Annotated in this window: 52 protein-coding genes (1 of these 52 running past the window's edge); 30 read left to right on the top strand and 22 right to left on the bottom strand. The window is 72.1% G+C overall.

Translation table 11 applies throughout. The features are described from left to right. A protein-coding gene (locus tag ASH01_RS10800) for a response regulator (protein ID WP_056777566.1) crosses the window boundary here: on the bottom strand, positions 1–539 show its 5' portion. 175 nt of this gene lie to the left of the window's left edge; the window shows 539 of its 714 coding nt (coding positions 1–539); the start codon lies at positions 537–539; the stop codon falls past the left edge of the window. Then, entirely contained in the window at positions 502–2163 is a 1662-nt protein-coding gene (locus ASH01_RS10795; RefSeq protein WP_235509595.1) for a sensor histidine kinase, read from the bottom strand. Before ASH01_RS10795 ends, ASH01_RS10800 begins: the two co-directional genes overlap by 38 nt. An 87-nt stretch (positions 2164–2250) precedes the next feature. On the opposite strand from ASH01_RS10795, the gene ASH01_RS10790 reads away from it, so the two are divergent. Beyond that, positions 2251–3651, top strand: coding sequence for a cation:dicarboxylate symporter family transporter (locus tag ASH01_RS10790; protein ID WP_056775542.1), 1401 nt, complete (start codon positions 2251–2253; stop codon positions 3649–3651). Between the two features lie 266 nt (positions 3652–3917). Continuing rightward, positions 3918–5738: a BCCT family transporter gene (locus ASH01_RS10785; protein WP_056775540.1), complete on the top strand. Its 1821-nt coding sequence runs from the start codon at positions 3918–3920 to the stop codon at positions 5736–5738. 45 nt (positions 5739–5783) lie between these two features. On the opposite strand, the gene ASH01_RS10780 is transcribed toward ASH01_RS10785, so the two are convergent. Further along, positions 5784–6431, bottom strand: coding sequence for a response regulator (locus ASH01_RS10780; RefSeq protein WP_056775538.1), 648 nt, complete (start codon positions 6429–6431; stop codon positions 5784–5786). After that, positions 6424–7620 (bottom strand): sensor histidine kinase, encoded by a 1197-nt coding sequence (locus tag ASH01_RS10775; protein ID WP_056775534.1) that lies wholly within the window; start codon positions 7618–7620, stop codon positions 6424–6426. Before ASH01_RS10775 ends, ASH01_RS10780 begins: the two co-directional genes overlap by 8 nt. 163 nt (positions 7621–7783) lie before the next feature. Here ASH01_RS10775 and ASH01_RS10770 point away from each other — a divergent pair, with 163 nt between their 5' ends. Beyond that, a complete protein-coding gene (locus ASH01_RS10770) occupies positions 7784–8743 on the top strand; it encodes an SMP-30/gluconolactonase/LRE family protein (RefSeq protein ID WP_056775532.1) in 960 nt (319 codons plus the stop codon). Between the two features lie 194 nt (positions 8744–8937). Then, a complete protein-coding gene (locus ASH01_RS23405; protein WP_056775526.1) occupies positions 8938–10059 on the top strand; it encodes an ankyrin repeat domain-containing protein in 1122 nt (373 codons plus the stop codon). On the opposite strand, the gene ASH01_RS10760 is transcribed toward ASH01_RS23405, so the two are convergent. Then, positions 10056–10523: a MarR family winged helix-turn-helix transcriptional regulator gene (locus ASH01_RS10760; protein ID WP_056775521.1), complete on the bottom strand. Its 468-nt coding sequence runs from the start codon at positions 10521–10523 to the stop codon at positions 10056–10058. The genes ASH01_RS23405 and ASH01_RS10760 overlap by 4 nt on opposite strands. 62 nt (positions 10524–10585) lie before the next feature. Here ASH01_RS10760 and ASH01_RS10755 point away from each other — a divergent pair, with 62 nt between their 5' ends. Together ASH01_RS10755 and ASH01_RS10750 are read left to right on the top strand one after the other, a co-directional pair. Further along, entirely contained in the window at positions 10586–10954 is a 369-nt protein-coding gene (locus tag ASH01_RS10755; protein WP_056775518.1) for a VOC family protein, read from the top strand. 50 nt (positions 10955–11004) lie between these two features. Further along, on the top strand, positions 11005–11415 hold the full coding sequence (locus tag ASH01_RS10750; RefSeq protein ID WP_056775514.1) for a VOC family protein: 411 nt from the start codon (positions 11005–11007) through the stop codon (positions 11413–11415). A gap of 46 nt (positions 11416–11461) precedes the next feature. Here ASH01_RS10750 and ASH01_RS10745 read toward each other — a convergent pair whose 3' ends face one another. From ASH01_RS10745 to ASH01_RS10730, 4 genes are all read right to left on the bottom strand, one after another. Continuing rightward, positions 11462–12289: a hypothetical protein gene (locus tag ASH01_RS10745; RefSeq protein ID WP_056775511.1), complete on the bottom strand. Its 828-nt coding sequence runs from the start codon at positions 12287–12289 to the stop codon at positions 11462–11464. Between the two features lie 224 nt (positions 12290–12513). Continuing rightward, entirely contained in the window at positions 12514–14004 is a 1491-nt protein-coding gene (locus ASH01_RS10740) for a PH domain-containing protein (protein ID WP_056775508.1), read from the bottom strand. After that, positions 14001–14519 carry a PH domain-containing protein gene (locus ASH01_RS10735; protein WP_056775503.1) on the bottom strand — a complete coding sequence of 173 codons (519 nt, stop codon included), beginning with the start codon at positions 14517–14519 and terminating at the stop codon, positions 14001–14003. Before ASH01_RS10735 ends, ASH01_RS10740 begins: the two co-directional genes overlap by 4 nt. Positions 14520–14613: 94 nt before the next feature. Then, entirely contained in the window at positions 14614–16482 is a 1869-nt protein-coding gene (locus ASH01_RS10730; RefSeq protein WP_056775500.1) for an ABC transporter ATP-binding protein, read from the bottom strand. 90 nt (positions 16483–16572) lie between these two features. Between ASH01_RS10730 and ASH01_RS10725 the strand changes: the two genes are divergently transcribed. From ASH01_RS10725 to ASH01_RS10705, 5 genes are all read left to right on the top strand, one after another. Then, positions 16573–16995, top strand: coding sequence for a MarR family winged helix-turn-helix transcriptional regulator (locus ASH01_RS10725; RefSeq protein WP_235509594.1), 423 nt, complete (start codon positions 16573–16575; stop codon positions 16993–16995). Positions 16996–17080: 85 nt separating this feature from the next. After that, complete coding sequence (locus ASH01_RS10720) at positions 17081–17791, top strand: hypothetical protein (RefSeq protein WP_056775494.1); 711 nt, start codon at positions 17081–17083, stop codon at positions 17789–17791. Positions 17792–17793: 2 nt separating this feature from the next. After that, the gene (locus ASH01_RS10715) at positions 17794–18336 is read left to right on the top strand and encodes a 2'-5' RNA ligase family protein (RefSeq protein ID WP_056775489.1); all 543 of its coding nucleotides are present in this window, start codon (positions 17794–17796) and stop codon (positions 18334–18336) included. Next, a complete protein-coding gene (locus tag ASH01_RS10710) occupies positions 18333–19367 on the top strand; it encodes an LLM class flavin-dependent oxidoreductase (protein WP_056775487.1) in 1035 nt (344 codons plus the stop codon). The genes ASH01_RS10715 and ASH01_RS10710 overlap by 4 nt, the downstream gene beginning before the upstream one ends. 26 nt (positions 19368–19393) lie before the next feature. Next, complete coding sequence (locus ASH01_RS10705) at positions 19394–20662, top strand: glycosyltransferase (RefSeq protein WP_056775485.1); 1269 nt, start codon at positions 19394–19396, stop codon at positions 20660–20662. Between the two features lie 66 nt (positions 20663–20728). On the opposite strand, the gene ASH01_RS10700 is transcribed toward ASH01_RS10705, so the two are convergent. Both ASH01_RS10700 and ASH01_RS10695 read right to left on the bottom strand, forming a co-directional pair. Beyond that, positions 20729–22018 carry an adenylate cyclase gene (locus ASH01_RS10700; RefSeq protein WP_082619688.1) on the bottom strand — a complete coding sequence of 430 codons (1290 nt, stop codon included), beginning with the start codon at positions 22016–22018 and terminating at the stop codon, positions 20729–20731. A 37-nt stretch (positions 22019–22055) separates the two neighbouring features. Next, on the bottom strand, positions 22056–24077 hold the full coding sequence (locus ASH01_RS10695; RefSeq protein WP_056775482.1) for an NADPH-dependent 2,4-dienoyl-CoA reductase: 2022 nt from the start codon (positions 24075–24077) through the stop codon (positions 22056–22058). 76 nt (positions 24078–24153) lie between these two features. Between ASH01_RS10695 and ASH01_RS10690 the strand changes: the two genes are divergently transcribed. Together ASH01_RS10690 and ASH01_RS10685 are read left to right on the top strand one after the other, a co-directional pair. Continuing rightward, complete coding sequence (locus ASH01_RS10690; RefSeq protein ID WP_056775479.1) at positions 24154–25602, top strand: flavin-containing monooxygenase; 1449 nt, start codon at positions 24154–24156, stop codon at positions 25600–25602. Positions 25603–25653: 51 nt separating this feature from the next. Continuing rightward, positions 25654–25947, top strand: a complete 294-nt coding sequence (locus tag ASH01_RS10685; protein WP_056775477.1) for a DUF3072 domain-containing protein — start codon at positions 25654–25656, stop codon at positions 25945–25947. 15 nt (positions 25948–25962) lie between these two features. Here ASH01_RS10685 and ASH01_RS10680 read toward each other — a convergent pair whose 3' ends face one another. Further along, positions 25963–27228, bottom strand: coding sequence for a DUF4921 family protein (locus ASH01_RS10680; RefSeq protein ID WP_056775474.1), 1266 nt, complete (start codon positions 27226–27228; stop codon positions 25963–25965). A gap of 39 nt (positions 27229–27267) precedes the next feature. Between ASH01_RS10680 and ASH01_RS10675 the strand changes: the two genes are divergently transcribed. Next, positions 27268–29595: a glycoside hydrolase family 3 N-terminal domain-containing protein gene (locus ASH01_RS10675; RefSeq protein WP_056775471.1), complete on the top strand. Its 2328-nt coding sequence runs from the start codon at positions 27268–27270 to the stop codon at positions 29593–29595. Here ASH01_RS10675 and ASH01_RS10670 read toward each other — a convergent pair. After that, positions 29543–29992: a nitroreductase/quinone reductase family protein gene (locus tag ASH01_RS10670; protein WP_056775469.1), complete on the bottom strand. Its 450-nt coding sequence runs from the start codon at positions 29990–29992 to the stop codon at positions 29543–29545. The two genes, ASH01_RS10675 and ASH01_RS10670, sit on opposite strands and share 53 nt — an antisense overlap. Before the next feature lie 96 nt (positions 29993–30088). On the opposite strand from ASH01_RS10670, the gene ASH01_RS10665 reads away from it, so the two are divergent. From ASH01_RS10665 to ASH01_RS10645, 5 genes are all read left to right on the top strand, one after another. Continuing rightward, positions 30089–31060, top strand: a complete 972-nt coding sequence (locus ASH01_RS10665) for an NADPH:quinone oxidoreductase family protein (RefSeq protein ID WP_056775466.1) — start codon at positions 30089–30091, stop codon at positions 31058–31060. A 10-nt stretch (positions 31061–31070) separates the two neighbouring features. Continuing rightward, the gene (locus ASH01_RS10660) at positions 31071–31889 is read left to right on the top strand and encodes an SDR family NAD(P)-dependent oxidoreductase (RefSeq protein ID WP_056775464.1); all 819 of its coding nucleotides are present in this window, start codon (positions 31071–31073) and stop codon (positions 31887–31889) included. Between the two features lie 67 nt (positions 31890–31956). Further along, a complete protein-coding gene (locus ASH01_RS10655) occupies positions 31957–33045 on the top strand; it encodes a sensor histidine kinase (RefSeq protein ID WP_056775462.1) in 1089 nt (362 codons plus the stop codon). After that, positions 33042–33707, top strand: coding sequence for a response regulator (locus ASH01_RS10650; protein WP_056775459.1), 666 nt, complete (start codon positions 33042–33044; stop codon positions 33705–33707). Before ASH01_RS10655 ends, ASH01_RS10650 begins: the two co-directional genes overlap by 4 nt. Before the next feature lie 79 nt (positions 33708–33786). Then, positions 33787–34971 (top strand): hypothetical protein, encoded by a 1185-nt coding sequence (locus tag ASH01_RS10645; RefSeq protein ID WP_156415543.1) that lies wholly within the window; start codon positions 33787–33789, stop codon positions 34969–34971. A 66-nt stretch (positions 34972–35037) separates the two neighbouring features. On the opposite strand, the gene ASH01_RS10640 is transcribed toward ASH01_RS10645, so the two are convergent. Further along, on the bottom strand, positions 35038–35508 hold the full coding sequence (locus ASH01_RS10640; protein ID WP_056775454.1) for a TY-Chap domain-containing protein: 471 nt from the start codon (positions 35506–35508) through the stop codon (positions 35038–35040). Continuing rightward, positions 35505–35987: an acyl-CoA thioesterase gene (locus ASH01_RS10635; RefSeq protein ID WP_056775452.1), complete on the bottom strand. Its 483-nt coding sequence runs from the start codon at positions 35985–35987 to the stop codon at positions 35505–35507. Before ASH01_RS10635 ends, ASH01_RS10640 begins: the two co-directional genes overlap by 4 nt. A gap of 67 nt (positions 35988–36054) precedes the next feature. Between ASH01_RS10635 and ASH01_RS10630 the strand changes: the two genes are divergently transcribed. The 4 genes from ASH01_RS10630 (at position 36055) to ASH01_RS10615 (ending at position 41274) form a co-directional block, all read left to right on the top strand. Continuing rightward, positions 36055–39468 (top strand): DEAD/DEAH box helicase, encoded by a 3414-nt coding sequence (locus tag ASH01_RS10630; RefSeq protein ID WP_056775448.1) that lies wholly within the window; start codon positions 36055–36057, stop codon positions 39466–39468. 118 nt (positions 39469–39586) lie between these two features. Then, on the top strand, positions 39587–40033 hold the full coding sequence (locus tag ASH01_RS10625) for a hypothetical protein (protein ID WP_056775446.1): 447 nt from the start codon (positions 39587–39589) through the stop codon (positions 40031–40033). Continuing rightward, positions 40030–40500 (top strand): heme-degrading domain-containing protein, encoded by a 471-nt coding sequence (locus ASH01_RS10620; protein ID WP_056775444.1) that lies wholly within the window; start codon positions 40030–40032, stop codon positions 40498–40500. The genes ASH01_RS10625 and ASH01_RS10620 overlap by 4 nt, the downstream gene beginning before the upstream one ends. Before the next feature lie 153 nt (positions 40501–40653). Beyond that, positions 40654–41274 carry a superoxide dismutase gene (locus ASH01_RS10615; protein ID WP_235508525.1) on the top strand — a complete coding sequence of 207 codons (621 nt, stop codon included), beginning with the start codon at positions 40654–40656 and terminating at the stop codon, positions 41272–41274. A gap of 71 nt (positions 41275–41345) precedes the next feature. On the opposite strand, the gene ASH01_RS10610 is transcribed toward ASH01_RS10615, so the two are convergent. The 6 genes from ASH01_RS10610 to ASH01_RS10585 are packed head-to-tail and all read right to left on the bottom strand — an operon-like array spanning position 41346 to position 49224. Continuing rightward, entirely contained in the window at positions 41346–42785 is a 1440-nt protein-coding gene (locus ASH01_RS10610) for a pyridoxal phosphate-dependent decarboxylase family protein (protein ID WP_056775437.1), read from the bottom strand. Continuing rightward, positions 42782–44110: an MFS transporter gene (locus ASH01_RS10605; protein WP_056775434.1), complete on the bottom strand. Its 1329-nt coding sequence runs from the start codon at positions 44108–44110 to the stop codon at positions 42782–42784. Before ASH01_RS10605 ends, ASH01_RS10610 begins: the two co-directional genes overlap by 4 nt. Positions 44111–44136: 26 nt before the next feature. Beyond that, entirely contained in the window at positions 44137–45321 is a 1185-nt protein-coding gene (gene galK, locus ASH01_RS10600; protein WP_056775429.1) for a galactokinase, read from the bottom strand. Continuing rightward, positions 45318–46445: a galactose-1-phosphate uridylyltransferase gene (galT, locus tag ASH01_RS10595; protein ID WP_056775426.1), complete on the bottom strand. Its 1128-nt coding sequence runs from the start codon at positions 46443–46445 to the stop codon at positions 45318–45320. Before galT ends, galK begins: the two co-directional genes overlap by 4 nt. Continuing rightward, on the bottom strand, positions 46445–47221 hold the full coding sequence (locus ASH01_RS10590) for a DeoR/GlpR family DNA-binding transcription regulator (protein WP_082619668.1): 777 nt from the start codon (positions 47219–47221) through the stop codon (positions 46445–46447). Before ASH01_RS10590 ends, galT begins: the two co-directional genes overlap by 1 nt. 2 nt (positions 47222–47223) lie before the next feature. Beyond that, on the bottom strand, positions 47224–49224 hold the full coding sequence (locus tag ASH01_RS10585; RefSeq protein WP_056775424.1) for a beta-galactosidase: 2001 nt from the start codon (positions 49222–49224) through the stop codon (positions 47224–47226). A gap of 361 nt (positions 49225–49585) precedes the next feature. On the opposite strand from ASH01_RS10585, the gene ASH01_RS10580 reads away from it, so the two are divergent. From ASH01_RS10580 to ASH01_RS10565, 4 genes are read left to right on the top strand one after another with little or no spacing between them, the layout of a single operon-like run. Beyond that, the gene (locus tag ASH01_RS10580; protein ID WP_056775421.1) at positions 49586–50938 is read left to right on the top strand and encodes an ABC transporter substrate-binding protein; all 1353 of its coding nucleotides are present in this window, start codon (positions 49586–49588) and stop codon (positions 50936–50938) included. Between the two features lie 16 nt (positions 50939–50954). Further along, entirely contained in the window at positions 50955–51848 is an 894-nt protein-coding gene (locus ASH01_RS10575; protein WP_056775419.1) for a carbohydrate ABC transporter permease, read from the top strand. Position 51849: 1 nt separating this feature from the next. Continuing rightward, complete coding sequence (locus ASH01_RS10570) at positions 51850–52767, top strand: carbohydrate ABC transporter permease (protein ID WP_200958958.1); 918 nt, start codon at positions 51850–51852, stop codon at positions 52765–52767. Position 52768: 1 nt separating this feature from the next. Next, positions 52769–54970: an alpha-galactosidase gene (locus ASH01_RS10565; protein ID WP_056775418.1), complete on the top strand. Its 2202-nt coding sequence runs from the start codon at positions 52769–52771 to the stop codon at positions 54968–54970. Between the two features lie 7 nt (positions 54971–54977). Here the strand turns inward: ASH01_RS10565 and ASH01_RS10560 are convergent, their stop codons facing one another. Beyond that, positions 54978–55478, bottom strand: a complete 501-nt coding sequence (locus tag ASH01_RS10560) for a Fur family transcriptional regulator (RefSeq protein ID WP_235508524.1) — start codon at positions 55476–55478, stop codon at positions 54978–54980. 32 nt (positions 55479–55510) lie between these two features. Between ASH01_RS10560 and tdh the strand changes: the two genes are divergently transcribed. From tdh to ASH01_RS10545, 3 genes are read left to right on the top strand one after another with little or no spacing between them, the layout of a single operon-like run. Continuing rightward, positions 55511–56548: an L-threonine 3-dehydrogenase gene (gene tdh / locus ASH01_RS10555; protein WP_020142104.1), complete on the top strand. Its 1038-nt coding sequence runs from the start codon at positions 55511–55513 to the stop codon at positions 56546–56548. Position 56549: 1 nt separating this feature from the next. Beyond that, entirely contained in the window at positions 56550–57197 is a 648-nt protein-coding gene (locus ASH01_RS10550) for an alpha/beta fold hydrolase (RefSeq protein WP_056775409.1), read from the top strand. Then, a complete protein-coding gene (locus tag ASH01_RS10545) occupies positions 57194–57571 on the top strand; it encodes a DUF2568 domain-containing protein (RefSeq protein WP_056775407.1) in 378 nt (125 codons plus the stop codon). Before ASH01_RS10550 ends, ASH01_RS10545 begins: the two co-directional genes overlap by 4 nt. Positions 57572–57671 lie beyond the last annotated feature (100 nt).

Raw genomic sequence — 57671 nt, 5'->3', positions numbered from 1 at the left:
AGCCGTGAGACGCGGGCCAGCAGCTCCTCACCCATCCCCTTCGGGAGCCGTGCCTCGGCCGCGACACGGGCGCCGGCGAAGACCTCGTCGACCTCGGCCTGGGTGCCGACCTCGGCGCCGCTCGTCACCTGGTCGCGGTAGGCGCGGTAGGCGAGCAGCCGCTCCCGCAGGGTCGCGAAGACGAAGGGCTTGAGGACGTACTGCACGATCCCGAGCGACACCGCGGCACGGACGACGTCGAGGTCGCGCGCGGACGTGACGGCGATGACGTCGGCGCGGTGGCCGGCGGCACGCATGGCGCGCACGACGTCGAGCCCGTGCCGGTCGGGCAGGTTCATGTCGAGCAGGACCACGTCGATCTCCCTGTCCTGCAACGTCTTCAGCGCGGCCTGCGACGTGCCCACCGTCGCCACCACCTCGAACCCGTGGACCCGGCCGACGTAGGCCGTGTGGGCCTCCGCCGCGATCGGCTCGTCCTCGACGACGAGGACGCGCAGGACCTCAGGCATCGTCGCTCCCGCCGCCGTCGACCCCTTCATCGGCGGGCCCTTCACCGGCGGGCAGCCGCACGGTGAAGGTCGCACCCGGCGGCCCTGACACCGCGAGCGTCCCGCCGAGCCGGTCGACCGTCTGGCCCACGAGCGCCAGCCCGATGCCGCGGCGACCCGCGCTGCCCTGCTCCTTCGTCGACCACCCACGCCGGAAGGCGTCCTCGACCGCACCCGGCGGCAGACCCGGCCCGTCGTCGGCGACCTCGAGGACGGCATACGCCTCCTCGACCCTCGAGTCGAAGCGCACGTGCCGCTCGGGGCGCGGCGTGCCGGGCTCGTCGGCCACGGCATCGAGGGCGTTGTCGATGAGGTTGCCGACGATCGTCACGACGTCACGGGTGGGTGCGACGTCGCGCGGCCAGTGCGCGCCCGGCTCGATCTCGAAGGCGATGCCGCGCTCGTGCGCCTCGGCCGCCTTGCCGAGCAGCAGCGCCGTCAGGGCCGGCTCGTCGACCGAGCCGACGACGCGGTCGGTGAGCAGCTGCGAGACCTGCAGCTCGTCGGTGGCGAAGTCCAGCGCCCGGTCGCTGTGCCCGAGCTCGATGAGGCTGACGATCGTGTGGAGCCGGTTCGCCGACTCGTGGGCCTGCGAGCGGAGCGCCTCGGTCAGGCCTCGGGCCGAGTCGAGCTCTCCCGTCAGGGCTTCGAGGTCGGTGCGGTCGCGCACCGTCGCGACGTGGCCGAGCAGCCGTCCCTGCCAGCGGGCCGGTCCGCGGTTGAGCACGAGCACCCGCGCCGACGTCACGTGCAGCTCGTCCTCGTGCGCGGCGTCGTCGGTGAGCGCGGCCGTCAGGGCCGGCGTCAGCCCGAGCTCGGCGACCGGGCGTCCGACGGCGTCGGCGGGCAGGGCGAGCAGCCGGGTGGCCTCGTCGTTCGCCAGCCGGAGGTGACCGTCGAGGTCGGTGATGACGAGGCCCTCGGTGACGGCGTGCAGGACGGCGTCGTAGTACTCGTACATCTCGCGCAGCTGCTGCTCGCCGAGGCCATGGGTCTGGCGCCTGATCCGGCGCGACACGAGGCCGGTCCCGAGGCCCGACAGCAGGGCGGCCACGAGACCCGCGAGAAGCAGTCCCGGCAGCTGGGCGCGCACCCGCTCGCCGACGGCCGACTTGCGGATGCCGACCGAGACGAGGGCGACGACCTTCCCCTGGTCGGTGACGGGCACGACGACGCGCGACGACGGCCCGAGCGTGCCCGTGTAGTCCTCCTCGACGACACCACCCGCGAGCGCCTCCTCCGTGTGTCCGAGGAACTTCTTCCCGATCTGCGTCGGGTCGGGGTGGGTGTAGCGGATCCCCTCGCGGCTCATGACGACGACGAAGTCGGTGCCCGACTCGACCCGCACGCGCTCGGCGTAGGGCTGGAGCACCGCCGACGGGTCGGGACCCTGGACGCCGGCGATGACGTCGGGCGTCGCCGCCATCGTCTCGGCGACCGCGAGGGCCCGGGCGATGGCCTCCTGGTCCCCTGCGCGCTGGGCCTGGCCGTACGCCCCGGCGAGCCCGGCGACGACGACGAGCACCGCGATGAGCACCTGGAGCGCGAAGGTCTGCCCCGCGACGCTCCATCGCCCCGGGGCCGTCAGCACCCGTCGCGAGAACTCAATGAACACAACCGTGACCCTAGTCACTGGCCGCGGGAGCCTCGTCACATTCACCGGTCCCACGCCCAGCGTGGGACCCAGCCAACGGAGGTCACCGTGAGTTCCACCGCCGACAGCGCCGTCGACGCCCAGCCGGGCTCGGCCCCCAAGCGCGACCGCACCCATTTCCTCTACATCGCCGTCATCGTCGCCATGGTGGCGGGCATCCTCGTGGGGTGGGCCTTCCCCGAGGTGGGCAAGAACCTCAAGCCGCTCGGCACCGGCTTCGTCAACCTCATCAAGATGATGATCACGCCGATCATCTTCTGCACGATCGTGCTCGGCATCGGCTCGGTCCGGAAGGCCGCCCAGGTCGGCAAGGTCGGTGGCCTCGCCCTCGGCTACTTCATCACGATGTCGACGGTCGCCCTCGCGATCGGTCTCGTCGTCGGCAACATCATCAAGCCCGGTGACAGCCTCAACCTCACGGCCGCGATCGCCGAGTCCGGCCAGTCGCAGATCGCCGCCGAGTCGGAGGGCACGGTCGACTTCGTCCTCGGGCTCATCCCCGACACGCTCGTCTCCGCGCTGACGTCGGGCTCGGTGCTCCAGGCCCTGCTCATCGCGCTCCTCGTCGGCTTCGCGCTCCAGCAGATGGGCAAGACCGGCGAGCCGATCCTCCACGCCATCAAGTACCTCGAGCGCCTCGTCTTCCGCCTCATGGCGATGATCATGTGGGCTGCCCCGATCGGCGCGTTCGGCGCCATGGCCGCCCTCGTCGGCGCCACCGGCATCGGCTCGCTCAAGAGCCTCGGCCTGCTCATGCTCGCCTTCTACGCGACGTGCGCGATCTTCGTCTTCGCCTTCCTCGGCAGCATCCTCAAGGTCGTCACGGGGATGAACGTCTTCTCGCTCTTCCGCTACCTCGGCCGCGAGTTCCTCCTCATCCTGTCGACGTCGTCGTCGGAGTCGGCCCTGCCGCGCCTCATCGCCAAGATGGAGCACCTCGGCGTCTCCCGCCCGGTCGTCGGCATCACCGTGCCGACCGGCTACTCCTTCAACCTCGACGGCACCGCGATCTACCTGACGATGGCGAGCCTCTTCATCGCCGAGGCGATGGACAAGCCGTTCAGCATCGGCGAGCAGATCAGCCTCCTCGTCTTCATGATCATCGCGAGCAAGGGCGCGGCGGGCGTCAGCGGTGCGGGCCTCGCGACCCTCGCCGGTGGCCTCCAGTCGCACCGCCCCGACCTCGTGCCGGGCGTCGGCTTCATCGTGGGCATCGACCGCCTCATGAGCGAGGCCCGCGCGCTGACGAACTTCGCCGGCAACGCCATCGCGACCGTCCTCATCGGCACGTGGGTCGGCGAGATCGACCGCGACAAGGCGTCGCGCGTCCTCTCCGGCCAGGACCGCTTCGACGAGTCGAGCATGCTCGACCACGACGACGAGGTCCAGGACGACCTGGTCCCGGACGCCCGCGGTCACGAGCCGGAGCTCGTCGGCTCCAGCCGCTGACCCGTCCCTTCGAGGGGCCGTGAACCACCCGGTTCGCGGCCCCTCGTCGGCGTCGTGTCCCATCTCACGCCGCGCGTCGGAACTTACGGGAACCATTGGCATGCAAGAGGATTCATGCTCGCGTATGCCGCCCTACGCCTCCCGGCGGGAGGCTCGTTTTGCGCTCGTCCCCCCATCTTCGAGAGGGTGGTCGCTTCATCGAGACATCTGTGACACGTAACTGTGAGGAGACAGACGGCACCTCGTCGGGGTGCCGTCCATGACGTATGAGTGAACTGACCAAGAGTCCCGACGACGCGCTGCACCCGGCGCTCGAGCCACCACCGGTGAACCACGAGGAGGCCGCGCCCTCCCGGGTCGACAAGGTCGTCTTCGGCGTCGCCGCCGCCGTGGCGATCGCCTTCGTCCTCTGGGGCGCGCTCAGCACCGAGAGCCTCAGCACGAGCGCCTCCGCCGGCCTCGACTTCGTCGTGCACAACACCGGCTGGCTCTTCTCGCTCGTCGCCTCCGGCTTCGTCGTCTTCGTCATCTGGCTGGCGGCGAGCAAGTACGGCAACATCCCGCTCGGCGGTGACGGCGAGGCTCCCGAGTTCCGCACGTCGTCGTGGGTGGCGATGATGTTCTCCGCGGGCATGGGCATCGGCCTGATGTTCTACGGCGTGACCGAGCCGCTGACCCACCTCGTGAAGCCGCCGCCCGGCACCGGCGCAGCAGGCAACCCCGAGGCCGTGCAGACCGCGATGGCCACGACGATGTTCCACTGGTCGCTGCACCCCTGGGCCATCTACGCGGTCGTCGGCCTGGCCGTCGCGTACGGCGTCTTCCGCAAGGGCCGCTCGCTGCTCATCAGCTCGGCCTTCGCCCCGCTCTTCGGCGAGAAGCGCGCCAACGGGCCGGCCGGCAAGGTCATCGACATCTTCGCGATCTTCGCGACGCTCTTCGGCTCCGCCACCTCGCTCGGCCTCGGCGCCCTGCAGATCGGCTCCGGCCTCGAGATCGTCGGCGGCATCGGCAAGGTCGGCAACGGCGTGCTCATCGGCATCATCGCCGTGCTGACCGTCTGCTTCATCCTCTCGGCCGTCTCCGGCATCGAGAAGGGCATCCAGTGGCTGTCGAACATCAACATGGTGCTCGCGCTCGCCCTGGCGTTCTTCGTCTTCGTCGTCGGCCCGACGGTCTTCATCCTCAACCTCGTCCCGACGACCATCGGGTCCTACTTCAAGGACCTCGCGATGATGTCGGCCCGCACCGACGCCGCGGGCGGCGACGGCATGAAGGACTGGCTCGCCGGCTGGACGATCTTCTACTGGGCCTGGTGGGTCAGCTGGACCCCCTTCGTCGGCATGTTCATCGCTCGCATCTCGCGTGGCCGTACGATCCGCCAGTTCGTCTCTGGCGTGCTGCTCGTGCCGTCCGTCGTCTCGCTCATCTGGTTCGCCATCTTCGGTGGCGCCGGCATCAACCAGCAGCAGAACGGCCAGGACATCGCCGGCCAGTCGACCCCCGAGGGCTCGCTCTTCGCGATGCTCGGCAACCTGCCGTGGCCGACGGTGACCGCGATCGTCGTCATGCTCCTCGTCGCGATCTTCTTCGTCTCGGGCGCCGACGCCGCGTCGATCGTCATGGGCACGCTCTCCGAGAAGGGCACGCTCGAGCCGTCGAAGAAGACCGTGATCTTCTGGGGCGCCGCCACCGGCGCCGTGGCCGCGATCATGCTGCTCATCGGTGGTGAGGACGCCTTGTCGGGCCTCCAGAACGTCACGATCGTCGCGGCCCTGCCCTTCCTCGTCATCATGATCGGGCTGGCGGTCGCGCTCGTGAAGGACCTGTCGCGTGACCCGCAGGTCGTCCGTCGGCAGTATGCCGTCGCGGCCGTCGAGCACGCCGTCGTCGCGGGCGTCAGCGAGCACGGTGACGACTTCTCACTCACGGTCCAGGAGACCGCGCCCGGCGAGGGTGTCGGCGAGATGGTCCAGACCGACCCCGTCGCGGAGCCGGTCGAGGCGAAGGACGTCGAGGTCGAGGACGGTCTCGGCGGCCACGTCGACGAGCAGACCGACAAGGTCGGCGCCTCGATGCGCCTCTGACCGAGGTCACGTCACACCGTCACCGCAGTCACCTCGAGCGCCGCGTCATCCGCCTGGTCGGATGATGCGGCGCTCGATCGCTGCCGCGACCGCCCCAGCGCGGGTGTCGACGCCGAGCTTGGTGTAGACGTGGCTGAGGTGGGACTTCACGGTCGCCTCGGAGACGAGCAGCTCGCGCGCCATCTCGCGGTTGCCGAGCCCGCGCGAGAGCAGCTCGAGCACCTCCACCTCGCGCTCGGTGACGACCGGCCCGGGTGAGGCCGCGCGCCGCACGAGCCGCGCCGCGACCGACGGGGCGAGCACCGTCTCGCCGCGGGCCGTGGCCCGGATGCCGGCGAAGAGCTGGTCGGCCGGGGCATCCTTGAGCAGGTAGCCGAGCGCGCCCGCGTCGAGGGCCCGCAGGATGTCGGCCTCCGTGTCGTAGGTCGTGAGGACGAGGACGTGCGGCGGCTCCGGCAGGGCGCGCAGCCGCGCCGTGACCTCGGCCCCTCCCGGCCCGTCCCCGAGGTTGAGGTCCATGAGGACGACGTCCGGCCGTTCCGTTGCGACGACGCGCTCGGCTCCCGCGAGGTCGCTCGCCTCACCGACGACCTCGATGCCGTCCTGGCCGTCGACGAGGGCGCGCAGTCCCGCGCGGACGACCGGGTGGTCGTCGACGAGGACGACCCGGACGGCGCCGGTGCCGTCAGCCACGGGAAACCCCCGCGGTGATCGGGAAGCGGACCGACACGGTCGTGCCCTCGCCGGGCGCGCTCTCGACGTCGGCGCTGCCCCCGAGGTCACCGGCCCGATGGCGTATGCCGTCCAGCCCGCGCCCGCGGTCCCCGCGCGCGTCCGGTCGGCCGGGTCGCGTCGGGTCGAAGCCGCGACCGTCGTCCCGGACGTCGAGCAGCACCTCGTCGGAGAGGTAGGTCAGGCTGATGTCGGCGCGGGTGGCGTGGGCGTGCTCGACGACGTTGGACAGGGCTCCTCGGGTGGACCGGACGAGAGCGCTGGCGACGTCGGCCGGCACGGCGACGGGGTCGCCGTGGACGCGGACCCTGACGTCGAGGCCGTGGGAGGCAGCCGTGGCGCCCGCGCGTTCGAGCGCGGCCGGGAGGGCGTCACCTGTCGTGTCGTCCTCGAGGTCCGCCGGGGCGAGGTCGCGCACGACGCGGCGCACCTCGTCGAGTCCCTCGCGGGCTGCCGTCCCTGCAGCCACGACGTGCTGGCGGGCGACGAGCGGCCGTCGGTCCCAGTCCTGCTCGGCCGCGGCGAGGAGCAGGGTGATGCTGGAGAGCCCCTGACCGACGGAGTCGTGGATCTCGCGCGACAGGCGGGTCCGCTCGGCGAGGGCACCGGAGCGGTGCTGGGCGGCAGCGAGATCGGCCTGCGCGTCGGTCAGCTCGTCGATGAGCGCCTGCCGGGTGCGGGCCTCACGCTCGAGGGCTCGGTAGGACAGCACGGTGACGAGCGCGATGCCGACCGGCCCGATCAGCACCGTCGGGTCGAGGTCGTCGGTGATGCGGCTCCACGCCACGCTGACGACGGCGGTCATGACGACGACGACCGTGACGGCATACGCGAAGGGGAGCACCTGGAGCACGGCGAAGGCCACGGGCACGGCGGTCCACGCGAACGAGGGGGCGGCAAGCGTCAGCGCCACCCAGAGCACGACGACGACCGCGATCCACACGTAGGGCCACGCGGCACGGTCGGCGACGAGCCGACGCGTGAGGTAGGCGGCCCCGAGGAGGGTGGCACCCGCGAGGACGAGGAGCGCGGTGCCGTCGAGGTCGTGGCGCAGCAGGTAGCGCGCCGAGCACGTCACGAGGAGCAGGACGAGGACGGCGTCGAGCCATCGGTCGAGTCGCGCCACCGGCGCGAGGATGCCCTCTTCCATGACCGGCAGCCTAGGGACGGGGCGGGCCGTCGGCATCATCCGATCGGCTAGTCCGGTGTGGCCGGTTGCCCGACGCGGTGGGTGGGCTGGATCGGCGACGGTGGTGGTGGGGACCGCACGACCACCCTCGTCCTCACGATCACCTCACACCGGGAGACCCACCATGAAGCGCAGCCTCGCCGTCGTCCTCGTCCTCGCCGCCGCACCCCTGCTGGTGGGGGCGCCCGCACAGGCCGACCCGCCCGGCCACGGTCGGCCGGGCACCTATCGGCTGACCGGCGACGTCGGCGGCTCGAAGTTCGAGGGCATCGGTGCCGACGAGCGGCGCGGCGTCTTCTACGTCAGCGAGGTGACGGGCGGTGAGATCCACCGTGGCTCGGCCGGCACGGCCCAGACCGAGCAGTGGCTGGGCGGCGACGGCACCGACGGTCGGTTCACGGCCCGCGGGATCACGACCGACGCGGCCGGTCGGGTCTACGTGGCCGGCGGCCCGAACGGCATCGGCACCGGTCGGCCCGACCTCTGGGTGTACGCGCCGGACGGCCGCCTGCTGGCCGCGCTGCGTGCTCCGGGGGAGAACGTGTTCCTCAACGACGTCGCGATCGGTCCCGACGGGGCGGCCTACTTCACGAACTCCAACGCGCCGCAGGTCTTCCGGGTGGCGGTCGACGAGAGGGCCTGGGGAGTGACCCGCTGGGCCGACGCGACCGGCACCGTCGTGCAGCGAGCCGGCTTCAACCTCGGAGGCATCGTCGTCAGTGCCGACCGCTCCGCCCTCGTCGTCGCCCAGGGCAATGCCGGTCTGCTCTGGCGCTTCGACCTGCGCACGGCCGCGGGGTCGCCCGTCGCGACCGGCGGGGCATCGCTCACCGACGCCGACGGCCTCGTACGGCAGGGGTCGCGGCTCACCGTGGTGCGCAACTTCGCACGGCTGCTCGCCACGCTCGAGCTGCGGGCAGACGGCCGGGCCGCCCGGCTCGTGTCCCAGGTCGCCACCGACCCCGAGCGGGTGCTGACGACGGCCAAGGAGCTCCGGGGCCGGACGCTCTTCGTCGACAGCAAGTTCGACGAGCCGGTCGCGTCCGGGCCGTACGAGGTCGTCACCGATCCGCTGGCACGATGAGGAGCATGCGACGGGGCACCAGGGCGAGCGCCGCGGTCGCGGCGGCCGCCGGTCTGGCCGCGGCGACCGCCCTCGCCGCCTGCACCTCGAGTGGCCCCGCAACCACACCAGCCACTCCAGCCACCTCCGTCACGACGACGGGTGTGACGACGGGGCCACTCGACGGGGGAGAGGCCAGCACGGGAGGAGCCAGGATGGCGACGCCGTCGGCGGCCGAGCAGGCACGGCTCGACGCTGCGCTGCGGGATGCGGTGTGGAAGGACGACCTGCCGCGAGCGAGAGCTCTCGTCGGCCGGGGCGCGGACGTCAACGCCAAGGACGAGACCCAGCAGTCGGCATACCTCGTCGCGACGAGCGAGGGCCACCTCGGGCTGCTGCGCCTCGCACTCGCCCACGGTGCCGGCGTCGACGACAAGGACAGCTGGAACGGCACCGGCCTCATCCGGGCGGCCGAGCGCGGGCACGCGCTCGTCGTCGGCGAGCTGCTCCGCGCCGGGATCGACCGCGACCACGTCAACCGGATCGGCTACCAGGCGATCCACGAGGCCGTGTGGCTCGGACGTGACACGACCTCCTACGTCGACACCGTGCGCGTGCTCGTCGCCGGCGGTGTCCAGCTGACCCGACCCTCGCGCGACGAGGGGCTCACCCCGCTCCGGATGGCCCGTGAGCGCGGATTCGACCGACTGACAGGAGTTCTCGTGACTGCAACCACGGCCGACCGTGTGGACGACCCTGATGCGGCACTGCTCTCGGCCGCTCAGCGCGGCGACGCAGACGCCGTGTCGCTGGCCCTGCGCGCCGGAGCCGACATCGAGGCCCGCGACGCGAAGCGGCGGACTCCGTTGCTCCTCGCCGTCACCGGCGACCATGTCGACGCCGCAAGGGTGCTCGTCGCGATGGGTGCAGACCCCGACGCGCTCGACGATCGCCACGACACCCCGTGGCTCGTCACCGGGGTGACCGGCAGCGTCGCGATGCTCGAGACGCTGCTGCCCGCCGGTCCCGACCTCACGGTCCGCAACCGCTTCGGCGGGGTCTCGGTCATCCCGGCGAGCGAGCGCGGGCACGTCGACTACGTGCGTCGCGTCGTGCAGACCGGCATCGACGTGAACCACGTCAACGACCTCGGCTGGACGGCCCTGCTCGAGGCCGTGATCCTCGGCGACGGCGGCGAGCGACACCAGCAGATCGTGCGCCTCCTCCTCGATGCCGGCGCCGACCGGTCGATCGCCGACAAGGACGGCGTCACCGCGCTCGAGCACGCCCGCGAGAAGGGGTATGCCGCCATCGCCCGGATCCTGGAGCAGTTCTAGCTGCGGTCGGTGCGGCCGGGGCTGTCGCGCAGCGAGAGGACCAGGCCGCGCAGGATGCGGAAGGCGTCCCTCTGCTCGGCCTCGGTCAGGCCGGCCAGCATCCTGACCTCGACGGACCGGACCGCCGCGCTCGCCGTCTCCAGGCTCCGTCGGCCGCGGGGTGTCAGCCGGGTCGGAAGGGCCTTCCCGACCGGCGCCTCTGCGGGGCGCGTCACGAAGCCGTCTCGTTCGAGGGCCTGGAGCAGCACGTTCATCGACTGCCGGGTCACGAAGGCCCCACGCGCCAGCTCGGAGTTCGACAGGCCCGGTCGCTGTGCCAGCAGCTCGAGGCACGAGTAGTGGGTCACCGTCATCCCGAGCGGCCGCAGCACGTCCTCCATGGCGGCGCGCAGAGCACTCGACGCCTCCTTCAGCAGGTAGCCCAGGGACGTCTCGAGGTCGACGCCGGCATCGTCTTGACTCATGTCAGTATTCTGACATACGGTCGTTCGTGTCAGATAACTGACACGAACTCAAGGAGGCCATCGTGCCCGTCACCGGTCCCGACTTCATCTCGCTCCAGGCAGCCGACCTCGACGCCTCCCGGGCGTTCTACGAGCAGTACCTCGGTCTCGTGCGGTCCCAGGCCGGGCCTCCGCACGCCGTCGTCTTCGAGACGACGCCGATCGCCTTCGCGCTGCGCGACGTGGTGACCGGCACCGATCTCGCATCAGCCGCCCAGCCGGGCATCGGTGCCGCGATCTGGCTCCACGCCACGGACGTCCAGGCCATCCACGACGCCCTGGCCGCAGACGGTCACACCATCGTCTCCGCGCCGATCGACGGTCCGTTCGGTCGGACCTTCACCTTCGCGGACCCCGACGGCTACCACGTCACCCTCCACGACCGCGCCTGATGCCGGCCGGCCCGGACTCCGGTCGATCGGCCGTGTGACACGATCTCCGGGTGCTACGACTGACCGATGTCATCATCGACTGCCCGGACGCGATGATGCTGGCGGCCTTCTATTCGGAGGTGACGGGTCTCCCCGTCAAGGCGGGCAGCCACGACAGCTGGGCCGGCATCCAGCTCGGTGAGATCGAGCTGGCCTTCACGCCGGTCGAGGACTACCGCGCCCCACAGTGGCCGGACGGTGACCACCCCAAGCAGTTCCATCTCGACTTCGAGGTCGATGACATCGAGGCCGAGCACCGCCGTGTCGTGGCCCTGGGCGCGACCCTGCACCAGGACTCCGTCGGCCGCGACGGCTTCGGCTGGCGCGTCTACACCGACCCCGTCGGTCACCCGTTCTGCCTCTGCCGCAACAAGGGCGTCACGTGGACCGACGAGGGCCCCGTCTGGCAGACGGGCGACTAGCGCGAGCCGGACCTGCTCCCGAACCGCGGCGCGTTGCCGCTGGCCGTCAGTGGGCGGTGGTGGGCTCGACTCGATCCCTGGAGTCCACGCCGGCGCCGAGGTAGGTGAGGGCGACGGTGGCTGCCACCCACGCGGCGGCAGCCCAGACCCAGACACCGTGTACGGCCCACACGCACAGTGCGAGAGCCACGATCTGAACGGCCGTGAAGACATATCGGAAGTCGCGGTACCTACGGTGCAGACCGACGGCCACACCGAAGAACAGGGCCGCGACCGTGACGCCGAATCCGGCGACCAGCAGGGCCAGGGCCGTCCCGAGCCCGGCGAAGCCGCTCGTGCCGCCGGTGTCCGCGTTCGGGCCGAGCAGGACGGCGGCGATGACAGCTCCCGCCAGGAGTGCGGCAGCCCCTTGGAGCGCGGCGACCACGACGACCGCTCGCCCAGCGGCGAGGTTGCCACCGACCGTGCCAGGTCCCGAGGCCGTGGGTCCTGTGGGTCGGTGGAGCTGGAAGAGTGCGCGGACCAGCGCGACGAGAGCGAAGCCGAAGGGCAGCGCGAACAGCGACATCGGGCCAGCGAACCGTGACGGTGCCGCGAGTACGGCGCAGGCGACGAGAACGGTCGCCGGGACCGCCCACCTGGCCCACGGCCTGGACCACGGCAGGACCGACGGCACGAGCAGGTACCCGAACGGGACGACCACGACGCCCAGCAGGCCGAGGCCACCCCAGGCAGGTCCGACCAGGGCGGCGACGCTTGCGACGGGGCCCGTGAGCAGCAGCGCAGCCTGCCCCGTGGTCGGGCGCCACACCGCGGCGGTCATGACGAGCGCGAGCGCGCACGTGGCCGCGACGAAGGGCCAGGCGTAGGTCATTTCGCGGATCCCCCCTGAGTTCAGGTCGTTGCGCTGCGTCCGTCGTGTCGGTCGCGGCCGTGTGGGTCGTGGGCGTCCGGCAGGGCCCGCCGGGATGCCCAGTGTCCAGCTGCCGACGCGCATCGGGATGAGTGTGCGAACCCACCTGACCCGAGCGGCCACCACGGTGGCCCGGAGCCATGACCATGAGTCCATCCGAGGGGCCACCTGACGGCCCTTCGGTGTCAGGCGAACTCGGCGACCAGGTCGGGGCTGACCTGGGCCAGGACGGCATACGCCATCTCGACGGGGAGGTCGACGACGTCGTAGTGCTGGGCTCCGGCAGCAGTGGTGGCGACGAGCGTCGCGACGCCGACGCGTCGCTGGAAGAAGGACTGCTCGACCTTCCAGCCGATGATGCCGTCGCGGTCGAGCACGACGCGCTGCCGGTCGAGCGAGCCGTGTCGCGTCACGAGGTGGTCGGGGGTCACGGCGTGCCCCAGCGCGCGGTAACGGTCGCGACCCAGGGCGACGGCACCGACGAGCAGGAGTGGCACGAGGACGAGCAGTGAGCCGTGCCAGTCCCACAGCAGCCGTGCCACGACGAGGAGCGCGGCGACGAGGAGCGCCGGCACGACGGCGCGCGTCAGGCGACGGCGCCGGGCGGCGGGGCCGTGTGGCGTGAGCGGCCCTGAGACCGCGGCCTCGTCGGGGCGGATGCGCAGCGCGAGGGGCGTCACGACGCCGGCCGGCGCGGGCGGGCACAGCCAGTCGGAGCCGCCCTGCTCGCGGAGCAGGCCCGACGTGACCACCTTGAGCCGGCTGGCCCCGGCCAGACGGAGCCCGAGCGGCTCGTCGAGCCGGACGCCGCGGACCCGGGCGGCGTCGATGCTCGTCTCCCGGTTCGTCAGCAGGCCGCGGCGCGTGTGCAGGGTGCCGAGCCGGTTGCGGGTCAGCCGGAAGCCCCAGAAGGTCAGGACGTAGGCGCCGACCGCGAGGAGCGACACGACACCGAGCAGGAGCAGCACGTCGACCCACCAGGCCAGACGCGACACGAAGGACGCGCCGTCCCGGAAGACCGACCGCTCCTGCGAGAAGCGCGAGAAGCCCTGCGACGCGAAGCCGACGATCGCCGCGGCGCTCGCGAGCCCCGTCACGGTGAGCGGCGCATAGCGGATCCATGACGGGTCGAGGCGCACGAGCACCTCGTCGTCGATGGGCGGTGGTGCGTCGTCGGGCACGTCGTCGACGGCCACCGGCGCGCCGGTCGGCGCGGGCAGACCGGTCACGGCGGGGTCGACGCGGTGCAGCAGCTCGGCCCGCAGGCGACGACCCGCGTCGACGCCCAGCGAGTCGAGGACGAGCCGGTCGTGCTGGCCGCCGGCGGTCGAGATCTCGACCTTGGCCAAGCCGAGGACGCGGTGGTAGACCCGCGCCGTCAGGTCGATGGTGCGCACCTTGTCGAGGCGCGCCGTCGTCGTCTGCTTCGTGAAGAGGCCGCGCCGCAGCTCGATCTGGCCGTCGGCGATGCGGTAGCGGGTCGTGACCCACCGCAGCACGCCGAACGCGACGATGAGCGGAACGGCATACAGCTCCCACCGGTCGTTGTCCTCGGAGCCGGCTCGGAAGACGACGAGCGCGAGCAGTGCGGGCAGGAAACGGATCAGCGTCTCGAGGGGGTGGACGAGGAGCATCCGGGCGTCGAGCCGGCGCCAGCCCTCCGCGTCCTCGGTCACGTCGCGTCGCCCGTCTCGGCCACGGCCGCAGCCGTCAGCGCGTCGACGAGCTCGTGGGCGACGGGCAGGTCGAGACCGTGGATGGTGACGGGCCCCGCGGCGGACGCCGTCGTGATCGTGACGGCGGCCAGGCCGAGCAGCTGGGCGACGGGACCGCGTTCGAGGTCGACGGTCTGCACGCGGCCGAGCGGCGCGATGCGACGCTCCTGCCACAGCCAGCCGCTCTGCGTGTAGATCGCGCGGGGGGTCGCCTCCCACCGGTGCACGCGGTAGCGCCACTGCGGCATCGCGACGGCGTACGCGGCGCCGGCGACGAGCCACACGGCTCCGACGACCCAGTGCGGAGTGCGCGACGGGGCGTCGTCGACGAGCCACCAGACGACCTGCCCCGCGAGCAGGAGGGCGAGGACGACGAGGGCCTGCAGCGTCCACATGAGGACGGCCCGGCGCGAGACCCGGTGGGCGGGTTCGCGGAGCACGGCACCGGGGGCGACCGGCACGTCGAGGGGTTCCACGGCCCCCACGGTGCCACACCGGTGCCGGGGGGCGGCATCCGACCGAGGTATGCCGCCCTGCCGACCTTCGTCGGGTCGTGCCCTCCGCTCGGGGTCAGGCCGCGACCGCCTCACGGGCCGAGCCCTCGCGGGCCTGCACGAGCCGCGCGTAGCGGCCACCGCGGGCCATCAGGTCGTCGTGGTCGCCGAGCTCGGCGACCCGACCGTGGTCGAGCACGGCGATCTGCTCGGCGTCGCGGATCGTCGACAGGCGGTGTGCGATGGTCAAGGTCGTGCGGCCGGCCATGAGCCGGTCGATCGCGGCCTGCAGCTCGCGCTCGGTCTCGTTGTCCAGGGCGCTCGTCGCCTCGTCGAGCACGAGGACGCGCGGGTTGCGCAGGAGCGTGCGGGCGATCGCGAGGCGCTGCTTCTCCCCTCCGGAGAAGCGGTGGCCGCGGGCCCCGACGACGGTGTCGAGGCCGTCGGGAAGGCTCGCGACGAGGGGTGCCACCTGGGCCGCGGCGAGGGCCTGCCACAGCGCGTCGTCGGTGGCGCCGGGGGCGGCGAGCAGGAGGTTGTCGCGGATCGAGGCGTGCACGAGGTACGTGTCCTGCGAGACGACGCCCACGATCCGGGCGAGGTCTGCAGGGTCGAGGTCGCGCAGGTCGACGCCGTCGATCGTCACGCGCCCGGACTGCGGGTCGTGCAGCCGCGCGAGGAGACCGGCGAGGCTCGACTTGCCCGAGCCGGTCTCGCCGACGAGGGCCAGCGTCGTGCCTGCGGGCACGTGCAGCGTGACGTCGGAGACGGCATACGCCCTCTCGGTGGGGGAGGCGGTGGCGTCGTGGCTGAAGGTGACGCCCTCGAAGCGCACCTCGCCGCGCAGCCGGTCGTGCTGCACCGCAACGGGATCGGCGGGAGGCGCGACCTCGACGGGCAGGTCGAGGTAGCCGAAGATGCGGCTGAAGAGCGCCATCGAGGTGACCCACTGGGCTCCGACGTCGAGCAGTCCCATGAGCGGTCGGAAGATGCCGGCCTGCAGGGTCGTGAAGGCGATGAGCGTGCCGATGGTCATGCCGCCCGAGGTCGCGGGCAGTCCGGCGGCGAGGTAGATCAGCGCGGGGATCGCGGCGAAGATGATCTGCATCGTCGCCATCCGCCAGCGGCCGGCGAGCTGCGAGCGCAGCTCGAGGTCGATGAGGTCGGTGGACGTCTCGGCGAAGCGGTCGGCCGTGGCCTCCCCGGCGCCGAGCGTCTTGACGAGGGTGGCGCCGCTGACGGTGAGGCCCTCCTCGACCTGGCTGTGCAGGTCGGCGAGTCGACGCTGGCGCTGGGCGGTGATGTCGCGGCGCAGCAGGGCGACCTTGCGGGTCATGAGGACGGCCGGCGGGATGACGAGCAGGGAGAGCAGCGAGAGGCGCGGGCTCAGGGCCACCATGGCGATGGCCGTCGCGACGGCGGTCGTGAGGTTGCTCGCGATCGACGTCGCCGTCGACGTGATGACCGACTGCATGCCACTGATGTCGTGGGTGAGGCGCGACTGCACCTCACCGCTGCGGGTGCGGGTGAAGAAGGCGACGGACTGGCGCTGCAGGTGGCGGAAGACGTCGGTGCGCAGCCCGTGCATGACGCGCTGGCCCACGGAGGTGGTGAGCCACGTCTGGACGACGCCGAGCAGCTGGCTCACGACGGTGACGGCGAGCATGCCGCCGACGGCCCAGAGCAGGAGGCGGACGTCCTGGTGGGGGAGGGCGTCGTCGATGACGGCGCGCAGCAGGAAGGGCTGGGCCATCGAGACGACCGAGATCGCCACGATGATCGCGGTGACGACGGCGACGGTGCGGGTGTGGGGGCGGAAGAGACCCGCGACCCGTCGCAGGGAGACGGGGGACTCGGCGAGCTGGGCGCGGTCCTGCGGGTCGATCTTCTCGGGCTGGCGGCCGCCGCGGTGGGTCGGCCTGAGGGTGGTCGTGGTGTCGGTCATGCGGTCACTCCATCTGTGGACTCCGGTTCATGATGCTGAGGTTACCTCACTATGAGGTCAGTCTACAAATCAGGCCGTATGCTGCTCCCCATGCGTGACGCCGACGAGCCCTCCCTCGACGAGCTGCTCATGGGCGCGGCGCGGGCGCTGCGGCGGCGCTGGGCCACTGGGCTCGGGTCCGACCTGTCGCCCCACGACGCGCGCGCGCTGCGCGTCATCGGGCACCACGGGCCCACGCGTCTCGGCGTCGTCGCCGACCACCTGCGCATCGCGCCGCGCTCGGCCACCGACGTCGTCGACCGGCTCGAGTCGCGGGGCCTCGTCCACCGCAGCCCCGACCCCGACGACCGCCGCGCCATGACCGTGGCCCTCACCGCGGTGGGGGAGTCGGTCCTCGCCGAGGTCGACGAGGCACGGCGCGAGGGTGCGGCCGACTTCTTCGGGTCGCTGAGCGACCGCGAACGCACGTCGCTCGCGGCCCTCCTCGCGCGGCTCGACCCTCGAGAGCCGTGAGGTCGAAATGTCCGCTGACATACACTTCCCTGCCGGCAACCGACGGCACGTGAGGCCGGGGCGAGCGCCGGCGAGGAGCTGCTGGGTGGCTGACGTGAACGGGCTCGTCATGGTCGAGGGGCGCCCGGGGTCGGGCCGCACCTCGACCGCCGAGGACATCGTCGAATGGCTGGCCGGCGAGCACGTCGCCGTCGAGCACCGGGCCGAGGGGCAGGCCGACCACCCCGTCGACGTCGACCACGTCGTCGTGCTCGACACCGCGCAGCTCCTCGCACTCGCGGCCGAGTCGACCGAGACGTCCCGGGCCCTGCTCGGCGCCGCCGAGCAGCACGGGGACGCCTGGGTCGTGCGACCCGCGTCGCAGGCGGCCCTGCCCGAGCCGCTGCGTCAGCGGGTCCGCGAGGTCGCGAGCCGGGCGCGAGTCCCCGCCGAGCTCACCGCCTCCCTCGTCGCCGATGCGTGGGCCCGCTTCGGAGCGAACAGGCCCGGTGGCGTCCACGTCTGGGAGTCCGCCCTGCTGCGGTCGCCCGACGTCGCCCTCGTGCGCCGTCTCGTCGATGCCGTGCGCGCGCACCGACCGGTCGTCGTCTACCTCGACGACGACCGCGAGATCGGGTCGAGCCGGCAGGGCCAGCGGCGCGAGCTCGACCTCCTCGTCGTCGCCGGCCTCGACGTCCCGACGCTCGTGGTGCCGGTCGGTGACGGTCGCCGGGACGATCACTCGGCGGCCGTGCGCGACTTCGTCGCCGACCACCTCGGCCTCACCGGCCGGCGTGACTCGCAGCAGGTCGCCTGACCATGCCCCTGCACGCGGTCGAAGGCCTGCTCGACGCCACCTCCGACACGGAGGTCCGGCGTGAGTGGGCGGCCCTGGCCGCGGCGGGACTGCCGAGCCAGTCGCAGCACCAGGGTGCGACGAACGCGCCGCACATCACCCTGGCACTCGCCGGGGTCGTCCCCGACTACGTCGAGGCCCGGATCGCCCACGTCCTCGAGACGATGCGGCCCGTGCCGATCCGCCTCGGGTCACTCCTCGTCATGGGCTCGCGCCGCTACGTCCTCGCCCGGCTCGTCGTGCCCACGCCCGAGCTGCTCGACCTCCAGCGGTCGCTGGCCGCCGCGACGGTCGGAGCGCCCGACGTCCCCGACCAGGTGCGTCCGGGCCGCTGGACCCCGCACGTCACCATCGCCCGCGGGCTCGGCTCGCGCCAGGTCGGGGAGGCGCTCGCCGTCCTCGGCCGCGCCCGCCCCCTCGACGGCACGATCGAGTCGGTCCGACGCTGGGACCCCGACGCCGGGCGCACGTGGCAGGTGGGCGGCATACCTACGATGGGCGCATGAGCCTCGAACTCGGCCTCGACACGTTCGGCGACATCGCCAACGGCCCCGACGGTGCCCCGCTCCACCCCGCCACGGTGATCCGGGAGGTCCTGGCCGAGGGTGAGCTCGCCGACCGGCTCGGCCTCGACTTCTTCGGCGTCGGCGAGCACCACCGCGACGACTACGCCGTGAGCGCCCCCGACGTGCTGCTCGCCGGCCTCGCGGGGCGCACCGAGCACATCCGGCTCGGCACGTCGGTGACGGTCCTCTCCAGCGACGACCCGATCCGGGTCTTCCAGCGCTTCTCCACCGTCGACGCGATCAGCCGCGGCCGTGCCGAGATCACCGTCGGCAGAGGCTCGTTCATCGAGTCGTTCCCGCTCTTCGGTCTCGACCTCGGCGACTACGAGACGCTCTTCGAGGAGAAGCTCGACCTGCTCGCGGCCGTCGTGGCCGAGCGGCCGATCCGCTGGGAGGGTTCGATCCGCCCGCCCGTCCAGGTCGAGAAGGTCATGCCCGCGACGGAGTCCGGCCACCTGCCCGTGTGGGTCGGCGTCGGCGGCACCCCGCAGTCGGTCGTCCGCGCCGCGCACTACGGCTTCCCCGTCGTCATCGCCATCATCGGCGGCTCCGCGCGCCAGTTCGCACCGCTCGCCGACCTCTACCGGCGCGCGCTGTCCGAGATGGGCAGGCCCGAGCTGCCGATCGGGGTGCACTCGCCCGGCTACGTGGCCGCCACGGACGAGCAGGCGCGTGAGGACTTCATGCCGCACTTCCTGCCCTACATGAACAAGCTCGGCCGCGAGCGTCGCTGGGCGCCCATGGGCAAGGACCAGGCGCTCCAGCAGCTCGGCCCCGAGGGAGCCGTCTACTGCGGGTCGCCCGACACCGTGGCCGCCAAGATCGTCGACACCGTCCGCGTGCTCGGCCTCTCCCGCTTCCAGCTGAAGTACTCGTTCGGCACGCTCCCGCACGACCAGCGGATGGAGTGCATCCGCCTCTACGCCGAGGAGGTCGTGCCGCGCGTGCGCGCGCAGCTCGACGAGGACTGACGGGGGCTGACGTGCGGATCCTCTTGATGGGCATGGGATCCCGTGGTGACGTCCAGCCGCTCGTCGCGCTCGGGCAGCGTCTCCGGCGGACGGGGTATGCCGTGTCGCTCGCTGCGCCGGCCGACCTCGGTCACGTCGTGGCGGGCAGCGGCGTCGACTTCGAGCCGTTGTCGTTCGACCTCGAGGGGCCGCTGCGCGAGGGGCTCGGGCGTGACGCACTGCGCGGGTCGGCGCGGACGCAGGTGCGTGAGGCCCGGCTCATGCGGCAGGTCATGGCCGACACCGCCTCGGCGCTGGCCGCGGACGTCGCGCGGCTCGTCGACGGTGCTGACGGCGTGCTGTCGGGGGCGCTGACCTTCGACCTCGTCGACGCGCTGCTGACTCCTGACGGCCGAGGTGGCCGTCCGACCAAGCCGCACCTCTACGCCGTCTTCGCGCCGGTCTGGCCGAGCGCGCGCGGTGACTCGGTCGCTCTGGCCCTGCGCCCGCGCGCGACGTCGTGGGTCAACGACGCATGGAGCACCCTCGCGGGCCGGGTCGCGCTCGACCTCTTCCGCCCTGCCGGTGACCTCGTCCGCGCGCGACGAGGCCTGCCACGACAGCGGTTCCGCCACTACACGGCCGCTGCGGAGCGCACGCCGACGCTGCTCGCCGCGAGCCCGCACGTCGTCCCGCCGGCCGCGGACTGGCCCCCGGCGCTGCGGCAGACCGGCTACTGGGTGCGCGACGACGTCGGCGGTGGCTCGCTGGACCCGGCTCTGGCGGCGTTCCTCGACGACGGGCCCGGCCCGGTCTTCGTCGGCTTCGGCTCGATGCCGACGCCCGACCCGGAGGGTGTCGTGCGTGATGCGGGCCGGGTGCTCGGCCGTCTCGGGCTGCGTGGTGTCGTCAGCGAGGGTCTGGCCGGTCTGTCGGTCGGCACGACCGCAACGACGATCGGGATCGGCGCTGCACCGCACGACCTGCTCTTTCCACGGTGCGCCGTCGTCGTCCACCACGGCGGAGCGGGCACGACCGCCGCTGCGGTCCGGGCCGGGGTGCCGCAGGTCGTGGTGCCGCACGCCGCCGACCAGCCCTACTGGGGCCGCCGGATGGCCGACCTGGGGGTCGCCGCACCGCCGATCGCCCGCAAGGACCTGACGGCGGCTCGGCTCGAGCGGGCGCTCGAGGTCGCTCTGTCCCCGGGAGCCCGCGCGGCGGCATACGCCCTCGGTGAGCGCGTCCGCGCAGAGGACGGCGCCGGCGACGCCGCGCGACTCGTCGACACCTACCTCAAGGGTGCCGGGCCGTCCTGACACACCGAGGTCGGCTGAGGCCGACCGCCCACGCTCCGGAGCCCACGGGATGGAGGACTTCGTGGGTCACGCGGTCACGCCTCCCGCGGCGTCGAGCAGGTAGGTGCTCATCGGGCCCTTGCTCTTGACGAGGATCGTCCCGCGAGGGCGGAGCGTGAACTCGGGCCCGAGTGCAGCGGCGACGCGGTCGGTCACGTGGATCTGCCCCGGCAGCCCGTGGGACTCCATCCGGCTCGCCGTGTTGACGGTGTCGCCCCAGAGGTCGTAGATGAACTTCCGCCGCCCGATGACCCCTGCGACGGCGGGTCCCGTGTCGACGCCGATGCGCACGGCGAGCCACTCACACCCCGGTTCACGCGCGATCGACGCCATTTCCTCGCGCATCGCGATCGCCACCCGGGCCACCGCCTGCACGTGGTCGGGCCGCCGCTCCGGCAGACCGCCCGCGACCATGTAGGCGTCGCCGATGGTCTTGATCTTCTCGACCTGCTGCGCGTCGGCCTCGCGGTCGAAGGCCGAGAAGATGCGGTCGAGGAGCGCGACGAGCTCGTCGGCGGGCATGACCTGGGTCCGCTCGGTGAAGCCGACGAGGTCGGCGAAGAGCACGGTGACGGCCTCGTAGTGCTCCGCGATCGTGCCGGGGCCGCGTTTGAGACGTTCGGCGATGGGGGCCGGCAACACGTTGAGCAGCAGTCGCTCCGACCTCGCCTGCTCGGCCTCGAGGGCGATGCGGGCCCGCTCGCGCTGCTCGACGAAGTAGCCGAGCATCGCGTAGGCGCTGACGGTCACCCCCATGACGTTGAGCACGAAGAACGTGACGACGAAACCGGTCGGCAGGGCCGCCGGCTGCGCCGATAGCCGGGGGTCGAGCAGGGCCAGCGTCACGAGCGCGACGAAGAAGGCCAGGAGCCAGCCGACCGAGCGCCGCACCCCGAGCAGCGCCAGCGCGGCGAGCGGCACGAAGATCGCCCACAGGACCATCCCGCTCGAGGCGATGAAGCCGCCGAGCGACGCCTGGAGCAGGCACGGGAGGACGAGGAAGGCCACGAGCTGCGTCGTGCGGAACACGGCGAACCTGCCGGTGCGCGAGAGGACGAGCAGCCCAACCACGGTGATCACCTGGTAGGCAGCCGGGATCGCGGCCGACAGCGGGTGGCCGTACGCGAGGTAGGTGCCGACCCAGATGAAGGAGATGAGGGCGATGAGCACCGACGCGAAGATCAGCATGCCCTGGCGCAGACGCTCGTCCTGGGACCGGTCGGGCCGGGCGCCGATCTCGGCGAGGCGCTCGACGATGCGGACGACGGCCCCGCTGAGGCCGGTCCGGGGAAGGGTGAGCACGTCGGATGCGCCCATGCCGCGATGGTACGGCCGAGGACACGCCTCCCGCGGCCTAGATCGTCGCTGCGAGCTCGGTGCCCTGGCGGATGGCGCGCTTGGCGTCGAGCTCTGCCGCGACGTCGGCGCCGCCGATGACGTGCACCTTCACCCCGGCGGTGGCGAGCGCGGGACCGAGCGTGTTCACGGACTCCTGGCCGGTGCAGAGCACGATCGTGTCGACGGCGAGGACCTGCGGGTCGGAGTGGTCCTCGCCGTGGGTGATGTGGAGCCCCTCGTCGTCGATGCGCTCGTAGTTGACACCGACGTGGTGGTGGACTCCCTTGGCCTTCAAGGCCGCCCGGTGCACCCAACCGGTCGTCTTGCCGAGGCCCCTCCCGATGGAGGTGGCCTTGCGCTGGAGCAGGTGCACCTCCCGCGGCGAGGGTGACGGGTGCGCCTCGACGAGGCCGCCACGGGAGGCGTCGGGCTCGCCGACGCCCCACTCGGCCATCCACTGCTCGATCGTCATCGGCGACTCGACGTGGGTGAGGAACTCGCTGACGTCGACGCCGATGCCGCCCGCGCCCATGACGGCCACGCGCTGACCCAGCGGTGCCTCGCCGCGGACGGCGGCGGCATACGTCACGACCGTCGGGTGGTCGACGCCCGGGACGTCGGGCACGCGGGGCTCCACCCCGGTGGCGACGACGACCTCGTCGAAGTCGGTGAGGTCCTCGACGTCGGCGCGGCGACCGAGGTGGACCTTGACGCCGCCGAGCTCGAGTCGCCTCCGGTAGTAGCGGATCGTCTCGGCGAACTCCTCCTTGCCGGGGATCCGCATGGCGATGGCGAACTGGCCGCCGAGGTCGTCGGCCGCCTCGAAGAGCTCGACCCGGTGGCCGCGCTCGGTCAGCGCGACCGCGGTCGCGAGCCCGGCAGGACCTGCGCCGACGACGGCGACGTGCTTGCTGCGGCGGCTCGGGGCGAGCACGAGGGTCGTCTCACGGACGGCGCGCGGGTTGACGAGGCACGTCGCCGTCTTCTTGGCGAAGGTGTGGTCGAGGCAGGCCTGGTTGCAGGCGATGCAGGTGTTGATCTCGTCGGCCCGGTCGCCCGCCGCCTTGGCCACCCAGTCGGGGTCGGCGAGGAACGGGCGCGCCATCGAGACGAGGTCGGCGCTGCCGTCGGCGATGACCCGCTCGGCGAGGTCGGGCATCGAGATGCGGTTGGACGTGACGACGGGAACGGTGACCTCGGGGCGCAGCTTCGCGGTGACGCGGGTGAAGGCGCCGCGCGGCACCGACGTGACGATCGTGGGGACGCGGGCCTCGTGCCAGCCGATGCCGGTGTTGATGATCGTCGCGCCGGCCGCCTCGACCTCGTGGGCCAGTGCGACCACCTCGTCCCACGACTGCCCGTCGGGCACGAGGTCGAGCATCGAGAGGCGGTAGACGATGACGAAGTCGGCCCCGGCTGCCTCGCGGACGGCGCGGACGACCTCGACGGGCAGACGGCGCCGGTTCTCCGGGGAGCCGCCCCACGCGTCGGTGCGCTGGTTGGTGCGCGGCGCGAGGAACTGGTTGAGCAGGTAGCCCTCCGAGCCCATGATCTCGACGCCGTCGTAGCCGGCCTCGCGGGCCAGGCGGGCGCAGCGGGCGTACGCGTCGACGGTGCGGCGGATGCCGCGCGGGGTCAGCGCGCGGGGCGAGAAGGGGGAGATCGGCGACTTGAGCGCCGACGCCGACACGGCGAGCGGGTGGTAGGCGTAGCGGCCGGCGTGCAGGATCTGGAGGGCGATCGTGCCGCCCTCGCGGTGCACGGCGTTCGTGATGACCCGGTGGCGCCGGGCCTGCCGGCTCGTGACGAGGACGGAGCCACCCGGGTAGAGGGCGCCGGCGAGGTTGGGCGCGAAGCCGCCCGTGACGATGAGGCCGACGCCGCCGCGGGCGCGCTCGGCGTAGTAGGCCGCGAGGCGGTCGAAGTCCTTGGCGCGGTCCTCGAGGCCGGTGTGCATCGAACCCATGACCACGCGGTTGCGCAGCGTGGTGAAGCCGAGGTCGAGGGGTTCGAGCAGGTGGGGGTATGCCGTCGTCACCCGCCCGAGGGTAGCCGCTGGTTACCGTCCGGTAGCCGATCGCGCGGCCTGCGTCACAGTGGGTGAGAATGGCCAGGTGAGCGATCTCGAGCACCTGGACGTCCTCGTCGTCGGAGCCGGCCTGTCCGGCATCGGCGCCGGCTACCGCCTGTCGACGATGAGCCCGACGCGCTCGTGGGCGATCCTCGAGGCCCGGGACTCGCTCGGTGGCACGTGGGACCTCTTCCGCTACCCGGGCGTCCGGTCCGACTCGGACATGATGACGCTCGGCTTCCCGTTCGAGCCGTGGACCGACCCCGACGCCATCGCCGACGGGCCGAAGATCCTCGACTACCTGCGCCGGACGGCGGAGAAGCACGGGATCGCGGAGCGGATCCGTCTGGGCCACAGGGTCGTCGCGGCCGACTGGTCGAGCGAGGACGCGCGCTGGACGGTCACGGTCGAGCGCAGGGGCGGCGAGCGCGAGCAGCTGACCTGCGGATTCCTCTACCTCTGCAGCGGCTACTACGACTACGACCGGCCCCACGACCCGCAGCTGCCCGGCCTCGCCTCGTTCGAGGGCGACGTCGTGCACCCGCAGTTCTGGCCGGACGACCTCGACGTCTCCGGGCGCACGGTCGTCGTCATCGGGTCAGGCGCCACGGCGGTGACGCTCGTGCCCTCGCTCGCCGAGGCCGGTGCCGACGTGACGATGCTCCAACGGACGCCGACGTGGATCGCGTCCCTGCCCCGCCGCGACCGGTCCCGCGACGTGCTCCAGCGGGTGCTCCCGACGAAGGCCGCGGGGACGGCTGCTCGCTACAAGAACGTCCTCGGGACCATGGGCGTCTACGAGCTGAGCCGTCGGCGCCCTGCCGTGATGAGGTCGTTGCTGTCCAAGGGTGCGGCCAAGTCGCTCGGCTCGACCGACCTCGTCAGCGACCACTTCACGCCGACCTACGACCCGTGGGACCAGCGCCTCTGCGTCGTCCCGGACGGTGACCTCTTCGAGGCCGTCCGCAGTGGACGCGCCCACGTCGTCACCGACACGATCGAGACCTTCGTGCCACACGGCATACGGCTGCACTCGGGACGCGAGCTCGACGCCGACGTCGTCGTGACGGCGACGGGGCTGCGGATCAAGATCGCCGGCGGCATCGCGATCACCGTCGACGGGCAGGCCCGCCCCACAGGGGATCTCACGGTGTATCGCGGCCTGATGTTCGCCGACGTGCCCAACCTCGCCGTCTGCGTCGGGTACGTCAATGCGTCGTGGACGCTGCGGGCCGACCTCGCGAGCCGTTACGTGTGCCGGCTGCTCAACCACATGGAGCACCACGCCTGGCGGAGCGCGACGCCGCGGGCACCCGAGGGGATGGACGGACAGCCGCTGCTGCCGCTCGCGTCGGGCTACGTGCAGCGGGCGGCCGACGACCTGCCCCAGCAGGGCGACGGCGCGCCGTGGCTGATGCGCCAGAACTACCTGCTCGACCGACGCGACATGCTGGGCAGCGACGTCACCGAGGCGATGTCCTTCGCCCGCTGAGCGCGTGTCGAGGGTTGTGTCTGGCAGCGGCCGACCGGGTACGGACTCCCCATGAGCGAATCGAACACATCTTCGACCGACGACGTCATCGGCGCCACCACCCCCACGACTGCCGGAACCCCCGGCGACTCGACGGTCAAGGACCCCGAGGACTGGGTCACGGGCGACGAGGCCATGACCGGCGCCCAGCGCAGCTACCTCGAGACCCTGGCCCGTGAGGCCGGCGAGACGTTGCCCGGCGACCTCACCAAGGCCCAGGCGTCCGAGCACATCGACCGTCTCCAGTCCGTGACGGGCCGCGGAGTCACCGACGGGCGCACCGAGGGCCACGGCAGCGAGGTCTGACCCGAGCGGGCCGCCTCAGGGGATGTCGAGGCGGTCCGAGACGAGACCGTCCGCGGCGAGCAGCCGCAGCCGCGTGACGGTGCGCTCCCGCACTGCCCACGGGTCGATGGTGTTGACGTAGATCTTCGTGCCGCCCTCGAAGCCGGCCAGCGTCGACACCCGCCACTTGAGCACCACCCGGAGCGGCACGGGCAGGTCGAGCGACGGGGGGCCGTGGTGCCATTCCTCGTTGGTCGGCACGTCGGCGCCCGTCGCGGCATGGCACGCGTGCACGAGGTCGGAGAAGTCGCGCACCTCGTCGTCCGAGAGCTCCCACGGCCGGCACGCCGTGTTCGACGTGTAGACGACGAGCGACGGGTACTGGTGGCCGATCCCGGCGAAGGCCATGGCCGTGGGGGTGCGCGCCACGACGAGACCCTGCGTCTCGGCGTACTGCGGCCCCCAGCGCGCGAACAGGTCCGGCTCGGCCCGCACCCGCTCGGTCTCCCGCTCGAGGTCCACGCCCGGCTCGTCGATGGCGACGAGCTGCTTGTGCAGGTGGTCGAACGACGCGCCGGCCGGTCGCAGCCAGTTCTGGAACGCCGAGACGTAGCGGGCGTGCGGGTTGCTCCGGTAGAGGTCGCGGACCCCAGCGATCGTGAATCGCGTGTACTGCCAGTGCTCCTCGGGTGTGAGTGTGCCGGCGCCGGCATTCTGGGTGTCGTCCGTCGCGCCGTCGACGAAGTGCCGACGCGAGACGACGACCTGGTGGTTGCCGGCGAAGAGGCCGACGGCCTCGCGCTCGAGGTCGTCCTCGTCGAGCGGCTCGACCTCGGCACCAGCCGCACCGCGCGAGCGCATCCGGATGCGCGCCAGCGCGGTCACGTGTGCACGCCCTGCGGGCGTCGAGAGGTATGCCGCCCGGTGCGCGAGCGACTCGGGCGTCGGCTCGTAGCCGTGGGCGAGGTGCCAGTAGTCGTAGCTGAGGATCTCGAAGAGGTTCGGGAAGAGCCGCAGCTCCGGCACCGTGTCGTGGAGCTGCTCGGCGACGAGCCCGCGCACCTCGCGCCACGACGACCCGTCCCGGACGACCCGGGCGATCTCGGGAGTCGTCTCGATCATCCGGCCCCAGCAGAAGGCGCAGTGGCGCTCGTGCTCGGCCGGGTCGAGGGGCTTCGGGTCGGGCCGAGCGATGCCGAGAGGCCGGGCCGCGCGCCCCGGCAACGTCCACACCTTCGTGCCGGTGAAGGGGTTGACCTGCTTGATGGTCCCGTCGGGCAGTCGCGTCAGGGGCTCGATCACCCTGCCAGCCTAGGTCTGCCGGTCGGCTAGCGTCGGGACGTGCCCGACGATGCTGCCGCCGCTGCCCCCACCGACGCTCCCTACCGCGATCCGTCGCTCTCCGTGGAGGAGCGCCTCGACGACCTCATCGGTCGGATGACGCTGCCCGAGAAGGTCGGCCAGATGCTCCAGCTCGACGCGCGCGGTGACCTGACCGAGATCGTCCACACGAAGCTGGCCGGCTCGATCCTGCACACCTCCCCGGACGACCTGCCGCGCGCCATCGAGCTCGCGGCCCGGACGCGTCTGGGCATCCCGCTCCTCACCGCCGACGACTGCATCCACGGCCACTCCTTCTGGCCGGGTGCGACGATCTTCCCGACCCAGCTCGGGATGGCCTGCTCGTGGGACCCCGACCTCGTCGAGCAGGCGGCACGCGTCACGGCCGTCGAGGTGTCGGCGACCGGCATCCACTGGACCTTCTCGCCCGTCCTCTGCATCACCCGCGACCTGCGCTGGGGCCGGGTCGGCGAGACCTTCGGCGAGGACCCGCACCTCATCGGTGAGCTCGGCGCGGCCATGATCCGGGGCTACCAGGGCGACGGCCTCACCGACCCGACGGCCGTCCTCGCGTGCGCCAAGCACTTCGCCGGCTACTCCGAGACCCAGGGCGGCCGCGACGCGAGCGAGGCCGACCTCAGCCGTCGCAAGCTGACGTCGTGGTTCCTGCCGCCCTTCGAGCGAGCCGTGCAGGAGGGCTGCCGCACCTTCATGCTCGGCTACCAGGCGATCGACGGCGTCCCCGTGACGGCGAACGGCTGGCTCCTCGACGAGGTGCTCAAGGGGGAGTGGGGCTTCACCGGCACCCTCGTCACCGACTGGGACAACGTCGGTCGGATGGTCTGGGAGCAGAAGGTCTGCGCCGACGACGTCGAGGCCGCGACGGTCGCGGTCCGCGCCGGCAACGACCTCGTCATGACGACCCCGGCCTTCTTCGAGGCCGCCCAGGAGGCCGTCGCGCGCGGCCTGCTCGACGAGCGCGCCATCGACGAGGCCGCCCTCCGGGTGCTGCGCGTCAAGCTCGAGCTCGGACTCTTCGAGAACCCGCGGCCGCCGGACGCCGAGCGCCAGCGCGTCGTCATCGGCTCCGCCGAGCACGCCGCCCTCAACCTCGACGTCGCCCGCCGCTCGCTCGTGCTCCTCACCAACGACGGCACGCTCCCGTATGCCGTCACGGACGTCCCGCGCACCGTGGCCGTCCTCGGGCCGAACGCCGACGACCCGCAGGCCAATCTCGGCGACTGGGCCGGCGCCTCCGGCCAGGTCGACTGGATGCGCGACGGTCACCCGCGCGAGACGGTCGAGACCGTCCTCGACGGCTTCCGCGCCGTCGTCCCGTCGACCTGGGCCGTCACCCGTGCTCGGGGCGCCGAGATCGAGACCCTCGTGCCCGACCCCGAGGGGCCGCTCTTCCCCGACGGCCAGCCCCGTCCGCCGGTCTCAGCACCCGCGCCCGTCGACCCGGCCCAGCTCGCCGAGGCGGTGGCTGCAGCACGCGCCGCCGACCTCGCCGTCGTCGTCCTGGGTGACACGATCGCCCTGACGGGAGAAGGCTGCTCGACGGCGACGCTCGACCTGCAGGGCGGTCAGGTCGCCCTGCTCGACGCCCTCGTCGACCAGCTCGACGGCACCGGCGTCCCCGTCGTCGTCGTGCTGCTCCACTCCAAGCCCAACGTCCTGCCGCCCAGCGCGCTCCGGGCGGCCGCGGTCATCGAGGCCTTCAGCCCCGGCATGCGCGGCGGCCGTGCCGTAGCGGAGCTCGTCCTGGGCCACATCGAGCCCGCCGGGCGCCTGCCCGTCTCGATCCCGCGGCACGTCGGGCAGCAGCCGACCTACTACAACCAGGTGCGCGGGCAGCACGGCCACCGCTACGCCGACCTCACCCAGGAGCCGCAGTTCGTCTTCGGGGAGGGCCTGACGTACACGACCGTCGAGTGGTCCGACCTGACCCTCGACGCCACCGACCTCTCGCCCGACGACGTCGTGGCCGCGGAGGTCACGCTCACCAACACGGGCGAGCGGACGGCCTACGAGGTCGTGCAGGCCTACGTCACCGACGTCGTCACGAGCGTCACGTGGGCAGCCAAGGAGCTCAAGGCGTTCCGCCGCGTCACCGTCCCGCCGGGTGAGTCGGTGACCACCCGCATCGAGGTCCCGGCCACAGCCTGCTCCATCGTCGACGCGGCCGGTCGACGCGTCGTCGAGCCGGGCGAGTTCGAGCTGCGCGTGGGACCGAGCTCGCGCGACACCGACCTGCTCAAGGCATCCTTCACGATCAGGGCGCCGCGGACGTCGGCGCTCGCGGGGTCAGCGCAGCCAACGGGATGACGCGCCCGGCGGCCTTGGCCTCGTAGCCGCCGAAGAACGGCGCGACCTCGAGCAGGCGACCCCACAAACGGTCGCGCTCCGCGCCGCGAGCGACCTCGACGTCCACCTCGATCCGCTCGTCGCCGACCTCGATGACGGCCGTGTCGGCGTGGCGGAGGTTGCGGAACCACTGCGGCTCCGCCGCCGCGCCGCCGGCGCTCCCGCAGACGACGTAGGCGCCGTCGTCGCGGAAGTAGCCGACCGGGCTGGTCCGCAGCGTGCCGGACGACCGACCGGCCACGGTGAGCAGGAGGACCGGCATCCCCCGGATGGAGCGGAGGAAGCCGACGTCGAAGCGACGGTAGAGCGCCACGTGCGCCGCGTTGGCCGCACGCATCATCCGGTTGGCCACGCCCATGGCCGCCTCCTGGGTCCCGCGGCACGCATCGGCCGACCCGTCCAGTGTGGCCCTGCGGGCGGCTAGGGTCGAGATCCCCCGACGATGAGGAGCAGCATGCGCGCGGCACGAGTCACGAGCCTCGACGGGCCGTCGTCCGTCACGGTCGGCGAGGTCGACGAGCCTGCCCTGACCGCCGGCCACGTCCTCGTCGACGTCCACGAGGCGGGGGTCAGCTTCCCCGACGTCCTCATGAGCCGCGGGCTCTACCAGATGCGCCCGGACCTGCCCTTCGTCCCCGGCGCCGAGTGTGCGGGCGTCGTGCGCGAGGTCGGCGAGGGCAGCGCCTTCCGCGTCGGCGACCGCGTCGCGGCCTTCCCGGTGCTCGGCGGCTTCGCCGAGACGGTCGCCGTGCCCGAGGCGATGGTCTTCCCGCTGCCCGATACCGTCTCGTTCGAGACCGGCGCCGCGCTGCCGATGAACTACCTCACCGTCCACTTCGCCCTGACCCGTCGCGGCCAGCTCGAGCGCGGCGAGACCGTGCTCGTCCACGGCGCCGCAGGCGGCATCGGCACCGCCGCCATCCAGCTGGCGCGCGCCATGGACGCCCGCGTCATCGCCGTCGTGTCGTCCGACGACAAGATCGGGACCGCCCGCTCGGCCGGCGCGCACCACGTCGTCCTCGCCGACGGCTTCCTCGCGGCCGCGAAGGAGCTCACCGACGGACGCGGCGTCGACGTCGTCGTCGACCCGGTGGGCGGCGACCGCTTCACCGACAGCCTCCGCAGCCTCGCGCCCGAGGGCCGCCTGCTCGTCATCGGCTTCACCGCCGGCCAGATCCCCGAGGTCAAGGTCAACCGGCTGCTCCTGAACAACATCAGCGTCGTCGGCGTCGGCTGGGGTGCCTTCTGGATGCCCGACCCGACCTACCTGCGCACCCAGTGGGACGCGATCCTCCCGCTCCTCGAGAGCGGCGCGCTCGCTCCGCCCATCGGCACGCGCCACCGGCTCGACGACGTCGCGGCGGCGCTCACGGAGATCGACGAGCGCCGCGCCCACGGCAAGGTGACCCTCACCGTCCGCCAGTAGGTTGGGGCGTATGCCGTCCCGCTCGCTCCGTGCCTCCGCTCCCACGTCCCCCCGCCGCGTCCTCGTCACCGGTGGTGCCTCAGGTCTCGGCCTCGCACTCGTCCGCGCCCTCGTCGCCCGCGGCGACCACGTGCTCGCGACCGACGTGCAGACCGACCGGCCCGATGCGCTCCCGGACGCGGCGGCATACCTCCCGCTCGACGTGCGCAGCGACGAGGCGTGGGCCGCGGCGCTCGCCCACGTGCGCGGGACGTGGGGCGGGCTCGACCTGCTCGTCAACAACGCCGGCGTCGCCGCGGGTGGCCGCATCGACGTCGCGACGATGGACGAGTGGCGCTGGATCGTCGACATCAACCTGCTCGGCGTCGTCCGCGGCTGCCGCACGTTCACCCCGCTCCTCAAGGAGCAGGGCAGCGGCCACATCGTCAACACCGCCTCGCTCGCCGGACTCGTCCACGCACCCGGCATGTCGGCGTACAACACCGTCAAGGCCGGCGTCGTCGCCCTGAGCGAGACGCTCTCGCACGAGCTCGCGCCGCACGGCGTCGACGTGTCGGTCGTGTGCCCGTCGTTCTTCCGGACGAACCTCGGCTCGTCGTTCCAGGGTGCCGACACCGAGATGGAGGAGGCCGGCAAGAAGATGGTCAGCGGCTCGAAGCGCACCGCCGACGAGATCGCCTCCATCGTCGTGCGCGGCATCGACGCCCACCGCGACGTCATCCTCACCGACCGTGACGGGCACGTCGCCTGGCGCGCCAAGCGCTTCGCCCGACCGGCCTACACCGCGGTCATGAAGCGCGCGGCGAAGCGGGTCGCCGCCGGCCGCTGAGCGGAAACGGCGGAGCCGGGGCCGGGCCGCGATTGACTCGCTCGGGGCCGGGCGCGACATTGGGACGGTGAACCGGGCCCTGTCGGCGCTGGCCGTAGCAGCGTTGCTGGTGATGCTGCTCGAGGCCGCTCCCAGCGGCTCGGTCATGCCGGCCGGTGCCCTCGGAGTGGTGTTCGTCGCCTGGTCGGTGGTCGGCTACCGCTGGGCGCTCAGTCGGGGGCGCGCGGCCGCAGTCGCCTACCTGACGGTCGCCCTGGCGCTCGGGTTCGTCGTCTTCAACGTGGCCGGCGCAGGGGTCGGCAGCACCTTGCTCCTGGTCGTGGTGGTCGTCCAGGCCGTCATGCTGCTATCGCTCGGATGGGCGGTCGTCGTCGCGGTGCTCGTCCCGTTCGTCCACGTGGGGATGCCCATGCCCGACGCGGTGCGCCAGGTGGTCAGCACCGGACTCGCGTGTGCCTTCGCCTTCGTCCTCGCAGCGCTGCACCTGCGTGAGCAACAGGCACGGTCGGAGCTCGCCGACGCCAACCGTCGGCTGCGTGAGCTCGGCGAACAGGCCGAGGAGCTGGCCACCATGCGTGAACGCACGCGCGTCGCGCGCGACATCCATGACGGGCTGGGGCACCATCTCACGGTGGTCGGCATGCAGGTGCAGGCCGCAAGGGCGGTGCTGAGCAGCGACCCGGCGAGGGCCGACGGGCTGCTCAGCCAGGCGGAGGACCAGGCGCGCCGCGCGTTGGTGTCGGTCCGCGAGTCGGTGGCCGCCCTGCGGGAGGCGAGGCCCGAGCAGTGGCTCTCCGCGCAGCTGGAGACCCTGGCTGCCGAGGGTGTGTCGTCCGGTCCGTCCACCTCCGTCGAGGTCCGAGGGCGCGAGCGCCGGCTCGACGACGAGGTCCAGGTGGCGCTCTTCCGCGCCGCTCAGGAGGGCCTCACCAACATCCGCAAGCACGCGAATGCCCACGCCGCCGTCATCCGGCTGACCTACCGCCCAGACGTGGTGAGCCTGGAGGTCCGCGACGACGGGCGTGGCCTCGACGGCACCGCCGGCGGGTTCGGCCTCGTCGGCATCCGTGAGCGCGTCGAGGATCTCGGCGGCTCCCTCAGTGTCGAGTCGGCACCGGGCAGCGGTGTGGCCGTCCGGGTCGAGATGCCGGGATGAGCCTCGATCGCCCGGTGCGGGTGCTTGTCGTCGATGACCAGACCTTGTTTCGTGAGGCCCTGACGACGCTCCTGGAGATGCGCGCAGAGGTCGAGGTCGTGGGCGCCGCGGAGGACGGGGTCGAGGCGCTGGAGCTCGTCGAGAGGCTCCGACCCGACGTCGTGCTCATGGACCTGCGGATGCCCGTGCTCGATGGCGTGGACACGACCCGGCGGCTGCGTGTCGAGCATCCCGAGGTTCGCGTGCTCGTGCTCACCACCTTCGACGGCGACGACGAGGTCTTTCCCGCCCTGCGTGCGGGTGCCGTCGGATACCTGCTCAAGGACGCCACCGCCCCGCGGCTGGTCGAGGCCGTGCTGGCGGCGGCCCGCGGCGAATCGGTTCTCCAGCCGTCAGTGGCCGCCAAGGTCCTGGCTCGGATGAGCCAGCTGCCCGAACTCCCGAGCGAGCCGCGTTCGCAGCCCCTCGTCGATCCGCTCACCCAGCGCGAGCTGGAGGTCCTACGGGCCGTCGCCGACGGGCTCAGCAACAGGGAGGCCGCCGAGCGTCTCTACCTGTCGGAGGGCACGGTCAAGAACCACGTCACCCACGTGCTGGCCAAGCTCGGCGTCCGCGACCGCACGCAAGCCGCGTTGAGGGCCCGCGCGCTCGGCCTGCTGTGAAGGTCATGCCCCACGCGTGACCCGGTTCGTGACCTCTGGCACGTCCGGGATCGGCCCTCTGGGATCGACCATCGTCGGCATGACCACCTTCACGACCCTGTATGCGGACCGCTCGCCTCGCGCGGCCGTCCGCCGGCTCCTGCGCTCCCGGCCCGCCCGCTTCCTCGTCGCCTACCTCGAGATGACCCTCTCGATGGTCGTCGGCATGGGGCTGTTCGGTGCGATCTGGGACGGCGTCTGGCCCGGCCTGACCGGCCGGCCGGACGCCATGGCCCTCACCATGGCCTTCGACATGACCCTCGGCATGGCGTCCTGGATGTGGGTGCGACGGCACCCAGCACGCCACGTCGTCGAGATGTCGGTTGTCATGGCTCTGCCCTTCCTCGTCCTGTTGTGCCCCTACTGGCTCGGCGTTCTTCCCGGCGATGCACTGCTCACGTGGGGTCACGTCGCGATGTTCGCCCTCATGGGCATCCTCATGGCATGGCGACCGCACACCTCCACCGTCACTCCAGCTCTGAATCCGAGAGGTCACTCGCCCATGTCGCGTCCTGCCCTCCTCTCCTCCGCACTGCTCGTCGGCGGCGCAGGTCTGGCAGTCGCCGGAGGCATCCTTCATCCGCACGACCAGCCTCCGAACTCCCATGCGGCCGTGTTCGCCGAGTACGCCCACAGCACCGACTGGGTATGGGTCCACGACCTGCAGTTCCTGTCGGCAGGCCTGGTGGTCGCAGGGTTCGTCATCCTGGGTCGCACCCTGAAGCGGGTGGGGGCGTCCCCGGCGCTCGTTCGGCTCGGCGATGCGGCCGCCGCCGCCACCGTGGCCCTCATCGCGATCAACATGGCTGTGGACGGCGTCGCCCTCAAGCACGCTGTCGACTCCTGGGCCGCCGCTCCACCGGAGGACCGGGCGTCCCGGTTCGCCGCCGCGGAGGCAGTCCGCTGGGTGGAGTGGGGTGTGAACTCGTTCTTCACCATCCTGCTCGGAGTCACTCTGCTGATGTCCGCTGCAGCGATGTTGCGCCTCGGGCACCTCGGCAGTCGTGTCCGACTGGCCGGTGTCACCGGAACGCTGGGAGGCGTCCTCCTCGTCGTCAACGGCGTGGCCGTGGGCGCGCACGGCTTCGAGCCGAGCCCCGTGCCCCTCGTCGCCACCGGCCTCTACATCGTCATGGCGTTCGGCATCCCTTCCCTGGACCGAGCCGTCGTCGGGACGGCTCCGACCGAACTGTCCTCCGGCCAGGGCCAGCTCGCCGCGAGGTGATCTCTGGGCCGCAGCCGAACCACGTGCTTGGGCGGTGGTTCGGCTGCGCAGGCGCCGGCTCCGGGGTCACGGACGCGGCGCGCGCCGGAGGTCGACGTCGGCGGGCGTGGCGGCACCCAGCACCTGCGCGAGGCTCGCGCGGAGCAGCTCCGCCGCCTCGGCTGCGCGGTCGAACGCCCGGCTGAACTCCGGCTCGTCGCCGTCGCGCGTCCATCCGAGCCCCTCCAGTGCCTCCTGCGCCTCGCGCGTCAGGTCGGTCAGGCCCTCGAACTCCGTGTCGCCGATGCACTCGAGCGCGAGCACGCCCTCGAGCCGCCGCGCCTGGACGAAGACGTCAGGCACCCGTGCCCGAGGAGCCGGCCTCGCGCCGCCCCGGCGCCACGATCGGGGAGCCCGCTCGGCGGCATACGTGCTCGACGCCCGTGACGGCACGTGGACGGTGAAGGTCAGCCAGTCGTCGTCGGTGAGCGCGGCGAGGTCGGCGGCGACACGGGAGGTCCACGACTCCCACGGCTCGTCGAGGGGACCGTCGCTCATGCGGGGCTGCCCTCGTGCGACACCACCGCCGTCTCCATCAGGGCGCGGAGGTGGTCGGGGATGGGGGTCGGGCGGCGGGTCGCGGCGTCGATCTCGACGTGCACCCAGCCCCCCAGGGCCTTGATCGAGGGGTCGGCGACGGCGCTGCGCTCCGGGTCGACGAAGAGGCCGAGCTCGTAGGTGACGCTGCTGCGCCCCAGCCGGACGACGCGGACGCCCACGACGAGCGGCGCCGGGAACGCCACCTCGGCGTAGAAGGCGCACGACGACTCGGCCACGACGCCCTGGGTCGCGTCGGTCAACGGGTCGACCGTCACGTGTTCGGCCTGCCACCCGTTGATCGCCGAGTCGAACAGCTCGTAGTAGACGGCGTTGTTGAGGTGGCCGTACATGTCGTTGTCGCTCCACCGGGTCGTGACGGGACGGTGGACCGGGAAGTCGGCGAGCGTCAGCTCGCGGGGGTCGGGCGTGCTGGGCATGCGCCCATCCTGCCCGACCCTGTGGACGATGCCCGGCGGTGTCGGCGGGCGAACGTACAGTGCTCGGGTGGTGTGGAGCGTGGGGCGGGCGACGTGGGTGGGTGATGTCACCGACCCCGACATCGCCCAGCAGGTCGGCACTCGTACCTTCGAGCGCGGGCAGGCGTATGCCGCCGAGCGCCGGGTGCGCTCGCTCGCCACGCGCCCCGACGGGCTCATGCTGCTCGGCACGATCGAGGGCAGCGGCCACGAGACCTACCAGACCTTCATCGAGGCCCGGCCGCACCCGAAGGGGCGCTCGCACCTCTGGAGCGGCACGTGCAGCTGCCCGGTCCGCAGCGACTGCAAGCACGTCGTGGCGCTCATGCTCACGGCGCGCGACGTCGCTCAGGGCAAGGTCGTCGAGCCGCGGCCACTGGCCGAGGGCGAGGGCGTCGTCGAGCCGGCCGCAGCCGAGCCGGTGCCGCTCGTCGTGCCGCCGCACTGGTCCGACGTCTTCGGTCACGTCCGGCCGCGCGCCGTCGAGCCGTCCCCGGTCGCCGGGCGGCCCGAGCCCCGGGGCGACCTCATGCCGGCCGGCCTCTTCGTCGACACCGTCTACCGCGACCAGCGGGGGCGGAGAGGGGTGCCCGAGCTCAGCTACGGCCTCCGACCGACCCGCTGGACCCGCGCCGGCACGTGGCACCGCACCCTCTCGTGGCACGACGCGCTGCCCCAGTGGCGCGCCGGCATCCGCTTCCTGCCCGAGCACGAGCGCATCATGGGGCGCCTGCACGACGTCGCCCGGCACGGCTCGGGCGGCACGACGTACTTCTCCGCGACACCGCCGCTCTCGCTCGACGCGAGCCCCGAGGTCTGGCCGCTGCTGCGCGAGGCCCGCGCGGCCGGCATCGAGGTGCTGCCCGGCGAGGGCGTCACCGGTCCGGTCCACGTCGCCGACGACGCGGCCACGCTCGTGCTCCTCGTCAAGCGGGCCCCCGACGGCAGCGGTGACCTCGACCTCGACGTCGACATCGAGGGGATGCCGGCCGGCGCCACCGGCGAGCGGCTCTACCTCGGTGACCCGGTGCACGCCGTCGCCGTCGAGGGCGACGACGACTCGCTGACCTTCGTGCCCCTCGACCAGGACCTCGACCTCGGTCCCGACGCCCTCGCCTCGGCGCTCGCCGGCCTGCGGGTGCCGGCCGACGAACGGGGCCGCTTCCTGCGCTCCGTCGTCCCGGGCCTGCGCCAGCGGCTGCGGGTCCGCTCCGAGGTGCCCCTGCCGGCGCCCGAGCTGCCCGAGGACGTCCAGCCCGAGGTCGTCACCGTGCACGTCCGCGTCGTCAGCGACGTCCCCGGCGAGCTGCGCCTCGACCTGAGCCACGCCTACGACGGCACGCCGCGGCCCTTCACGACGGCGCGCTTCGGCACCGTCGGTGGCCGCGACCGGGACGCCGAGGCCGCCGCGGTGCAGGCCGCGACGTCGCTCCGCTCGGTCCCCGGCGCACTGCGTGCCGACCTCGGCGGTCACGCCTACCTCGTGCCGCGCGTCGTCCTCACAGGCATGGCGGCCGCGCGGTTCGTCGTCGACACGCTGCCCCTGCTCGAGGCCGACGAGCACGTCACCGTCGAGGTCGACGGCGACGTCCCGGCCTACGAGGAGGTCACGTCGGCTCCCGTCGTCCGGCTGGGCACCGGCGAGCGGCGCGAGCAGGCGGAGCCCGGCGACTGGTTCGACCTGCGGGTCTCCGTCGAGGTCGACGGTGAGGACGTGCCCTTCGAGCCGCTCTTCGGGGCGCTCGCGCGTGGCGACGAGATCATGCTCCTCGAGTCCGGCGCGTTCTTCCGGCTCGACCGGCCCGAGCTGCACCGGCTGCGCGACCTCATCGAGGAGGCCCGCGACATCGCCGACCCCGAGACCGGCGGACTGCGCCTCAGCGCCCACCACGCCGACCTCTGGGACGAGCTCGTCGCCCTCGGCGTCGTCGACGAGCAGAGCGCGCGCTGGGCGGCCAACGTCGAGGCGCTCGGCTCCCTCGAGTCCGGACCGCTCGCCGAGGTGCCACCCGACCTCCGGGCGACCCTGCGTCCCTACCAGCTCGACGGCTACCGCTGGCTCGCGCGTCTCTGGGACGCCCGAATCGGCGGCATCCTCGCCGACGACATGGGACTCGGCAAGACGCTCCAGGTCATCGCGGCCCTCGTGCGCGCGCACGACCGCGGCGAGCTCGGCGACGCCGGTCCGGAGGCGCGTGGGCCGGTGCTCGTCGTCGCGCCGACGAGCGTCGTCGGCACGTGGATGGGCGAGCTCGAGACCTTCGCGCCGCACCTCGCGGCGGTCGCCGTCACGGCCACCGAGCGCAAGCGCGGGGTCACCCTCGCCGAGACCGTCGCAGGCGCCGAGGTCGTCATCACGTCGTATGCCGTCCTGCGCCTCGACGACGCCGCCTTCCACGGCGTGCGGTGGGGTGGGGTCGTGCTCGACGAGGCCCAGTTCGTCAAGAACCGCCAGGCCAAGACCCACGTCGCGGTCCGCCGGCTGGGGGCGCCCTTCACCGTCGCCGTCACGGGCACGCCGCTCGAGAACTCCCTCATGGACCTCTGGTCGCTGCTCTCCCTGACGGCCCCCGGGCTCTACCCGCGACCCGACGTCTTCACGAAGAGCTATCGCAAGCCCATCGAGTCCGGCGAGCGCCCGGAGCTGCTCGACCTGCTCCGCCGCCGGATCCGGCCCCTGATGCTGCGTCGCACCAAGGAGCAGGTCGCGATCGACCTGCCGCCCAAGCAGATCCAGGTCATGGCGCTCGATCCGCACCCGGTCCACCGGCACATCTACGACCAGCACCTCCAACGCGAACGCCAGCGCGTCCTGGGCCTGCTCGGCGACCCCGAGTCCAACCGTGTCGCGATCCTCGCCGCGCTGACCCGGCTGCGCCAGCTCGCGCTCGACCCGGTCCTCGTCGACGAGGTCCACGCCGGCAAGGCGACGGCCGCCAAGATCGAGTTCCTCGTCGACCAGCTGCGCGAGCTCGCCGCCGAGGGCCACCGCGCCCTCGTCTTCAGCCAGTTCACCGGCTTCCTGCGCCGCGTCGAGGCCGCGCTGACGCGCGCGGGGCTCGCGACGGCATACCTCGACGGGTCGACGACCGACCGGCAGGCGGTCGTCCGGGGCTTCCGCGAGGGCGATGCCGTCGCGTTCCTCATCAGCCTCAAGGCAGGCGGCTTCGGGCTCACGCTGACCGAGGCCGACTACGTCTACGTCCTCGACCCGTGGTGGAACCCGGCCGCCGAGGCGCAGGCGATCGACCGCGCCCACCGCATCGGGCAGAGCCGTCCCGTCACCGTCTACCGGCTCGTGTCGGCCGGCACCATCGAGGAGAAGGTCGTCGCCCTCCAGGAGCGCAAGCGTGACCTCTTCCAGCGCGTCGTCGACGAAGGCGGCTCGCTCTCGGGCGCCATCACGGCCGACGACGTGCGCGACCTGCTCGGACTCGCCTGACTCGAAGCGTGATTCGCATCCAGCCCCACGTCCGGGGATGAAGCCCTAGCGTGGAGGTGAGCCGCTTCGGATGGCGGCGCGTGCACGGCTCTGACAACTCACCCCTCGGAGGACTCACATGAGCACCGTCACCCCCACCACCAGCACCACGTCCAATCGACTCGGCTCCGTCGCCGTCATCGGGACGATCGTCATCGTCATCGGCGTCATCATGGTCCTGGCCGGCGGATTCACCTGGTACCAGGTGCAGTCCCAGCTCGCCAGCGAGAAGATCACCGTCTCGGAGGACGCGGCGAGGTTCGCCGGTCAGCCCGTGAACTCGCCGTGGACCGCGTACTCGGAGGCCGAGACCATCGAGAAGCACGCCCTCGCGGCGAGCGGCGGCAAGACGTACGCCGAGCTGCCCAAGGACGACCCGAACCGTCAGGTCGTCATGACCGGCTCGTTCCTGCGCGCCTCGCTCTTCACGTCGGTCCTGGCCTTCGGCGTCGCGTTCATGGCGTTCGGCGTCGGCATCGTCCTCGTCCTCGTCGGCATCGCGTTCCGGCGGGTGGCGCGCGCGTGACGGACCAGCCGACGCTGGAGCAGCTGGCGGACCAGGAGGCGCGGCTCGTCTTCGACCGCTTCGACGACGACACGGCCTGGGCGCTGGGCGTCGCGCTGCGTGACGCCGCGCGGGCCGCGCGCGCCCCGGTCGCGATCTCGATCCGTCGCAACGGGCAGCGCCTCTTCCACGCCGCGCTGCCCGGGGCGACGGCCGACAACGACGGCTGGCTCGAGCGCAAGAGCGCCGTCGTCGACCGCTACGGTCACTCGTCCCTCTACGTCGGCGAGGAGTTCCGTTCCGCCGGCAAGACGTTCGAGGACAGCTCACGCCTCGACCCGGAATCGTATGCCGCCCACGGTGGCGCCTTCCCCGTCATCGTCCGTGACGTCGGCTGCGTCGGCACCATCGCCGTCTCGGGCCTGCCTCAGCGGGAGGACCACCGGCTCGTCGTCGAGACCCTCGAGGCCTTCCTCGACCATCCCTGAGCCGTAACGGTTTGACCTCACGTGGGGTTGACGTCGGAGGGTGGGTCAAGTGGGTACGTGACCCACAGCCCGTGCTCACGGACACCCTGTCGACGCCGATCCGGTGCGGCATAGAGTGGTCGGAGTCGGATGGTCTCCAGAAAGGAACGACAAGTGGCTTACACGCTTCCCGAGCTCGACTACGACTACGCCGCCCTCGAGCCCCACATCAGCGCTCGCATCATGGAGCTGCACCACAGCAAGCACCACAAGGCCTACGTCGACGGCGCCAACGCTGCCGTCGCCAAGCTGGAGGAGCTGCGCGAGTCGGGTGACTACGCCTCCGTGAACGGTGTGGAGAAGAACCTCGCCTTCCACCTCGGTGGTCACACCAACCATTCCGTGTTCTGGAAGAACATGAGCCCCGACGGCGGTGGCCAGCCCGAGGGTGAGGTCGCCGCGGCGATCACCGAGTACTTCGGCGGCTTCGAGAAGTTCCAGGCGCACTTCAACGCCAACGCCAACGCGATCCAGGGCTCCGGCTGGTCGATCCTCGCGTGGGACACCATCGCCGAGCGGCCGCACATCATGCAGCTGTTCGACCAGCAGGGCAACATCCCTGTGGGCCAGATCCCGCTGCTCCAGCTCGACATGTGGGAGCACGCCTTCTACCTGCAGTACGAGAACGTCAAGGCCGACTACGTCAAGGCCTGGTGGAACCTCGTGAACTGGGAGGACGTCGCCGCACGCCTCGAGCGCGCCAAGGCCACCAAGGGACTCATCATCCCCGGCTGAGCGACATCGACACGACGAGGGCGGGCACCGCGAGGTGCCCGCCCTTTCGCGTACCCGGTCGCCGCCGTCGGTCAGGCCGGTGGGGTCGGGCGGGCGAGTCGGTCGACGACACCGAGGAGCAGCACCTCGCGCAGGGCCGGCGGCAGCTCGTCGAGCAGGGCGTTGACCGGGGCCATCCGCTCGGGCAGCACGAGCCCGCCGTCGCCCCCGGCCAGGCCGGCCGCGGCGAGCAGTCCGGTGAACGTCGCCTCGTCGAGGGTGGTCGGGTCGAGGGCCGAGGCCATCGCGACGAGCTCGGCTGGGGCCGTGGCCGGCCCGGAGACGCGGGCCGCCGCCGTCGCGTCGGCGAGGTCGGTGGCGATGAGGTCCGACGACGCAGCCGTCGCCGCGCTGAATGTGAGGTGCAGGGTGGCCGGGAGGTCGCGGAAGCGCATCTGCGGCTGGACGAACCACCCGCGGTCCAGCATCTCGTCGCTGATCGTGAAGACGTCGCACGAGCCGTCGGCGACGAGGGACAGCAGCGTCGAGTCCGGGGGAGCCGCCACCGACAGACCGGGTATGCCGTCCACCGCGGCCGCCAGGTCGAGAGTGGCCGTGCGCGCGTCCCGGGCGAGCGACGTGTAGCGCTCGGCGCCGATGTGGTGCACGACGGCCCAGGCGGCGGCCACCGGACCGCCGGACTTCGTCGACTGCGCCGTCGTGTTGAGCATCGTGTAGCCCGGCCAGCGGGCCGACGCGAAGAGGTGCGTCCGGCGCAGGTCGGCCGAGGCGTGGAGCAGCACCGACACGCCCTTGGGGGTGTAGGCGTACTTGTGCAGGTCGAGCGACAGGCTCGTCACGCCCGGGGCGGCGAACGTCCACGGAGGCTGCCCGGGCTCGGAGTCGCGCAGGTGGGGCAGCACCCAGCCGCCGATGCACGCGTCGACGTGGCAGCGCACCCCGGCGGCCGCGGCGGCTGCGGCGATCGGCGCGACGGGGTCGATGACGCCGTGCGCGTAGGACGGGGCCGAGGCGACGACGAGGACGGTCCGGTCGTCGATGGCGGCGGCCATGGCCTCGGGGTCGGCGCGCTTCGTCACGGGATCGACGTCGATGAGGACCGGCTCGACCCGCAGCCAGTGCGCGGCCTTGTGGAAGGCCGCGTGTGCCGTCGTCGGGAGGATCATCCTGGGAGCCACGATCTCGGGCCGCGCGTCACGGGCGGCCAGGACGGCGAGCAGGATCGACTCGGTGCCGCCCGACGTGACGGCACCCGCGAATCCCGCTGGGGCATCGACGAGCCGACCCGCGATGCCGACGAGGTCGTTCTCCATCTGGAGCAGGGACGGGAAGGCCGTGGGGTCGAGCCCGTTCGTCGACGCGAATGCCGCGAGGGCCTCCCGACCGATGGCGTCGGCCGAGGCCAGGCCGGAGTCGTAGACGTAGGCGAGGGTGCGCCCGCCATGGGTCGGCAGGTCCCGGGCGCGCATCGCCGTCAGCGCCTCACGGATCTCGTCGTGGTCCATCGTCATGGTGCGTCCTTTCGGGTCGACGGGAAGGCGCGCAGAGAGAAGAACGAGAGCGCGACGAGGGCGGCGGGCACGAGCGAGAAGCCGAGCGCGATCGCTGTCAGGGCCGAGTCCGACTGTGGCACGGTCGATCCCGTCGAGGAGACGTAGCCGCCGAGAGCCAGCACGGCGGCATACGTGGCCGGCCCGAGCGAGAGGCCCAGCGTCTCTCCCGCGGTCCACACGCCGGTGTAGAGCCCGACGCGCGTGCGCGCCTCGTCCGTGCGGCTCGCGACGTCGGCGAGCATGGCGAGCGGGAACATCTGCGCCCCCGCGTAGCCGACGCCGACGACGGCGACGCAGGCGTAGACGACACCGTCGGGCAGGGAACGCACGAGCACCAGGGCGAGCGCGCCACCGCCGAGGAGGAGTGACGCGACGAGGTAGCCGACCTTCTTGTCGCGAGCCGTGCCGAAGCGCTGCCACAGGGGCGTGACGACGAGGGCCGGGGCGACGAAGCAGACGAAGAGCAACGTCGCCGACAGCGGGGTCCCGATGACCCAGCGGGACACGTAGTCGACCCCCGCGAGCATCGCGCCGGTCGCGAGAGCCTGGAGCACGAAGGTGGTCAGCAGCAGCCGGAACGGCCGGTCGGAGCGGATGATCCGCAGCTGGTCACCGAAGGTGGCGCTCGTCGCGACGCCGGTCCGGACCGGCGCCGACCGGGTGCCCCGCCACGCACCGTAGGCCCCGAGGGCGATGAGGGCGGCGACGAAGAACCCGACGACGCGGTAGCCCCAGACGGGCCCGAACGCGTCACGGATGGCCGGCGACGCCCCACCGCTGACGAGGATCGCGAGGGCGAGGATCGCAACCCGCCACGTCATGAGCCGGGTGCGCTCGTCGTAGTCGTCGGTGATCTCGGCCGGCATCGCGACGTAGGGCACCTGGAAGAAGCTGTAGGCCGTCGCGCACGCGAGGTAGGCGACGGCCACCCAGCCGGCGGCGAGCCACTGCGGCGCGGTCGGCCCGAGGAAGAGGAGCGCGAAGGCTGCCGCGAGGAGCAGTCCGGCGCGGATGAGGAAGGGTCGCCTCCTCCCGTCCGGGTGCGTCGACCGGTCGCTGATGCGGCCCGCGATCGGGTTGAGCACGACGTCCCACGCCTTGGGCGCGAAGACGATGACGCCGGCAGCCGCGGCCGGCACGCCGAGCCGGTCGGTGAGGTAGGGCAGCAGGAGCAGGCCGGGCACCGTGCCGAACGACCCCGTGGCGACCGACCCGAGGCCGTAGCCCCGGCGCACGGCAGCGGGAAGGGTCGTGCCGGGGGCGGGCGGCGTCGCCGAGGTCATGGACGCACCCTAGTGAGCGCGGGGGGTCAGCGGTCGCGGTCGGCCGGACCGGACGCGGTCACCGTGAACGACACCGGGGCCGTGAAGCCCTCCGCCTCGAAGGTGGCCGCGATGGCGTCGGCCACCGCCTCGGCGTCGACGGCCCGGACGATCGCGATGCACGAGCCGCCGAAGCCACCTCCGGTCATCCGCGCGCCCAGGGCGCCGTGCGAGCGAGCCGTCGCCGTCGCGACGTCGAGCTCCTCGCAGGAGACCTCGTAGTCGTCGCGCAGCGAGGCGTGCGAGGCGTCGAAGAGCCGGCCGACCTCGTCGAGGTCACCCGCCTCGAGCGCCGTCACCGCGAGCGTCACGCGCTCGATCTCGGTGACGACGTGGCGCACCCGGCGCCGCACCTCGTCGGAGCCGAGCTGACCGAGCGCGGCGTCGAGCCCGGCGGGATCGATCTCGCGGAGCGTCTCGACGCCGAGGTCGCGGGCGGCCGCCTCGCACGCGTCACGTCGGGCGGCGTACTGGCCGTCCACGAGGGCGTGCTCGGCTCTCGTGTCGGTGACGAGCAGGACGTAGCCGGCGGCGTCGAGGTCGAAGGGCACCTGCCGCGTCTCGCCGGACCGGCAGTCGAGCAGCAGGGCTGCGGCGTCGTCGCAGAGCAGCGAGGCCGACTGGTCCATGCCGCCCGTCGGGGCCCCGGCGATGACGTTCTCGGCCTCGACGCAGCGCGCGGCCAGCCGGGCCCGCCCCTCGGGCGAGGCGAGCAGGTCGAGGTCGAAGAGGTCGCTCGCGGCCGCGGCGACGGCGCACTCGAGGGCGGCCGAGCTCGACAGTCCGGCGCCGAGCGGCACGGTGGAGTCGACGAGCACGTCCAGGCCGTCGACGGCCAGGCCGTCACGGCGCAGGGCCCAGAGGACTCCCGCGACGTAGGAGGCCCAGCCGCCCGGCCGCTCCGGCGAGATGTCGTCGAGGGCCACCTCGACGACGCCGTCCTGCTGGACGGACGCCATCCGGAGGACACCGTCGTCGCGACGGGACGCGGCGGCATACGTCCGCTGCGGCAGCGCGATCGGCAGGCACAGGCCACCGTTGTAGTCGGTGTGCTCGCCGATGAGGTTGACCCGGCCCGGCGCCGACCACACGCCCGCCGGGGCGCTGCCGAACGTGCGCGCGAAGGCGTCCGAGACCGACTCGACGACCTCGTCGGGGGTGCGGTCGCTCACCGGGCGACCTCGCGCAGACGGGCAGCCGCCTTCTCGGGGGCGACGTCGTTGACCCAGCCGCCGACCCCGGACTCGGATCCGGCGAGGTACTTCAGGCGCCCCGGGCCGCGCAGGACCGACATGACCTGCAGGTGCAGCCGCGAGACGTCACGCCCGGTCTTCGCCGGGGCCTGCTGCCACGCCGCGATGTAGGGCAGCTTGACGGGTGACCCGTCCGCGTCGACGTAGTAGCGGTCGAGGCGCCCGAGCAGGTCGCGGTAGACGACGGCCAGCTCGTCGCGCTCGTCGTCGTCGAGGGCGGCGAGGTCGGGCACGTCGCGGTGCGGGGCGAGGTGCACCTCGACCGGCCAGCGTGCCGCGAAGGGGACGTATGCCGTCCAGTGCGTCCCCGACACGACGACCCGCGAGCCGTCGGCCCGCTCGGCAGCGAGGATGTCGGCGCCGAGGAGCCGACCGGTGCGCTCGTGGTGGCGTCGCGCGGCCTCGAGCAGGGCCTTGGTGCGGTCGGGCAGGTGCGGGTAGGCGTAGATCTGGCCGTGCGGGTGCGGGAGCGTCACGCCGATCTCGCGGCCGCGGTTCTCGAAGGCGAAGACGTGCTCGACCTCGGGCAGGGCGCCGAGGGCCTCGGTCCGCTGGGCCCACGTGTCGATGACGGTGCGCACCCGCTCGACGGGGAGGTCCGTGAACGACGACTCGTGGTTGCTCGTGAAGCACACGACCTCGCAGCGCCCGACGGCCGGGCGGGTGCCGAAGATCCCCCTCGGGTCGGGGACGTCGGCGCCGACGGAGGTGACGGCATACGACGGGAAGCGGTTCTCGAAGACGACGACCTGGTAGTCGCGCTCGGGGATCTCCGACGGCACCGACCCGTGGCCGGCGGGGCAGAGCGGGCACTCGTCCTTGGGCGGCATGAACGTGCGGTGCTGGCGGTGCGCGGCGACGGCGACCCAGTCGTCGACGAGCGCGTCATGGCGCAGCTCGCCCGACTGCACGCGCGGCTCGACGGGCCGCGGGTCCTCGGCCGTGCGCTCGGCCGTGCCCGGCTCGTCGACGTAGATGATCTCGCGCCCGTCGGCGAGGTGCCTCGTCGTGAAACGGGCTGCCGTCCGGCTTTCGGTGGGCATCAGGCCTCCACGATCTCGAGGGAGCCGACGCTCTCGCGGGCGGCCTCGCGGGCCCGCTCGGGGAAGGCGGCGTCGGTGACGAACAGGTCGACGTCGGCGAGGTCGGCGAAGGTGCTGAGGCCCACGGTGCCCCACTTGGACGAGTCGGCGAGGAGGCAGACGTGGCGCGCCGAGGCGACGAGCGCGCGGTTCGTCTCGGACTCGACGAGGTTGGGCGTCGTGAGGCCCGTGCGACCGTCGACGCCGTGCGCGCCGAGGAAGAGCAGGTCGACGTGCAGCGAGCGCAGGGCCGACACGGCGACCGGGCCGACGAGGGCGTCGGACGGGGTGCGGACGCCGCCGGTCAGCACGACCGTCTGGCCGGGCGCCCCGGACTCGTGGAGCAGCTGGGCCACCGGGACCGAGTTGGTGACGACGGTCAGCTGCGGGATGTCCTTGACGGCGCGGGCCAGCTCGTAGGTCGTCGTCCCCGCGGAGATGCCGATGGCGCTGCCCGCCTCGACCCGCTGTGCGGCGGCCCGCGCGATGGCCTGCTTCTGGGCGAGCTGGAGCAGCGACTTGGCGGAGAAGCCGGGCTCCTCGCTGCTCCGGGTGCCGCCGAGGGCCAGGGCGCCGCCGTGCACGCGCTCGAGCAGCCCGTCGGTCGAGAGGCGCTCGATGTCGCGGCGGATCGTCATGTCGGAGACGCCGAGCCGCTCGACGAGGTCCGAGACCTTGACGGCCCCGGACTCCTCGACGAGCTCGAGGATGACGGAGCGCCGCTGGCTGGCGAGCATCGTCAGTCCTCCCTGAGCACGGCCACGCCACCGGGGGCGAGGCGGACGCTGCCGTCGACAGGGGCGTCCGCGACGAGGTCGTACCCAGTTGCGGCGATGGTCTGCTCGGCATCGGTGTGGTTGAGCAGGAAGAGCCACGAGCCGTCGCCGTTGCTGCGCCGACGCGTCGTCTCCACGCCGCGGGGCAGGCCCGCGACGGTCGGCTCGACGCCGGCGGCGGAGAGGACGTCGTCGAGGAGCGCCCCGAGGGTGGTGTCGTCGGGGAGCGTGCTGACGTACCAAGCGGATCCGGCGCTGTCGGTGCCCGCCCGACGCGTGACCGCGGGGCGTCCGGTGAGCGGCCCGGCGGCATACGTCGACAGCACCTCGGTGCCGGGCAGGGCGGTCACGTCCTCGCTCCACCACGTCCCGGTGCCATCGGCGAGCGCGACCGTGTCGTCGGGGCCGAGCGGGAAGAACTCCTCGACGCGGACGCCGAGCAGGTCGCGGAACGCACCAGGGTAGCCGCCGAGGCGCACGTGGTCGTTCTCGTCGCTGATGCCGGAGAAGTACGTGACAAGCACCTCGGCGCCCGCCTCGGCGGCCGCGGCGACGGCGGCCGCGTGCTCGTCGGTGACGAGGTAGAGCTGCGGCACGACGACGAGGGCGTATGCCGTGAGGTCTGCCGAGGGGTGCACGACGTCCGCCGTGACCCCGCGGTCGTGGAGGGCACGGTGGATCGCCTGCGCCGCGGTCAGGGCGTCGAGCTCGGAGCTCGGCATGCACGGACCCTCGGCGGCCCAGATCGCCTGGTAGTCATGGAGGATCGCGACCCGGGACTCGACGCGGCTGCCGACGAGCTCGCCGAGGCGGCCGGCGATCCGGCCGAGCTCCTCGACCTCGCGGAAGCGCGCGCTGTCCGCACCGGCGTGCGGCACGAGGGCGCTGTGGAACTTCTCCGAGCCGGCGCGGGACTGGCGCCACTGGAACCACCCGATCGTGTCGGCGCCGCGGGCCACGTGGGCCAGGGCGTCGCGGATCGTCTGGCCGAAGTCCTTGGCGTGGTTGGTCGGCTGCCAGTTGACCGCACTCGTCGAGTGCTCCATGAGCATCCACGGCGCGCCGCCCGCGAGGCCGCGGGTCAGGTCGCCGCTGTAGGCGAGCTCGGCGCGCGGGTGCGCGAGCGTGTCGACGATGTAGTGGTCGGTGCTGACGACGTCGACGGTGGGCGTCCACTGCGAGTAGTCGAGGTGGCGGAAGTGGTCGAGCGTCATGAAGTTCGTCGTCACGGGGACGCCGGGGGAGAGCTCGTCGAGGACGGCCCGCTCGGCGCGCATGTGGTCGAGGAGCGCGTCGGAGCTGAACCGCTTGTAGTCGAGCACGTGGGTCGGGTTGTTGAACGTCGTCGACCGGCGCGGCGGCAGGATCTGGTCCCAGTCCGTGTAGCGCTGGCTCCAGAAGGCGGTGCCCCACGCGTCGTTGAGCGTCTCGAGGGCGGTGTAGCGGCGCTGGAGCCAGGTGCGGAAGTGCCGCGCGCACTCGTCGCAGTAGCAGGGCAGGTTGTGGCACGCGTACTCGTTGGAGACGTGCCACATCGCGACGGCCGGGTGCTCGTGGTAGCGCGTCGCCAGCTGCCGGGTGAGCGCGACGGCGTACTCGCGGAAGACGGGCGACGTCGGGCACCACGTCTGGCGGCTGCCGGGCCAGAGCGTGTGGCCGTCGACGTCGACGGGGAGGATCTCGGGGTGGGCGGCCGAGAGCCACGGGGGCGGGGTGGCGGTGGCCGTGGCGAGGTCGACGGCGATGCCGCCGGCGTGGAGCTTGTCGAGGATCGTGTCGAGCCACTCGAACTCGTACTCGCCCTTGGCCGGCTCGAGCCAGCTCCACGAGAAGATGCCGAGGCTGACGAACGACACGTTGGCGCGCCGCATCAGCTCGATGTCCTCGTCCCAGACGGGGCGGGGCCACTGCTCGGGGTTGTAGTCGCCACCGAGTGCCAGGGTCTTCGTCGGCCATGAGCGCATGGGACACAGGGTGTCGCTTTGCTCGCCGCGATGTCAACATTTTCAAACACATCGGACGTGGCGAAGTGCGGATGTTCGTCAACGGTCTCGGCCCGTGGGACGCCGCCGGCGCTGTCAGGACGGGTCGCTGGACCGGCTCCCCATGCGGCGCGAATCGCGTTACAACGGTGTAAAGCCGGAGGTCAGCGCCCTGCGAAGGTCTCGGTTCGGTCGCAGACGGCTGTGGGTCTCGACGAATCCCTTGACAGCGCCACCGGGCGCCGACATCCTCTGTTTGTTGTTGAAGGTTTCTGGTGGCAGATGTTCGACTCTGTCGCTTCCTATCGACAACGAACCCGGCACAGCGTCAAAGGAGACCGCAATGACCCGCCCCTCGAGCGAGGCCGAGTACCTGGCCCGCATGGTTCCCCCCTCCGTCCGCGGCGTCGACCGTCGGACCCTGCTGCGCGGCGCCCTCGGCGTCGGCACCCTGCTCGGAGCGGGCGGCCTCGCCGCGTGCAGCTCCGGCAGCACGGGCAGCACCGGCGTCCCGACGGGGGCCGTCACCGGCACCGTCACCGTCGGCTCCAACCAGTCGGACGCCGTGCCGAAGGCCGCCGTCCAGTCCTACATGGACGCGTTCGCCAAGGCCAACCCCGGCACGACGGTCAAGATCAACACCGTCGACCACAACTCCTTCCAGGAGAACATCAACAACTACCTGCAGGGCTCGCCCGACGACGTCTTCACGTGGTTCGCCGGCTACCGCATGCAGTTCTTCGCTGAGAAGGGCCTCGTCGGCGACGTCTCCGACGTGTGGAAGAACATCACCGGCATGTCCGACGCCCTCAAGAAGGCCTCGACCGCCGCCGACGGCAAGCAGTACTTCGTGCCGATCACGAACTACCCGTGGGCGGTCTTCTACCGCAAGAGCGTCTTCCAGGAGAAGGGCTACGAGGTCCCCAAGACCCTTGACGACCTCAACGCCCTCGGCGCCCAGATGAAGAAGGACGGCCTTTCGCCGATCGCCTTCGGCGACAAGGACGGCTGGCCCGCGATGGGCACGTTCGACCAGATCAACCTGCGCGTCAACGGCTACGACTTCCACGTCAGCCTGATGGCCGGCAAGGAGGCCTGGACCGACCCCAAGGTCAAGAAGGTCTTCGACACCTGGGCCGGCATCCTCCCCCTGCACCAGGCCGACTCGCTCGGTCGCACGTGGCAGGAGGCGGCACAGTCGCTGCAGCAGAAGAAGTCCGGCATGTACGTCCTCGGCTCGTTCCTCGCCCAGCAGTTCACCAAGGGTGCCGAGCAGGACGACCTCGACTTCTTCACCTTCCCGGAGATCGACTCCACGATCGGCACCGACGCCATCGAGGCACCCATCGACGGCTACATGATGAGCGCCAAGCCGAAGAACGAGGGCGGCGCCAAGAAGCTGCTCCAGTACATCTCCCAGCCCGAGGCGCAGCTGCTCGCGCTCAAGGCCGACCCGAGTGTCATCGCCACCAACCAGACGGCTGACACGAGCGGCTACACGGCCCTGCAGAAGAAGTCGCTGGAGTACGTCAAGTCGGCCAAGTCGATCGCGCAGTTCATGGACCGCGACACGCGCCCCGACTTCGCCTCGACGGTGATGATCCCGGCGATCCAGAGCTTCATCAAGAACCCCAAGGACATCGACGGTCTCCTCACGAGCATCGAGGCCCAGAAGAAGAGCATCTTCGGTTCCTGACGGGAGGCGAGCCGCCATGGCGAGCAAGCGCAAGTACAGAGGTATCGACCAGCTGTCGACACGCGACAAGGTCGTCGTGTCGCTGATGGTCATCGTGCCGACCCTCATCGTCCTGTGGCTCGTCTGGCTGCCGGCGATCGGCTCGGTCCTGCTCTCCTTCACCAACTGGGACGGGATCGGGCCGCTCTCCGGCATCAAGTCGGTGGGGCTGCAGAACTACCGGGACATCGCGACGATCTACCCGCCGTTCTGGCCGGCCATCCAGCACAACCTGATCTGGCTCGCCGTGATGTTCCTCGTCGCGACGCCGCTCGGCATGCTCTTCGCCGTGCTCGTCGACCGTGGCGTGGCGGGCACGCGGTTCTACCAGACGAGCATCTACCTGCCGGTCGTGCTGTCGCTGGCCCTCATCGGCTTCATCTGGCAGCTCATCTACTCGCGCGACCAGGGACTGATCAACGCGATCACGGGTGGCACGACCGACTGGTACGGCGACCCGAACGTCAACCTGTGGGCCGCGCTCGTGGCCGCGAGCTGGCGCCACGCGGGCTACATCATGCTGCTCTACCTGGCCGGTCTCAAGGGCGTCGACCCGTCGCTGCGCGAGGCGGCCAAGATCGACGGTGCGAGCGAGTCGCAGACGTTCTTCAAGGTCGTCTTCCCGGTGATGCGGCCGATCAACATCATCGTCCTCGTCGTCACCTTCATCGAGTCGCTGCGCGCCTTCGACCTCGTGTGGGTCATCAACAAGGGCCGCAACGGCCTCGAGCTGATCTCGACGCTCGTGACCCAGAACGTCGTCGGCGAGGCGAGCCGCATCGGCTTCGGGTCGGCGCTCGCGACGATCATGCTGCTCATCTCGAGCGTGCTCGTCTTCATCTACCTGCGCATCGCCATGAAGGAGGACTGACATGTCCCTCGCCGCCGACCCGGTGGAGGAGCGCAGCCAGGCGCTCCTCAAACCGCACGAGGGGGGCCCGCAGTCCGGCCGCCGCTGGCTGCTGCCGGTCATGCTCACCCTGATCTCGCTGATCTGGCTCTTCCCGCTGCTCCTCGCGCTCGTCAACTCGTTCCGCGACTACGCCTTCACGGCGAAGAACGGCTACGTCTCGTGGGGCGGGTTCACGTTCGACAACTACACGAACGCGTGGCAGCAGGCCGACTTCGGGCTGCACTTCGCGAACTCGGCGATCATCACGATCCCCGCCGTCATCCTCACGCTCTTCCTGTCGTGCTGCGTGGCCTTCGTCGTCGCGCGCTTCTCGTTCAAGTTCAACCTCGCGCTGCTCGGCTTCTTCCTCGCAGCGAACCTGCTGCCGCCCCAGGCGCTGCTCATCCCGGTCTACCGGATGTTCCGCGCCATCGAGGTGCCCCTGTGGATCAGCGACTCGGGCACCCTGCTCAACAGCTTCGTCGGCCTGATCCTCGTCAACATGGCCTTCCAGATCGGCTTCTGCGCCTTCGTGCTCAGCAACTACATGAAGGCGCTGCCGAAGGAGCTCTACGAGTCCGCCGTCATCGACGGTGCGAGCGTGACGCGGCAGTTCTTCCAGATCACGCTGCCGCTGTGCCGGCCTGCCCTCGCCGCGCTCGCGGTACTCCAGACGACGTGGATCTACAACGAGTTCTTCTGGGCCACCGTGCTGCTCCAGCAGGGCGACAAGTTCCCGGTGACGAGCTCGCTCAACAACCTGCGGGGCCAGTTCTTCACGGACAACAACCTCGTGGCCGCCGGGTCGATGATCGTCGCGATCCCGACCCTCGTGATCTTCTTCGTGCTCCAACGACACTTCGTGGCCGGCCTGACGCTCGGCGCGACCAAGGGATGACGTGACCGACCTGACCGACCAGTCCACCCAGTCCACCGTCCACCTGGAGTCCGCCGGGACCGCGCTCGTGCTCGAGCCGCGCCCCGGCGGCTCGGGGTTGCCCGAGGTCATCCACTGGGGGCCCGCGCTCGAGGGAGGGGCGAGCACGTATGCCGCCCTTCCCGCGCTGACGCTCGCTCCTGTCGGCCACAGCGCGCTCGACGTGCCGTGGCCCCTCACCGTGCTGCCCGGCGAGGCCGACGGCTGGTCGGGCACGCCCGGCTGGGCCGGCCACCGCGCCGGGTCCGCGGGTGCCGTGCGCTGGCACGACGTGACCTGCGAGCCCGACGGCACGACTCTCGTGACCCGCGCGAGCTCGCCGGACGGCATACGCCTCGAGCTGCGGCACGCGCTCGACGAGCACGGCGTGCTCCGCGTCGACGCGTCGGTGACCAACACGGGCGAGGACACCGCTCCGCTCGACGTCTCGGCGCTGCGCGCGATCCTGCCGCTGCCGCTGCGCGCCGACGAGGTGCTCGACCTCACCGGCCGCTGGTGTCGCGAGCGCTCGCCGCAGCGCAGCCGCCTCGACCACGGCACCCACCTGCGCGCCAGCCGCCGCGGCCGCACCGGCCACGACGCGACGCTGCTCATGATGGCCGGCACGGCCGGGTTCGACTGGCGCTCGGGCGAGGTCTGGGCCGTGCACACCGCGTGGAGCGGCAACCACGAGCACCTCGTCGAGGCGCTGCCCGAGGGTGCCGGCCGCCACCACGCCGTCATCGGCGGGGCCGAGCTGCTCGCTCCCGGCGAGGTGCGCCTCGCACCCGGGGAGTCGTATGCCGCCCCGACGGTCGTCTTCGTGCACTCGACCGAGGGGCTCGACGGCCTCTCGCGCCGCCTCCACCGCAGCCTTCGTGCCCGCGCCGGCCACCCGTCGCGGCCGCGTCCCGTCGTGCTCAACACGTGGGAGGCCGTCTACTTCGAGACCGACCTCGAGCACCTCAGAGCCCTGGCCGACACGGCCTCCCGCATCGGCGTCGAGCGCTTCGTCCTCGACGACGGCTGGTTCGGCGGGCGTCGCCACGACCGCGCCGGTCTCGGCGACTGGGTCGTCTCCAGCGACGTGTGGCCCGAGGGGATGGGCGCGCTCGTCGACCACGTCAAGGGCCTCGGCCTCGAGTTCGGGCTGTGGTTCGAGCCCGAGATGGTCAACGAGGACAGCGACCTCGTGCGGGAGCACCCCGAGTGGGTGCTGCGCCCAGCCGCCGGCTCACCGCGCGAGTGGCGTTGGCAGCAGCTGCTCGACCTGACGCACGACGCCGCGCGCGAGCAGCTGCTCGAGCGGATCAGCGGGCTCGTCACCGACATCGGCATCGACTACATCAAGTGGGACCACAACCGCGACCTGCTCGAGGCGGTGCACACCGTCGACGGCCCGTCCGGGCGCCTCGTCGACACCCCGGCCGTCCACGCGCACACGCTGGCCTTCTACCGGCTGCTCGACGACCTCCGGGCGCGTCACCCGCAGCTCGAGATCGAGTCCTGCAGCAGTGGTGGGGCGCGCGTCGACCTGGCCGTGCTCGACCGCACCGACCGCATCTGGACGAGCGACTGCAACGACGCGCTCGAGCGGGCGAACATCCAGCGCTGGACGAGCCTGCTCGTGCCGGCCGAGCTCATGGGCACGCACGTCGGCCCGGCCACGGCCCACACGACGCACCGCACGGTCGAGTTCGGCTTCCGCACGCTCATGGCGCTCCAGGGTCACGCCGGTCTCGAGTGGGACATCACGGAGTGCTCCGACGAGGAGCTCGAGGCGCTGACGGGGTGGACCGCGCTCGCGCGCGAGCTGCGGCCGTTGCTCCACACCGGCGACCTCGTGCGCTCCGAGAGCCCCGACGGCACGGTCATCGTCACGGGCACCGTCGACGGCGACCGCAGCCGGGCGGCCTACACCGTGGCCCGTCTCGTGACCGGCCGCGACGCCGCGACCGGCGCGCTGCCCCTTCCGGGCCTCGACCCGAGCAGGTCGTATGCCGTCCGGGTGCGTCCCGAGGCCGGCCTGCCCGCCGTCGTGCAGAACACCCCGCCGGGCTGGTGGGAGCCGGCCCTCGGCGAGGACGGCGTCGTCGTCCCGGGGTCGGTCCTGACGACCGTCGGCCTGCCGGTCCCGATCATGGGCCCGGCCCAGGGCTACCTCCTCGACCTCCGCGCCCTCTGACCCGCGGTCAGGGCGTCGCGCAGTCGCCGCAGGTGCCGAGCAGGGCCGCGTGACCGGTGTCGAGGGTGAAGTCGAGGTCGGCTCGCAGCCGCGCGGCCACCTCGTCGAACACGTCCGGTGCCACGTCGAGCACACGCCCGCAGACGTGGCACTGGACATGGGCGTGTCCGTGGTCGTGGGCGGCGTGCTCGTGCTGCTCGGTGGGCGACGGCTCGGTGAGGTGGTAGACCGTCGCCGTCCCGCCGAGGTGCACGTGCGAGAGGACGCCGGTCTCGACGAGCGAGGTCAGCGTGCGGTAGACGGTGGCCCGGTGCACGCTCGGCTCGACGTCGGCCACGCGGGTGCCGATCTGCTCGGCGGTGAGGTGCTCGTCGGCGAGGTCGGCGGCGTCGACGACGTGCAGGACGGCATACCTCGCCGGGGTGACGCGCTCACCGGCAGACCGCAGCCGCGCGACGGCGGCGGCCACCCGGGGGCTCGGGGCGGGGCTCTCGGCAGAGGGGGGCACGCTCCCATTATCGGCAGTGGCAGACTCTCCCCGTGCGCGCACTCACCAAGCTGACCGCAGGCCCCGGCCTCTCGCTCGTCGACCGTCCCGAGCCCGAGTGCGGGCCCGCCGACGTCAAGATCCGCGTCCTGCGGGCGGGCCTCTGCGGCACCGACCTGCACCTCGCCGGCTGGGACGACTGGGCGGCGTCGACCGTCACGCCGCCGCTCGTCATCGGCCACGAGTTCTACGGCGAGGTCGTCGAGATCGGCGAGGACGTCACGGGGATCTCCGTCGGTGACCGTGCCTCCGGCGAGGGGCACATCGTGTGCGGCCGCTGCCGCAACTGCCGCGCCGGCCGCCGCCATCTCTGCATCCGCACCGAGGGCATCGGCGTCAACCGCGACGGCGCCTTCGCCGACTACGTCGTCATCCCGGCGAGCAACGCGTGGATCCAGCCCGCAGACCTCGACCCCGACCTCGGCGCCGTCTTCGACCCGCTCGGCAACGCGACCCACACGGCCCTGCAGTGGCCGATGGTCGGCGAGGACGTCGTCATCACCGGCGCCGGCCCGATCGGCGTCATGGCCGCCGCGATCGCACGGCACGCGGGTGCCCGCTACGTCGTCGTCACCGATGCGAGCGACTACCGCCTCGCGCTCGCCGAGCACGCCGGTGCCGACCTGACGATCAACGTGACGCGCGAGAGCCTCGCCGACGCTCAGGCCCACCTCGGCATGAAAGAGGGCTTCGACATCGGGCTCGAGATGTCCGGTGCTGCGCCGGCCGTCACCGACATGATCGCCAACATGAACCACGGCGGGCGCATCGCGCTCCTCGGCCTGCCGCACCAGTCCTACGAGCTCGACTGGGGCAAGGTCATCACCCACATGATCACGCTCAAGGGCATCTACGGCCGCGAGATGTACGACACGTGGTACGCCATGTCGCAGATGATCGCGACGTCCGAGCGCTTCCGGTCCGCGGTCGCTCAGGTCATCACCCACCGCTTCCCGGCCGAGCAGTGGGAGGAGGCCTTCGAGACCGCCCGGTCCGGCCAGTGCGGCAAGGTCGTCCTCGACTGGAGCTGACGTGGCCCCTCGCCCGCTCGTCCTGCTGCACGGTCTCGGCCAGTCGCCGATCGCGTGGCAGGACTTCGTGTCGGCCTACGGCGCCGGCCGCCCGATGACGGCCCCCTGGATGAAGGGGCTCAAGCCCAAGGACCCCGTCGGCTTCGACCTCGGAGACGCGGCGTCGGGCGTCGCGGACGAGCTCGAGCTCCAGGGCGTCAAGCAGGCCGACTTCGTCGGGGTCTCGGTGGGTGCGAGCGTCGCGCTGCGCCTCGCCGTCGAGCGGCCCGAGCTCGTCGGGCGTCTCGTCCTCGGCGGTGCGCTCGTGCGCCCGGGCCGGGGAACGCTGCGGATGCAGCGCCTCGCGATGCGTCTCGTGCCGGAGGGCAGGCTCGTCGACGCGGGGGTCTCGCGCCCGCGGATGCTCGCGGTCCTCGACGCGCTCAAGGGCTTCGACGGCACGGAGTCGCTGCGTGCCGTCGCGGCGCCGGTGCTCCTCGTCGCCGGGTCGAGGGACAAGGCCGGGATCGTCGCGGCGCAGGAGCTCTCGCAGCACCTGCCGACCGCCCGTCTGCAGGTCGTGGACGGTGCCGGGGCGCTCGTCAACACCGAGTCGGCGCGCGAGCTCGCGGACCTCACGCACGCCTTCCTCGACGAGCCGGACCCGTGACCGCGCGCTCCGTCGCCGGCGTCAACGCCAATGACGTCATCGCCTTCGGCGTCGAGGTGCTGGCCGTCGTCCTGCTCGCGGTCTGGGGAGCCGGGCTCGGGACCACCACCGCCGCCCACGTGCTCGGCGGCGTCCTCGTCCCCGCGGCCGCCGTCACCCTCTGGGGACTCTTCGCGGCGCCCAGGGCGGTCGTGCAGGTGCCCGTGCTCGGCGTCCTGACGAAGGTGGTCGTGCTCGGAGGCGCTGCGGTCGCAGCCTTCGCGGTCCTGCCGCGCGCGTGGGCCGTCGTCGTCGCCGTGGTGATCGTCGTCAACACGGTGCTGACGTGGTTCGGTCCCTTCGCACGCCGGACGCCGGGGTCCTCGCTGTCCTAGGTGTACTGACCGGGCACGTTGGTTGAGGGAATGCGACTCATCGCTCTGAGCTGCTGACGTGGGAGGGCCTCCCGCGGTGGAGTGGAACTGCTCAAGGTTC

Source organism: Terrabacter sp. Soil811 (assembly GCF_001429655.1).
Classification (GTDB): Bacteria; Actinomycetota; Actinomycetes; order Actinomycetales; family Dermatophilaceae; genus Terrabacter.
Note: the sequence above shows the minus strand (reverse complement) of the source record. Positions and strands in the feature narration are given on the sequence as shown.

Coding starts and splice junctions, on each gene's coding strand:
- ASH01_RS10745 (WP_056775511.1), bottom strand. CDS start 12,289: ATGACCTACGCCTGGCCCTTCGTCGCGGCCACGTGCGCGCTCGCGCTC.
- ASH01_RS10700 (WP_082619688.1), bottom strand. CDS start 22,018: ATGGGCGCATCCGACGTGCTCACCCTTCCCCGGACCGGCCTCAGCGGG.
- galT (WP_056775426.1), bottom strand. CDS start 46,445: ATGCCCACCGAAAGCCGGACGGCAGCCCGTTTCACGACGAGGCACCTC.
- ASH01_RS10685 (WP_056775477.1), top strand. CDS start 25,654: ATGAGCGAATCGAACACATCTTCGACCGACGACGTCATCGGCGCCACC.
- ASH01_RS10725 (WP_235509594.1), top strand. CDS start 16,573: ATGCGTGACGCCGACGAGCCCTCCCTCGACGAGCTGCTCATGGGCGCG.
- ASH01_RS10570 (WP_200958958.1), top strand. CDS start 51,850: ATGTCCCTCGCCGCCGACCCGGTGGAGGAGCGCAGCCAGGCGCTCCTC.
- ASH01_RS10575 (WP_056775419.1), top strand. CDS start 50,955: ATGGCGAGCAAGCGCAAGTACAGAGGTATCGACCAGCTGTCGACACGC.
- ASH01_RS10770 (WP_056775532.1), top strand. CDS start 7,784: ATGAAGCGCAGCCTCGCCGTCGTCCTCGTCCTCGCCGCCGCACCCCTG.
- ASH01_RS10625 (WP_056775446.1), top strand. CDS start 39,587: ATGAGCACCGTCACCCCCACCACCAGCACCACGTCCAATCGACTCGGC.
- ASH01_RS10640 (WP_056775454.1), bottom strand. CDS start 35,508: ATGAGCGACGGTCCCCTCGACGAGCCGTGGGAGTCGTGGACCTCCCGT.
- ASH01_RS10775 (WP_056775534.1), bottom strand. CDS start 7,620: ATGGAAGAGGGCATCCTCGCGCCGGTGGCGCGACTCGACCGATGGCTC.
- ASH01_RS10730 (WP_056775500.1), bottom strand. CDS start 16,482: ATGACCGACACCACGACCACCCTCAGGCCGACCCACCGCGGCGGCCGC.
- ASH01_RS10710 (WP_056775487.1), top strand. CDS start 18,333: ATGAGCCTCGAACTCGGCCTCGACACGTTCGGCGACATCGCCAACGGC.
- ASH01_RS10635 (WP_056775452.1), bottom strand. CDS start 35,987: ATGCCCAGCACGCCCGACCCCCGCGAGCTGACGCTCGCCGACTTCCCG.
- ASH01_RS10610 (WP_056775437.1), bottom strand. CDS start 42,785: ATGACGATGGACCACGACGAGATCCGTGAGGCGCTGACGGCGATGCGC.
- ASH01_RS10715 (WP_056775489.1), top strand. CDS start 17,794: ATGCCCCTGCACGCGGTCGAAGGCCTGCTCGACGCCACCTCCGACACG.
- ASH01_RS10650 (WP_056775459.1), top strand. CDS start 33,042: ATGAGCCTCGATCGCCCGGTGCGGGTGCTTGTCGTCGATGACCAGACC.
- ASH01_RS10585 (WP_056775424.1), bottom strand. CDS start 49,224: ATGCGCTCATGGCCGACGAAGACCCTGGCACTCGGTGGCGACTACAAC.
- ASH01_RS10580 (WP_056775421.1), top strand. CDS start 49,586: ATGACCCGCCCCTCGAGCGAGGCCGAGTACCTGGCCCGCATGGTTCCC.
- ASH01_RS10785 (WP_056775540.1), top strand. CDS start 3,918: ATGAGTGAACTGACCAAGAGTCCCGACGACGCGCTGCACCCGGCGCTC.
- ASH01_RS10645 (WP_156415543.1), top strand. CDS start 33,787: ATGACCACCTTCACGACCCTGTATGCGGACCGCTCGCCTCGCGCGGCC.
- ASH01_RS10605 (WP_056775434.1), bottom strand. CDS start 44,110: ATGACCTCGGCGACGCCGCCCGCCCCCGGCACGACCCTTCCCGCTGCC.
- ASH01_RS10705 (WP_056775485.1), top strand. CDS start 19,394: ATGGGCATGGGATCCCGTGGTGACGTCCAGCCGCTCGTCGCGCTCGGG.
- ASH01_RS10660 (WP_056775464.1), top strand. CDS start 31,071: ATGCCGTCCCGCTCGCTCCGTGCCTCCGCTCCCACGTCCCCCCGCCGC.
- ASH01_RS10590 (WP_082619668.1), bottom strand. CDS start 47,221: ATGCTCGCCAGCCAGCGGCGCTCCGTCATCCTCGAGCTCGTCGAGGAG.
- ASH01_RS23405 (WP_056775526.1), top strand. CDS start 8,938: ATGGCGACGCCGTCGGCGGCCGAGCAGGCACGGCTCGACGCTGCGCTG.
- ASH01_RS10670 (WP_056775469.1), bottom strand. CDS start 29,992: ATGGGCGTGGCCAACCGGATGATGCGTGCGGCCAACGCGGCGCACGTG.
- ASH01_RS10760 (WP_056775521.1), bottom strand. CDS start 10,523: ATGAGTCAAGACGATGCCGGCGTCGACCTCGAGACGTCCCTGGGCTAC.
- ASH01_RS10665 (WP_056775466.1), top strand. CDS start 30,089: ATGCGCGCGGCACGAGTCACGAGCCTCGACGGGCCGTCGTCCGTCACG.